This is a genomic window from Streptomyces sp. NPDC001292 (genome assembly GCF_042896465.1).
Classification (GTDB): Bacteria; Actinomycetota; Actinomycetes; order Streptomycetales; family Streptomycetaceae; genus Streptomyces.
In genome coordinates this window covers 55,211-111,289 of record NZ_JBIAXG010000024.1, presented here as the reverse complement: position 1 = coordinate 111,289, position 56,079 = coordinate 55,211, and the positions used below count along the sequence as shown (strand labels likewise).

General features: G+C 71.9%; 51 protein-coding genes and 3 pseudogenes (2 of these 54 only partly in view). 23 read left to right on the top strand and 31 right to left on the bottom strand.

The annotated features are described in order from the left end of the window. The 5 genes in view from ACFY4A_RS24335 to ACFY4A_RS24315 are tightly spaced (at most 7 nt apart) and all read right to left on the bottom strand, a layout consistent with a single transcriptional unit that may run on beyond the window. Nucleotides 1-1,336: the 5' portion of an STM4012 family radical SAM protein gene (locus ACFY4A_RS24335; protein ID WP_390831452.1), read on the bottom strand. It extends 35 nt beyond the left edge of the window; only the first 1,336 of its 1,371 coding nucleotides appear in the window; it begins with the start codon at nt 1,334-1,336; its stop codon lies off the left edge, out of view. 2 nt (nt 1,337-1,338) lie between these two features. Then, entirely contained in the window at nt 1,339-2,145 is an 807-nt protein-coding gene (locus tag ACFY4A_RS24330; RefSeq protein ID WP_390831476.1) for an STM4013/SEN3800 family hydrolase, read from the bottom strand. 1 nt (nt 2,146) lies between these two features. Next, nucleotides 2,147-3,469, bottom strand: coding sequence for an STM4014 family protein (locus ACFY4A_RS24325; protein WP_390831451.1), 1,323 nt, complete (start codon nt 3,467-3,469; stop codon nt 2,147-2,149). Further along, nucleotides 3,450-4,415 (bottom strand): STM4015 family protein, encoded by a 966-nt coding sequence (locus tag ACFY4A_RS24320; RefSeq protein ID WP_390831450.1) that lies wholly within the window; start codon nt 4,413-4,415, stop codon nt 3,450-3,452. The genes ACFY4A_RS24325 and ACFY4A_RS24320 overlap by 20 nt, the downstream gene beginning before the upstream one ends. 7 nt (nt 4,416-4,422) lie before the next feature. Further along, nucleotides 4,423-5,379 carry an STM4015 family protein gene (locus ACFY4A_RS24315; RefSeq protein WP_390831449.1) on the bottom strand — a complete coding sequence of 319 codons (957 nt, stop codon included), beginning with the start codon at nt 5,377-5,379 and terminating at the stop codon, nt 4,423-4,425. Between the two features lie 257 nt (nt 5,380-5,636). On the opposite strand from ACFY4A_RS24315, the gene ACFY4A_RS24310 reads away from it, so the two are divergent. The 5 genes from ACFY4A_RS24310 to ACFY4A_RS24290 all read left to right on the top strand — a co-directional run bounded on the left by ACFY4A_RS24310 (nt 5,637) and on the right by ACFY4A_RS24290 (nt 11,226). Continuing rightward, nucleotides 5,637-5,963: a hypothetical protein gene (locus ACFY4A_RS24310; RefSeq protein WP_390831448.1), complete on the top strand. Its 327-nt coding sequence runs from the start codon at nt 5,637-5,639 to the stop codon at nt 5,961-5,963. A gap of 171 nt (nt 5,964-6,134) precedes the next feature. Beyond that, nucleotides 6,135-7,142, top strand: coding sequence for a DUF6745 domain-containing protein (locus ACFY4A_RS24305; protein ID WP_390831475.1), 1,008 nt, complete (start codon nt 6,135-6,137; stop codon nt 7,140-7,142). Nucleotides 7,143-7,585: 443 nt separating this feature from the next. Further along, nucleotides 7,586-8,932, top strand: a complete 1,347-nt coding sequence (locus ACFY4A_RS24300) for a globin domain-containing protein (RefSeq protein ID WP_390831447.1) — start codon at nt 7,586-7,588, stop codon at nt 8,930-8,932. Nucleotides 8,933-9,254: 322 nt separating this feature from the next. Next, nucleotides 9,255-10,283: an alpha/beta hydrolase gene (locus ACFY4A_RS24295; RefSeq protein ID WP_390831446.1), complete on the top strand. Its 1,029-nt coding sequence runs from the start codon at nt 9,255-9,257 to the stop codon at nt 10,281-10,283. Between the two features lie 106 nt (nt 10,284-10,389). Then, entirely contained in the window at nt 10,390-11,226 is an 837-nt protein-coding gene (locus ACFY4A_RS24290) for a hypothetical protein (RefSeq protein WP_390831445.1), read from the top strand. On the opposite strand, the gene ACFY4A_RS24285 is transcribed toward ACFY4A_RS24290, so the two are convergent. The 9 genes from ACFY4A_RS24285 to ACFY4A_RS24245 form a co-directional block, all read right to left on the bottom strand. After that, nucleotides 11,213-11,416 (bottom strand): hypothetical protein, encoded by a 204-nt coding sequence (locus ACFY4A_RS24285; RefSeq protein WP_390831444.1) that lies wholly within the window; start codon nt 11,414-11,416, stop codon nt 11,213-11,215. The two genes, ACFY4A_RS24290 and ACFY4A_RS24285, sit on opposite strands and share 14 nt — an antisense overlap. A gap of 37 nt (nt 11,417-11,453) precedes the next feature. Next, nucleotides 11,454-11,666 (bottom strand): hypothetical protein, encoded by a 213-nt coding sequence (locus ACFY4A_RS24280; protein WP_390831443.1) that lies wholly within the window; start codon nt 11,664-11,666, stop codon nt 11,454-11,456. A gap of 209 nt (nt 11,667-11,875) precedes the next feature. Further along, the gene (locus tag ACFY4A_RS24275) at nt 11,876-12,790 is read right to left on the bottom strand and encodes a YceI family protein (RefSeq protein WP_390831441.1); all 915 of its coding nucleotides are present in this window, start codon (nt 12,788-12,790) and stop codon (nt 11,876-11,878) included. 806 nt (nt 12,791-13,596) lie between these two features. Further along, nucleotides 13,597-16,542, bottom strand: a complete 2,946-nt coding sequence (locus ACFY4A_RS24270; protein ID WP_390831440.1) for a hypothetical protein — start codon at nt 16,540-16,542, stop codon at nt 13,597-13,599. Next, nucleotides 16,539-17,660: an AAA family ATPase gene (locus ACFY4A_RS24265; protein WP_390831439.1), complete on the bottom strand. Its 1,122-nt coding sequence runs from the start codon at nt 17,658-17,660 to the stop codon at nt 16,539-16,541. Before ACFY4A_RS24265 ends, ACFY4A_RS24270 begins: the two co-directional genes overlap by 4 nt. A gap of 57 nt (nt 17,661-17,717) precedes the next feature. Then, the gene (locus ACFY4A_RS24260) at nt 17,718-19,148 is read right to left on the bottom strand and encodes a VWA domain-containing protein (RefSeq protein ID WP_390831438.1); all 1,431 of its coding nucleotides are present in this window, start codon (nt 19,146-19,148) and stop codon (nt 17,718-17,720) included. After that, entirely contained in the window at nt 19,145-20,536 is a 1,392-nt protein-coding gene (locus ACFY4A_RS24255; RefSeq protein WP_390831474.1) for a hypothetical protein, read from the bottom strand. Before ACFY4A_RS24255 ends, ACFY4A_RS24260 begins: the two co-directional genes overlap by 4 nt. Continuing rightward, nucleotides 20,536-21,054 carry a hypothetical protein gene (locus ACFY4A_RS24250; protein WP_390831437.1) on the bottom strand — a complete coding sequence of 173 codons (519 nt, stop codon included), beginning with the start codon at nt 21,052-21,054 and terminating at the stop codon, nt 20,536-20,538. The genes ACFY4A_RS24255 and ACFY4A_RS24250 overlap by 1 nt, the downstream gene beginning before the upstream one ends. Before the next feature lie 550 nt (nt 21,055-21,604). Next, nucleotides 21,605-24,304 (bottom strand): tetratricopeptide repeat protein, encoded by a 2,700-nt coding sequence (locus ACFY4A_RS24245; protein ID WP_390831436.1) that lies wholly within the window; start codon nt 24,302-24,304, stop codon nt 21,605-21,607. 360 nt (nt 24,305-24,664) lie between these two features. On the opposite strand from ACFY4A_RS24245, the gene ACFY4A_RS24240 reads away from it, so the two are divergent. The 4 genes from ACFY4A_RS24240 (at nt 24,665) to ACFY4A_RS24225 (ending at nt 28,150) form a co-directional block, all read left to right on the top strand. Further along, on the top strand, nt 24,665-25,096 hold the full coding sequence (locus ACFY4A_RS24240; RefSeq protein ID WP_390831435.1) for a lactococcin 972 family bacteriocin: 432 nt from the start codon (nt 24,665-24,667) through the stop codon (nt 25,094-25,096). Between the two features lie 144 nt (nt 25,097-25,240). Further along, entirely contained in the window at nt 25,241-27,331 is a 2,091-nt protein-coding gene (locus ACFY4A_RS24235) for a bacteriocin-associated integral membrane family protein (RefSeq protein WP_390831434.1), read from the top strand. A 28-nt stretch (nt 27,332-27,359) separates the two neighbouring features. After that, nucleotides 27,360-28,028, top strand: a complete 669-nt coding sequence (locus ACFY4A_RS24230) for an ABC transporter ATP-binding protein (RefSeq protein ID WP_390831433.1) — start codon at nt 27,360-27,362, stop codon at nt 28,026-28,028. Further along, complete coding sequence (locus ACFY4A_RS24225; protein WP_390831432.1) at nt 28,025-28,150, top strand: hypothetical protein; 126 nt, start codon at nt 28,025-28,027, stop codon at nt 28,148-28,150. Before ACFY4A_RS24230 ends, ACFY4A_RS24225 begins: the two co-directional genes overlap by 4 nt. A gap of 135 nt (nt 28,151-28,285) precedes the next feature. On the opposite strand, the gene ACFY4A_RS24220 is transcribed toward ACFY4A_RS24225, so the two are convergent. After that, the gene (locus tag ACFY4A_RS24220; protein ID WP_390831431.1) at nt 28,286-29,269 is read right to left on the bottom strand and encodes a helix-turn-helix transcriptional regulator; all 984 of its coding nucleotides are present in this window, start codon (nt 29,267-29,269) and stop codon (nt 28,286-28,288) included. Nucleotides 29,270-29,332: 63 nt separating this feature from the next. Here ACFY4A_RS24220 and ACFY4A_RS24215 point away from each other — a divergent pair, with 63 nt between their 5' ends. Then, on the top strand, nt 29,333-29,719 hold the full coding sequence (locus ACFY4A_RS24215) for a VOC family protein (RefSeq protein ID WP_390831430.1): 387 nt from the start codon (nt 29,333-29,335) through the stop codon (nt 29,717-29,719). A 2-nt stretch (nt 29,720-29,721) separates the two neighbouring features. Continuing rightward, nucleotides 29,722-30,045, top strand: a complete 324-nt coding sequence (locus tag ACFY4A_RS24210) for a putative quinol monooxygenase (protein ID WP_390831429.1) — start codon at nt 29,722-29,724, stop codon at nt 30,043-30,045. A gap of 62 nt (nt 30,046-30,107) precedes the next feature. Here the strand turns inward: ACFY4A_RS24210 and ACFY4A_RS24205 are convergent, their stop codons facing one another. The 4 genes from ACFY4A_RS24205 to ACFY4A_RS24190 all read right to left on the bottom strand — a co-directional run bounded on the left by ACFY4A_RS24205 (nt 30,108) and on the right by ACFY4A_RS24190 (nt 33,901). Beyond that, on the bottom strand, nt 30,108-30,434 hold the full coding sequence (locus ACFY4A_RS24205) for a Tn3 family transposase (protein ID WP_390831428.1): 327 nt from the start codon (nt 30,432-30,434) through the stop codon (nt 30,108-30,110). 50 nt (nt 30,435-30,484) lie between these two features. Continuing rightward, nucleotides 30,485-31,060: a hypothetical protein gene (locus ACFY4A_RS24200; protein ID WP_390831427.1), complete on the bottom strand. Its 576-nt coding sequence runs from the start codon at nt 31,058-31,060 to the stop codon at nt 30,485-30,487. A gap of 3 nt (nt 31,061-31,063) precedes the next feature. Beyond that, nucleotides 31,064-32,866, bottom strand: a complete 1,803-nt coding sequence (ctaD, locus tag ACFY4A_RS24195) for a cytochrome c oxidase subunit I (protein ID WP_390831426.1) — start codon at nt 32,864-32,866, stop codon at nt 31,064-31,066. A 240-nt stretch (nt 32,867-33,106) separates the two neighbouring features. Beyond that, nucleotides 33,107-33,901, bottom strand: coding sequence for a CDP-alcohol phosphatidyltransferase family protein (locus ACFY4A_RS24190; protein ID WP_390831425.1), 795 nt, complete (start codon nt 33,899-33,901; stop codon nt 33,107-33,109). 110 nt (nt 33,902-34,011) lie between these two features. Between ACFY4A_RS24190 and ACFY4A_RS24185 the strand changes: the two genes are divergently transcribed. The 5 genes and pseudogenes from ACFY4A_RS24185 to ACFY4A_RS24165 all read left to right on the top strand — a co-directional run. After that, complete coding sequence (locus tag ACFY4A_RS24185; protein ID WP_390831424.1) at nt 34,012-34,995, top strand: zinc-binding alcohol dehydrogenase; 984 nt, start codon at nt 34,012-34,014, stop codon at nt 34,993-34,995. Nucleotides 34,996-35,147: 152 nt separating this feature from the next. Continuing rightward, complete coding sequence (locus tag ACFY4A_RS24180) at nt 35,148-35,546, top strand: 6-pyruvoyl tetrahydropterin synthase family protein (protein ID WP_390831423.1); 399 nt, start codon at nt 35,148-35,150, stop codon at nt 35,544-35,546. Continuing rightward, a complete protein-coding gene (locus ACFY4A_RS24175; protein ID WP_390831422.1) occupies nt 35,543-36,727 on the top strand; it encodes a glycosyltransferase family 4 protein in 1,185 nt (394 codons plus the stop codon). The genes ACFY4A_RS24180 and ACFY4A_RS24175 overlap by 4 nt, the downstream gene beginning before the upstream one ends. 146 nt (nt 36,728-36,873) lie before the next feature. Beyond that, entirely contained in the window at nt 36,874-37,842 is a 969-nt protein-coding gene (locus ACFY4A_RS24170) for a class I SAM-dependent methyltransferase (protein ID WP_390831473.1), read from the top strand. After that, nucleotides 37,839-38,987 (top strand): annotated as a pseudogene (locus ACFY4A_RS24165) (lysylphosphatidylglycerol synthase transmembrane domain-containing protein); the annotation flags it as partial. The gene ACFY4A_RS24170 and the pseudogene ACFY4A_RS24165, both read left to right, overlap by 4 nt. A 161-nt stretch (nt 38,988-39,148) precedes the next feature. Here ACFY4A_RS24165 and ACFY4A_RS24160 read toward each other — a convergent pair. Beyond that, a complete protein-coding gene (locus ACFY4A_RS24160) occupies nt 39,149-39,931 on the bottom strand; it encodes a creatininase family protein (protein ID WP_390831421.1) in 783 nt (260 codons plus the stop codon). Nucleotides 39,932-39,969: 38 nt separating this feature from the next. On the opposite strand from ACFY4A_RS24160, the gene ribA reads away from it, so the two are divergent. Further along, entirely contained in the window at nt 39,970-40,629 is a 660-nt protein-coding gene (gene ribA, locus ACFY4A_RS24155) for a GTP cyclohydrolase II (RefSeq protein ID WP_390831420.1), read from the top strand. Between the two features lie 186 nt (nt 40,630-40,815). Beyond that, on the top strand, nt 40,816-41,277 hold the full coding sequence (locus ACFY4A_RS24150) for a PPOX class F420-dependent oxidoreductase (RefSeq protein ID WP_390831419.1): 462 nt from the start codon (nt 40,816-40,818) through the stop codon (nt 41,275-41,277). Here the strand turns inward: ACFY4A_RS24150 and ACFY4A_RS24145 are convergent. Beyond that, nucleotides 41,244-42,185: an NAD(P)-dependent oxidoreductase gene (locus ACFY4A_RS24145; RefSeq protein WP_390831418.1), complete on the bottom strand. Its 942-nt coding sequence runs from the start codon at nt 42,183-42,185 to the stop codon at nt 41,244-41,246. The two genes, ACFY4A_RS24150 and ACFY4A_RS24145, sit on opposite strands and share 34 nt — an antisense overlap. Nucleotides 42,186-42,296: 111 nt before the next feature. On the opposite strand from ACFY4A_RS24145, the gene ACFY4A_RS24140 reads away from it, so the two are divergent. Then, complete coding sequence (locus ACFY4A_RS24140; RefSeq protein ID WP_390831417.1) at nt 42,297-42,887, top strand: TetR/AcrR family transcriptional regulator; 591 nt, start codon at nt 42,297-42,299, stop codon at nt 42,885-42,887. Nucleotides 42,888-43,277: 390 nt separating this feature from the next. On the opposite strand, the gene gnd is transcribed toward ACFY4A_RS24140, so the two are convergent. The 3 genes from gnd to zwf are packed head-to-tail and all read right to left on the bottom strand — an operon-like array spanning nt 43,278 to nt 47,001. After that, nucleotides 43,278-44,186, bottom strand: coding sequence for a phosphogluconate dehydrogenase (NAD(+)-dependent, decarboxylating) (gene gnd / locus ACFY4A_RS24135; protein ID WP_390831416.1), 909 nt, complete (start codon nt 44,184-44,186; stop codon nt 43,278-43,280). 53 nt (nt 44,187-44,239) lie between these two features. After that, a complete protein-coding gene (opcA, locus tag ACFY4A_RS24130) occupies nt 44,240-45,166 on the bottom strand; it encodes a glucose-6-phosphate dehydrogenase assembly protein OpcA (RefSeq protein WP_390831415.1) in 927 nt (308 codons plus the stop codon). Continuing rightward, nucleotides 45,163-47,001, bottom strand: a complete 1,839-nt coding sequence (gene zwf / locus ACFY4A_RS24125) for a glucose-6-phosphate dehydrogenase (protein WP_390831414.1) — start codon at nt 46,999-47,001, stop codon at nt 45,163-45,165. Before zwf ends, opcA begins: the two co-directional genes overlap by 4 nt. A 338-nt stretch (nt 47,002-47,339) precedes the next feature. Here zwf and ACFY4A_RS24120 point away from each other — a divergent pair. Further along, a pseudogene (locus ACFY4A_RS24120) lies at nt 47,340-47,890 on the top strand (6-phospho-beta-glucosidase); the annotation flags it as partial. Between the two features lie 329 nt (nt 47,891-48,219). Here ACFY4A_RS24120 and ACFY4A_RS24115 read toward each other — a convergent pair. Together ACFY4A_RS24115 and ACFY4A_RS24110 are read right to left on the bottom strand one after the other, a co-directional pair. Continuing rightward, nucleotides 48,220-48,478, bottom strand: a pseudogene (locus ACFY4A_RS24115) (chitinase); the annotation flags it as partial. A 40-nt stretch (nt 48,479-48,518) separates the two neighbouring features. Next, complete coding sequence (locus ACFY4A_RS24110) at nt 48,519-49,607, bottom strand: ATP-grasp domain-containing protein (protein WP_390831413.1); 1,089 nt, start codon at nt 49,605-49,607, stop codon at nt 48,519-48,521. Nucleotides 49,608-49,876: 269 nt separating this feature from the next. Between ACFY4A_RS24110 and ACFY4A_RS24105 the strand changes: the two genes are divergently transcribed. Together ACFY4A_RS24105 and ACFY4A_RS24100 are read left to right on the top strand one after the other, a co-directional pair. Continuing rightward, nucleotides 49,877-50,737: a metallophosphoesterase family protein gene (locus ACFY4A_RS24105; RefSeq protein ID WP_390831412.1), complete on the top strand. Its 861-nt coding sequence runs from the start codon at nt 49,877-49,879 to the stop codon at nt 50,735-50,737. Further along, nucleotides 50,734-51,414 carry a 4'-phosphopantetheinyl transferase gene (locus tag ACFY4A_RS24100; protein ID WP_390831411.1) on the top strand — a complete coding sequence of 227 codons (681 nt, stop codon included), beginning with the start codon at nt 50,734-50,736 and terminating at the stop codon, nt 51,412-51,414. Before ACFY4A_RS24105 ends, ACFY4A_RS24100 begins: the two co-directional genes overlap by 4 nt. 4 nt (nt 51,415-51,418) lie before the next feature. On the opposite strand, the gene ACFY4A_RS24095 is transcribed toward ACFY4A_RS24100, so the two are convergent. The 3 genes from ACFY4A_RS24095 to ACFY4A_RS24085 form a co-directional block, all read right to left on the bottom strand. Beyond that, nucleotides 51,419-51,646, bottom strand: coding sequence for a hypothetical protein (locus ACFY4A_RS24095; RefSeq protein ID WP_390831410.1), 228 nt, complete (start codon nt 51,644-51,646; stop codon nt 51,419-51,421). Between the two features lie 209 nt (nt 51,647-51,855). After that, the gene (locus tag ACFY4A_RS24090) at nt 51,856-52,416 is read right to left on the bottom strand and encodes a toxin-antitoxin system, toxin component (protein ID WP_390831472.1); all 561 of its coding nucleotides are present in this window, start codon (nt 52,414-52,416) and stop codon (nt 51,856-51,858) included. Between the two features lie 32 nt (nt 52,417-52,448). Then, nucleotides 52,449-53,105, bottom strand: coding sequence for a helix-turn-helix domain-containing protein (locus ACFY4A_RS24085; protein WP_390831409.1), 657 nt, complete (start codon nt 53,103-53,105; stop codon nt 52,449-52,451). A gap of 225 nt (nt 53,106-53,330) precedes the next feature. On the opposite strand from ACFY4A_RS24085, the gene ACFY4A_RS24080 reads away from it, so the two are divergent. Then, nucleotides 53,331-53,999: a hypothetical protein gene (locus tag ACFY4A_RS24080; protein ID WP_390831408.1), complete on the top strand. Its 669-nt coding sequence runs from the start codon at nt 53,331-53,333 to the stop codon at nt 53,997-53,999. A 586-nt stretch (nt 54,000-54,585) separates the two neighbouring features. On the opposite strand, the gene ACFY4A_RS24075 is transcribed toward ACFY4A_RS24080, so the two are convergent. Both ACFY4A_RS24075 and ACFY4A_RS24070 read right to left on the bottom strand, forming a co-directional pair. After that, nucleotides 54,586-55,368 carry a cache domain-containing protein gene (locus tag ACFY4A_RS24075; protein WP_390831407.1) on the bottom strand — a complete coding sequence of 261 codons (783 nt, stop codon included), beginning with the start codon at nt 55,366-55,368 and terminating at the stop codon, nt 54,586-54,588. A 36-nt stretch (nt 55,369-55,404) separates the two neighbouring features. Then, on the bottom strand, nt 55,405-56,079 hold the 3' portion of the coding sequence (locus ACFY4A_RS24070; RefSeq protein ID WP_390831406.1) for a FadR/GntR family transcriptional regulator. 117 nt of this gene lie beyond the right edge of the window; only the last 675 of its 792 coding nucleotides appear in the window; its start codon lies off the right edge, out of view; its stop codon occupies nt 55,405-55,407.

Here is a 56,079-nt window from a genome sequence, read left to right as displayed (position 1 = left end):
CCGCGGCGGAGAACAACTCGGGCCCCAGCGCGTCGGAGTGGGCCAGGCCCTCGGGGGACAGCCGCAGCAGCTCCGGGCCCGCCGAGTCGTCCAGCCAGCCCCGCTCGCGGAACCGGTCCAGCTCGGCGGCGAAGTCGTCGCCGGGCTCGGTACCGAAGCGGGTCCGGTAGTCCGCGACGGGCATGCCCTCGGCCTGAAGCAGAGACTGGAGCAGATGCCGGCGCCGGGACTCGTCCTCGTTCGTCTCCCAGCCGAAGTCCGCGTGGCGGAAGTCGTCGGCCGGGCGTGCCGTGTAGTCGTCGATGATCCCGCGTATGCGGTGCATGTCCACGGCGTAGTCGAAGGAGTAGTGCAGTGTGGAGGTGTACGAGCGGGAGCCGCAGCCGAGGCCGACCATGCCGTCGGTCTGGCACGCGTAATCCTCTCCGCCGGTGGCGGGGGCGCCCGCACGGCGGAACATGCGCATCGACACCTGCTCGTAGCCCCGCGCGAGCAGGTGGTCGCGGCCGTGGCGGTACAGCCGCAGCCGCTGTTCGTCCCAGTCGGCGTCGCCGCCGGTCGCCGCCCCGCGGTGCCGGCCGAGACCGGTGAGCGGGCGTACGTAGAGTGGGTAGAGGTACAGCTCCTCCGGCTGCCAGGCGAGGGCGGCGTCGAGGGAACGGGTCCAGGACTCCTCGGTCTGGCCGTCGATGCCGTAGATCAGATCGATGTTGAGGACGGGGATGGCTGTGTCGCGGATCCGGGCGAGGGCCGCTTCGACGTCCGCCCGGCGCTGGGGGCGTACGGCCGTGCGCGCCTCGGAGTCGACGAAGCTCTGCACGCCCAGGCTCAGCCGCGTGGTGCCGCGGGCGGCCAGCACCGCCAGCCGGTCGGCGGTCGCCGTGGTGGGCGAGGCCTCCACCGACAGCGGGATCGCCGCGAGGTCGGCGCCCAGGCCGCGCTCGGCCAGATCGCACAGCCGCTCCAGCTCGGCGGCCTCCAGGAAGGTCGGAGTGCCGCCGCCGAAGGCCGCGTTGGCGTACCGAGCCCCGTCGCCCAGGGCCTCGCGCACCGCGGCCGCCTGACGTTCCATCGCGTCCAGGTAGGCGGTGGTCAGGCCGTCCGGGGCCCCGATCCGGGTGAAGAGATTGCAGAAGCCGCAGCGGACTTCGCAGAAGGGGATGTGGAAGTAGAGCGAGAGGGCGCCCTTCGGCTCGTCCGCCCACAGTGCGCGCAGGGATGCCCGCTCCCGGTCGAGCGGGCGGTACGCCGTCTTGTGCGGATACGCGTAGACGTACTGCTGGTAGGGGCGGACGGTGCTGGGCGCGGTCGCCGCTTCGGTGCTGGTGATGGCCATGGTCATCGGGCCCCGTCGAGGAAGAAGTGGGCGTAGGGAACGGTCCAGACGACGTCATGACCGATGCGGTGGCCGCTGTAGCCGTCCTCGCCGTACGCCGTGCCGTGGTCGGAGCAGACGACGGCGAAGCACGGACGGCGGCGGGCGACGGCGGCCAGGAGCCGTCCCATCTGCCGGTCCACGTACTCCAGCGCCGCGGAGTGGGTGGCCCGCGTGTCGCCCGCCTCGCGGGTGGCCCCGGGGAGGTGGAACCAGTTGGGCTGGTGCAGGGCCGACACGTTCACGAAGAGGAACAGGCGCTGGTCCTGGGGGAGTCCGGCGACGACCTGCTCCGCGCGGGTCACCTGGGCCTCGAAGGACGTGGGGGAGACCACCCCGAACTCGGGCTCCCAGTGGCTCTCCTGGAACATCCCCGGCAGCACGGAGCCCAGCGGTCCCTGCTTGTTGAAGAAGCCCACGCCCCCGATGCACACGGTGCGGTAGCCCTCGGCGGCCAGACCCGAGACCAGGTCGGGAGTGTCGTAGACGAAGGTGCCGTCCGCGGTGGTCTCACTGCCCGCGAAACGGGCGGCGAAGAGCCGGGGATGCGGGCCCGGCGCGGCCGGTGTCGGCAGGAAGCCCGCGAACATCGCCTGGTGGGAGGCGTAGGTGAAACTGCCGGGAGCGTGCCGGCGCTCCCAAGCGCCGCCGGGCAGGTGCCGGGCCAGGTTCGGGATGCGTCCGGCCGCCGCCAGCTCCTGCGCCACGTCGTAGCGGAGGGTGTCGAGCGTGACGAACAGGATGTCGTGGCTTCCCACGATCTCGTTCATGTCAAGCGGTGGTGTCATGGTGGTGCTCCTTGCGTTCTGCTCGCCCTACGGCGGCTGGTGCGGCAGTCCCTGCGGGGGCTGCCGCTGCGGCCGGCGCGGGGGCTGGTGCCGGGGTCCGTGCGGCGACCTGTGCGGCGGGTGGTGCGGCGGTTCGTGCGGCGCCGTGTACGACGGCTGGTGCGGCGGTCCGTGCGGCGTTCTGCACGGCGGCCGGTGCGGCCGCGACCTGTGCGGCGTAGGTGTTCAGGTCCTCGGCGCCGCTGCCCGGCAGGCCGGTGAGGCGGGGCAGCAGGTCCCCGAAGGCGTTCACCTCGCCGACCGTGAAGCGGCGCCAGCCCGTCGCCGGCAGGATGTCCACGCCGACGCACAGGGTGCCCGGGAAGCACGCGGCCGCCCGTTCGGCCACGTCCAGCACGTCGGTGAAACTGCCTCCCGCCGCCCGGATCGCCGAGCGTGCCGCGTCCAGGTCGCCGCGGGCGCCCCCGAGGTGCAGATTCGTCATGGGGTGCCGGCTGGTTCGCACCACGGCATGCGTGGCGCGGCCTGCCACCACGACCACCCGCAGGTCGGCGGCCCGGCCGCCCTGCGAGGCCTTCGGCAGCCATCGCTCGACGTGGATCCCGTCCGGGACCAGGGCGTCGACGAGGGCGGCGACCTCGGTCTCCGTGGTGTAGTGGCGCACCCGGAGGGAGTTGTGGAGGCGGCCGTCGGCAGTGGTCTCCACGGAGGTGGTCGCCCTGACCCGGCCCGGTCCCGCCAGGGTCAGCGCCACGACACCGGATGCCGACGACCCGTGCGCCGGCTTCACGAACGCCCGTGAGATCCGGGCCGCCTCCAACTGCTCCCGGAGCCCGTCCCGCCCGGCCCAGCCGCCGACCGGACCCGTCAGAGCCGGGGGGACCGGGACGCCCGCGGCGGCGAGCCGGGCGTGGCAGCGCCGTTTGTCGAACATGACCGCGACATCCTCCCGGTCGGCGGTCGTCACCGCGCCCGCACGCCGCGCCGCGGCGGTCACCTCCCGGACCGCGGCGGTGAAACGGCGGTGCCAGAGGGCCGTCCCCTCGACCCGGGTGGGGTCGTCGGCGTCCCGCAGCAACCGGTCGACCTCGGCGTTCTCGCCGGGGGAGTCGATCCGTACCAACTCGCTCGGCGTGAAGGCGTACCGTCCGCGCAGTACATCCCGCCACGCCAGCACGCGGGGTGCCGGGTGACCGGCCGCGTGGACGGCGTCGGCGAACATCGCCGTCCGCCGGTTCTCCGGATTGCCGACGACGGCGAACCGGAGGCCGGCGGCGGGCGCCGCGCTACTCGGAGACGGCGACATAGCGCCACTCCTGGTCCCCCCAGCTGTCCGGAGTCCGGTGATCCGACAGGTCCACCTCGGTCCCGGTGGCGTCGAAGGCGGTACGGATCCGGTCTGCCATGGGCTCGCTCAGGAAGTGGTGGTGCAGGTCCAGCCGCTTGAGATGGGCCAGTGGCTGGCCGAGGAGCAGTGTTTCGGCGCCGGCGTCGGTGAGCGTGCCCATGGACAGGCTCAGCGACTCCAGCTGCGCCACGACCGGCGCGGAGGCCAGGGCCGCCGCGATCTCGTCCTGCACCTCGCTGTTCTGCACGCCGAGATGGCGCAGCGCCGGGAAGCGCCCCTGGACGAGGAGTGGCGCGAGGTCGGCCACCGTCGCGTCGCCGCCGTACTGGGACACGCCGAGCCACAGTTCCAGACGCTCCAGCGCGGACAGTTCACAGGCGCCGACCGAGCGCACCACCTGGCCGGGCAGGCCGCCCGACTCGAAGCGCAGCACGCGCAGCGCGTCGTGGCGCACCGGGCGCAGCGACAGGGGCTCCTCGCCGAGCCCCTGCGAATCGCCGCCGCGGACGCCCAACTCCTCCAGCTGCGGGAAGCGCTCCAGGACGGGGGTGACATCGGTGAGCTGAAGCCAGGAGATCTCGCACTCCTCGCCGGTGACATCGGCGAGGAACAGGGCGCGCAGCGCGGGGAAGCGCTCCGCGTCGGACACGATCAGCTCCAGCGCCGGACGCAGTTCGGTGTACTCGTCGTCCCACCAGGGCCCGACGACGAGAGCCCGCACCTGCGCGCTCGGCACCCGGTCCGTGAAGCTCCGCCACAGCTCCGCGAACGGAATCTCGCCGGCCGCGTAGCAGTCCAGCCGCCAGGCCACGTCGCCCGCGGCCGGAAGCGCCTCTTCGCCGGGCTCAGGCAGGGTGAAGACCGGCAGCCCGTGGAAGGTCTCGAAGTGATCGACGATGGTCATGACGGCCTCATTCCGCGACCGCGGTGAAACGGTGGACGACGCCGTCGTCCTCCCACGTCTCGCCGCGTTCCGACAGGTCGACCTCGACGCCGGACGGCTCCAGCGCTGTACGGATCCGCTCGACCACCGGCTCGCTGAGGAAGTTGTGGTGGAGGTCGAGCCGGGTCAGGTGGGTGAGCGGCTGACCGTCGAGCAGCGCCGTCGCGCCCTCGTCGGTGAGCACGCCGAGCGACAGGTCGAGCGACGTCAGCTGGGCGACGACCGGGGCCCCGGCGACGGCGGTGGCGATCTCGTCCTGGATCTCGCTGTTGCGCAGGCCGAGATGGCGCAGCGCCGGGAAGCGTCCCCCGGCCAGGATCGGGGCGAGGTCGGCGGCCCTCGCGTCGCCGCCGTACTCCTCCACGCCGAGCCACATGTCGAGGTGCTCCAGCGCGGGAAGCTCGCCGGCGGCGACCCCGCGCACGACCTCGCCGGGCAGGCCGCCGGCCTCGAAGCGGAGCCTGCGCAGGTGCTCGTGCCGGACCGCCGGGAAGCGCAGGCCGGTGCCGCCGCGGATCCCGAACTCCTCGAGCAGCGGATACGCCTCGAGGACAGGAGTGACGTCGGACTGCTCGATCCAGGAGATCTCCGCCTCCTCCATCTCCAGGTCCCCGATGAACACGGCCCGAAGCGCGGTCAGCCGGTCACGGGCGTCGACGAGACGCTGCACGATGCCGCTGGAGTCGTTGTCGTACGGCTCGCCCCACTGACCCACGATGAGGGCGCGTACACCGGCGGGGTCGACGGAGTCGAGGAAGCGGTCCCACAGGTCGCCGAAATCCTCCTGCGGGGAGTCCCCGTACGGTTCGACGGCCAGCCGCCAGGCCGCGGCGCCCGCCTCCGGCAGCTCCCGCCTCCCCGCGAACTGGGCGAAGTCGAAGGCCGGGAGGCCGTGCAGTTCCTTCAGATGCTCGACGTGGGACATGTCGCTGGCCTCCTGGGGCTCTCACGCGTTGCGTTGTTCGCGAAGAGTTGTACCAAGCGGCTCTGACATCGGCGGTGACGGGCTGGGTGGGTGCCGGGTGCGGGGGCGGTTCGGGGGTGGCCAGGGGCGCGTACCGGATCGGGATCCGGGGGCGGAGTCCGGGGCGTTGTCAGACCCCCCGCGTAGCGTCGTGGACATCGGTCGGTGACGTGCCGACGGGGAAGTCGGTGACGTGCCGACGGGGAAGGGAGACACGTATGTACCGGCAGGGGGATGTCCTGATCGTGCCCGTGGCGGAGGCGGTCGTGCCGCCGGGCACGGACCGGCTGCCGCACCAGCCGCGGGACGCGCGGGGGAGGCTCGTGCTGGCTCTCGGCGAGGTCACCGGACACGCTCACGCGGTGATCGGGCCCGGGACGCTGGTCCGGGAGGCCGGACCGTTCGGAGCGTCCTACCTCCATCTCCCGGACGGCGGGCGGGTGGTGCACGAGGAACACGCGGCGATACCGCTGCCCAAGGGCTGGTACCGCGTGGTGCGGCAGCGTGAGTACGTGCCCGGCGCGGTGCGCGTCGTGGCGGACTGAGACAGCGGATTCAGGCAACGGACCGGGGCAGCGCACCGAAGCGGCGCATTGAAACGGCGCATTGAAACGGCGCGCTGAGACAGCCGGACTGAGACAGTGAAGAGCGGAACGATGACGACACCGATGAAGACCGCGCACGAGACCGCGTACGAGACTGTGCCGACAGACACGATGGCGTTGTGGCGCGAGGTGGCGACGGCGACCGGCCCCGCCGACCGCCCGGCGGCCGAGGAGGGCCTGCGCCTGGCCTACCGGCTGGCGGGTCTGCCGGAGCCGGAGCACATCATCTGGGTGGGCTCGCCCAGCGAGGGCGTGGCAGTGGCCGCGCGGCTCACGGCGGAGGGCACGGCCGGCCGCAGTGTCCGTGACGCGGTGCGTACCCGGCCCTGGGCGGCCGCGCGGGAGCGCGTCCTCGACCGGCTCGGACCGGCCGGCTGGGCCGCACACTGGGCTCTGACCGGCGCCCAGTTGTGGGGCGGCACGGTCGCGCTGACCGAGCGCATACGCACCGCAGTGGCCGAGGCCTCGACCGCTGCGGCGGGGGGCGAGCAGGCCGTCCGGCTCGTACTGCTCGACGCGGTCCTCGGCCAGCACGACGCGGCCTGGCTGGCGGCCTTCGACGGCCAGGACGGCGGGGAGGCGCTCGACGGGATCGTCGCGGTCGCCCGCGCCGCGGGCTGGTGGTGGCCGTACGAGAGGACCGCGGTCGTCTGCGAACGCCCCGTGGAGCTGCACCGGGACGAGGCAGGCCGGCTCGACCGCGGGGACGGACCGGCGCTCGCCTTCCCCGACGGGTTCGCGCTGCACGCCTGGCGCGGTATGCCGGTCCCGGCCGAATTCCTCGCCGGACTCGGCGGGCTGACTCCGCGACGCATACGCGAGGAGGAGAACGCCGAGCTGCGCCGCGTGATGCTGGAGCACTACGGCTACGACCGCTACCTGGAGGATTCCGGCGCCGAACCCGTACAGCGCGACAACGCGGGCGTGCTGTGGCGCATCGAACTGGAGGGGGACGAGCCGCTGGTGATGGTCGAGGTGGTCAACTCCACCCCGGAGCCCGACGGCACCCGCCGCACGTACTGGCTTCGGGTGCCGCCGAGTACCCGGACCGCCCGGGAGGGCGTCGCCTGGACCTTCGGCCTGGAGGAGGCCGACTACGTGCCGGAGAGGGAGACCTGAGTCCCGAGCCGACTCGGGCACGAGGTTCCGGTACGGCACGAGGTTCCGGTACGGGCGGCCGTCACAGCCCGTGGAGATGGCATGGAGGTCCGCGCTGAGCTGGGCGTCTCGGCGCCGTCGTGCGTCTGTGGGCGCGGCGTTGGCGCTGTCCAGGGCCTAACGGCCCTAACACCCAGGGACCTTGGGGTATTTGCCCCCAATGTCATACTGGCCTGCGGTTTCAGCGGACGGATCGTCCCTTGTTCCCGTGGTATCCGCCCACCGTTCCTCACACGTTCCTTCAGGAGCCCACCCATGTCTCGACTCATCCGCCAGCTCTCGGGCAGCGCACCGGACCGCCCGGCCCGGTGCGCTCCGGCCCCGGCCGTCGCCCCGGGCGCGGCTGGACCGGACGCCACGCGGCTGACCGCCGTCGGGTGTGAGACGCGGAGGGGTCGCTGATCATGAGCGCGGAAGACGGCACGTACCACGCACTCCTCGCCCGCCACGACGCGATGCGACTGCGCCGGCAGATGCTCTCCTCCGGAGGCTTCCCGGGCGCGGACAGCGGCAGCGGCCTCCGCGGCCCGGCCGGGCAGCCGTACGACGGCGCCGCCGACCAGCGGACGATCCTGCGTAATCTGGACCTGGTGACGCCGTTCGAAGAGCTGATCGCCCACCTCTACCAGGCACTGTTCACCCGGCACCCCTCCCTGCGGTCGCTCTTCCCCGCCGAGATGGCGTTCCAGCAGGCCCATCTGGCGCGGGCGTTCTGGTACCTGCTCGAGCACCTGGACAGGCCCGAGCAGATCACCACGACGTTCACCCAGTTGGGCCGCGACCACCGCAAGCTCGGTGTGCGCCCGGCGCAGTACGCGGCGTTCGAAACCGCCCTGTGCGAGGCGCTGCGCATCCGCGCCGACGAGCACTGGACCGCGGAACTCGAGCAGGCGTGGGTCCGGATGGTGCGTTTCGGGGTCACGGCCATGGTGCGGGGCGCGGACGCGGCGCTGCACGAGCCGCCGTGCTGGGAGGCCACGGTGACGGCGCATCGGCTGTGCGGGCCGGACCTCGCGGTGCTCCGAGTGCGGCCGCACGAGACCTTCCGGTACCGGGCCGGGCAGTACACCGCGCTGGAGTCCGCGCGGCTGCCGCACACCTGGCGCCCGTACTACCTGGCCGGCGAGCCCGGCCGGGACGGGGAGCTGGAGTTCCACGTCCGGCGCACCGTCCCCGGCGGGGTGAGTGAGGCACTGGTGCGCCACACCGCGGTCGGGGACCGGATACGGCTCGGTCCCCCCAAGGGGAACCTGGCACTCGACGGGGAGCCGACGGATGAACTCCGGCTGGTGGCCTGGGACACCGGCTGGGCCGCGATGAAAGCGCTGCTCCAGGAACTGGAAGGCCGCCTGCGGCCGGCGTCCGAACACCGGGCGGGCAGGGTGCGGCTCTTCCTGGGCGCCGACGCGCTGTCCGACTTGTACGACACCGAGTACCTGACCGGGTTCGAACGGCGTCGTCCGTGGCTGACCGTGGTCCCGGTGACCGGCGGGACACCGGGGGAGGGCGCGTACGATCGCTTGGCCCGCGCGGTGACCCGGAGCCGCCCCACGGCGGCCGGCCACGCCCTGCTCACCGGGCCGCCGGCGATGGTCCAGACGGTGACGGCCGCGCTCACCCGCGCCGGGCTGCCCGCCGCACACGTCCGCCACGACCCGCTGCCGGCCGGCCCGCGTGACCTGCCCGGATCCGTCCGGGACTTCGGCGCGGCCGGAACCCGGATGTTCCAGGGGCAGTCGATCCCGGCGTGACCGACCACCGCGACGGTCGCTGCCTCCTTCTGGAGCAGACCGGGAGCTGACTGAGGTCCACCTACGCGAGAGCCCTGCCATCCGAAGGGAACCGGCAGGGCTTTCGTGTCGCCCGCACGGCTGGCAACATGATCCGGCAGGCTGAATGTCATGTGCGAGTCAGAGTCGGCAAGGGGACTCGCGTGACCTCGGTGTTCGACCGGCCGTCCGACGCCGCCGGCGAACGCCCCCGTCGGAGACGCCTTGCTGGTCCTGCCTCCACAGGAGTTGACCCCGCACGGTCGAAGAACGCTCAAGCCCCGACCAACCACAGGGAGCCGCGATGACCCTTCGAACCCGAGTCCTGCTCGTCCTCTCCGCACTGCTTGTCACACTCGCGCCGACCGCGCCGACCGCCTTGGCGCACCCCGCCTCGCCCACGGCGACGGGAGCGGCTGACGCCACGCTTGCCCCTTCCCCGAAGCCCCGAGGCGCCGAGGTCGTCGCGGCCACCCAGGTCGCGGACCGTCAGGTCGACCTGTCCGTGCGCTCGGCGGCCTTGGGCGGACGGACGGTCAAGGTCCGACTGCTCACCCCCGACGGCTGGGACCCGAGCGACCGACGACAGCACTGGCCGACCTTCTGGCTGCTGCACGGCTGCTGCGGGGACTACACCTCGTGGACCGCCCTCACGGACGTCGCACGGATCGACAGCCTGCGCAATGTGCTCGTGGTGATGCCGGAGGCCGGCTGGAACGGCTGGTACAGCGACTGGTGGAACCACGGCCAGGGCGGCGACCCCGCGTGGGAGACCTTCCACACCGTGGAGCTGCGGCAGCTCCTGGAGCGTGACTGGTCCGCCGGCGGCAACCGCGTCGTGGCCGGCCTGTCGATGGGAGGCCAGGGCGCCCTGCTGTACGCCGCCCGGCACCCCGGAATGTTCAAGGCGACCGCTGCGTACTCCGGCTCGGCGCACCCGCTGCTGAACGAGGAGTCGGTGAACCGCATCATGGGCTTCTTCGCCGGCCAGGGCGACGACCCGCTGCGGGTCTGGGGCGACCCGGTCGCCCAGCGCGGTGTCTGGCAGGCTCACGACCCGTTCCACCTGGCCAAGCGGCTCAAGTCGGTCCCCGTGTACCTGTCGTGCGGTGACGGCACCACGGGACCCCTGGACTCCCCGGGCCGCACGAGCGCGCTCGAGGCCGACTTCAACCGCCAGAACCACGCCCTGGCCGCCGAACTGGAACGTGTGGGCGCCAAGCACGTGACCACCAACTTCTACGGACCGGGAACCCACGGCTGGGCATACTGGCAGCGCGAGCTGCACGCCTCACTGCCGATGCTGCTGGACGCCCTGCGCGTCGACGGCTGACACCGTTGCCCTCACGGGCTGCTTGCCGGTGCCTGGCAAGCAGCCCGACGTCGTTCTGCCGTGCCGCGCGGTGGAAGACCAGCGCCCAACTGGTCAAACTGTCCGCATGGTTTCCGTGAGACACAAGGTGGTCGTCGAGCCGGTCCCGTACCCCCGGCTCGTCGACGCCCTCGCCGTGATCCGCACCCTGGTGGAGGAGAGCCAGGCGGATGGACAAAGGCTCGTACTGCCCGATGGACAGGTGATCCCGGACATCCGACTGACCCAAGGGCGACACCTGCGGCCCGGCTCGGTCTACCTGATCACGGACGTGGACGAGGAAGAGGCCGACGACGGGTACGCGAAAGCGGATGCGGACGCGGACGGGTCCAGGACCACTCAGGGTGCCGATGCGAGCGAAACCGTACAGATCACCGTCAGGGAATGGGACCACCGCCGCGCTGTCCGCCTCGAACTCGCCGTCGTCGACGACGACATGAACGTCGAACTGGACGCGACGCTGAAGAGCCCCGACCGCCCGGACCTGGTCGAGATCAGCGGCCGGACGCGAGGCGACGCGGCAGCGCGCACGCTGTTCGAGATGGCGGGCCGCGCCCGGGTACGGCTGGACGACTGGTGGCCCGCCGCAGTCTCCGACCGCACCCCACCCTCAGCCCCGGCCTCGGCCCGGCTCGACCACCGCTGGATCCGGGCGGACGTGCGAGCGGTTCCCCGGCCGTCCCGGGACGACGGCAGATGGGAAATACACGTCACCGTCTCCCTGCGCGGCCGCCGGCTCCTGCGACCGGTGGCCGCAGCCGTACTCACCGTGGCCGCCGGCCGGATACGCCGATCCGTCGTACAGACCCTGGACGACCTGGCCGCACAGTGGAACGACCGCGTGCCACGCCTGGTGGCGATGAACGCCGACCAACTGAGAGAAGCCCTCCTCAGCAAGCCGTGAGGCGAAAACGTGTCGCCGTACCGGAGGCACGTATGCCCTGCGCGGTCCACGCCTCCACCCGCTCCACGAGCGCGGTCACCTCAGCCTGCTCGGACCCGTACCCGTTCGCCTGTGGCCTGCGGCCGTGCAGCAGGGAACGGTAGCCGGCCAGAGTGTCGGCCCCCTCGCCGCCCAGGTCGTCGACCGTCACCGGGTGGAAGCTGCAGTAGTCGCACCAGGAGGCCGCGTCAGCCGGCCCTCATGCGCCGTGCGACTTCCTCGACATCGGCGAGCAGCCCCGCCGGCTCCTGGTCGAGAGCGAGGGCGTGCTGGTGGATCAGGATGCCCGCGTGACGCACCCGGTGGGCGGTGTGCGACGCGTTGCCCTTCAACTGGACCCGGCCGTGCAGCGCCGCGTTGGCGCTCAGCTCCGCCACGATCTGCTCCGCGCGCTCGACCACGGACGGTGACACCTGCCAGGCCCGCAACTCCGCGCGGCGAGCAACCGGGCGTGTGCGCCGCGACGGGTGGAGGACAGTTGCTGTGCGAATGTCCTGACGAGGGTGGATGCGTGGGGCGTGGTCACGTTCATGAGGGCCACGGTGAGGGGCGCGCGGGGGCGCACGCCAGGAGGAAGCCCCGTACGCTGCGTGAGCGTACGGAGGCGCGCCTACTCCGGCGGCGTGGGCGTGTCGGGGGTGCGGTACATCGCCTGTACGTCCAGCTCCAGTTGGACGGTCGGTCCGACGACCGCGATGCCGCGGGCCAGCATCGAGCGGTAGTTCAGGGTGAAGTCCTCGCGGTGCAGCTCCGCCTTCGCCAGCGCCGCGCAGCGAAGTTCCTGCTCGTAACCGCCGTTCACCGTCCCCAGGTACGTCGTGTCCAGGCCGACGGAACGGCTGGTGCCGTGCATGGTGAGCGAGCCGTGCAGCGTCCACTTGGAGCCGCCGCGGTAGACGAACCGGGTGCTGACGAAGTCGATGTACGGGTAGCGAGCCACGTCGAGGAAGTCGGCGGAACGCAGGTGGTTGTCACGGGTCTTGTTGCCCGTGGTGATGCTGGAGGCGTCGATGCGCACCGAGACCTGGGAATCGGCCATGTTCTGCGCGACGCGGATGCCGCCGTCGAAGCGGGTGAAGCGACCGTGGACATGGGCCATGCCCACGTGCTTGGCGATGAACCGGATCGCGGTGTGCGGCGGGTCGAACAACCAGGTGCCGGGCGGCGGGAGTTCCAGCTGACGGGCGGGCTCCAGCGTGATGCGCGCCGGGGCAGGGGCCACGCCGGCGGCTATCTCGACCGTCTCGCGGGCGGGCGACAGGCCCTCGGCCGCGGTCCGCACACTGTAGGAGCCCGGTGGCAGCGCCGCCATGAAGAAGCCGTACGGATCGGTGGTGCCGTGGGTCACGACGCGGTGGCTGTCCAGCGCGGTCACCGTGACCTCTGCTCCGCCCATGGGCTGCCCCATGGGGTCGACGACCTCGCAGCCGAACGCGCCCGCGCCGGGCGGCAGGGGAATGGAAAGGCCCGGCGCGGCACCGGAGGCGCTGCGGGAACGCCGACGGCGGAGCAGTCCGAAGGCCATGGTGTTCACCTTTCTGCACACGTGTGGCTGTCGCGCGGGCCGCGCAGCCGCTGGTGATCGCGATTGCCAAGATCATCCGGAGTCAGGATGCGGGCATGGGGGAACCAGATCATTAACGATCTTAAAGCAGCTTGTGAGGAGGTAGTGTTTTCCGTGATCAGAGCTGGTGTGACGTGATTTGAATGGCGAGGCCATCGCAAATCTGCACATCCGCGGGGCAAATGGTGACACCTCGACCTCACCGCTTTGCGTATCGCCGTGGCGAAGAGCACCCGCCGTGCGACGACGTTCACGCGCAGCACGCGGAATCGCCACCGACCCGACACATCCGGCGCCGGTTCGGCGCGGCGCGGAGCCGGCCGACCCGCGCGAACCGTGGTTGCCCGCCGGCGGGGTCGCAGCCGCCTCCCACCCCCGACGCTGCACCTGTCCGACCGCCCGGCTCCACCCGGTCGGCGGAACCAGGAGGCGCGGTCAACCCCGCGGCAGCCACTACGCCGCAGGCCGCCCACCAGCGACAAGCCCTTGGACCGAGCAGGCATGAGCCTGGACCTGGACTCAAGGAAAAGGCCGGAGCCCTGGCGGGCCGTGCTCACCAGGGGCAACGTCGTCGTGCACTACGACCCCGAGGCGGAAGAAGGCTTCTGCCACGTCCGGCGCGAGGAGCCCGACGACGACATCATCCGCCGGCCGGCGAGGAAGACGACGCGACGTCGAAACGCAACGCGGACTCCCGCTGACCGGCACGCCGGGCCGTCCGGATCCTGGTGGGCCCAGGACCCGGCCGGCGCCGTAAGCCGTCGCTGTCATGTGCTCGTGAGCAGGGACTCCAAGGCCTTCGCCGTGGCTGGATGCCGGGTTGCGAGTGCGGCGCCCGAAGGCGACGAGCCCGAGGCCGCCCATGCGCCGTCGCAGCCCAGCAAGTCCGCCACCGCGTCGCAGGACGCCGGATGCACGGCCAGCAACCCGACACCCGACGGGGGTGGGACGTCGGCCCGCGTCCATCCCTGCGTGCAGCCCAGCAGCTCCGCCACGGCGTCGCAGGTCGCCGGATGCGCCGGGAGCAATGCGGCGCCCTGGCGGCCGTGCGCTCCGGACTGCTTCCGGTGGGCGGCGGGCGGGGCCGGGGGCGTCCGCCACGGTGGTATCCACGCGTCCAGGGCCGCCAGCCGTCCCGGGAAGATCCGCCCGGCCTCGCGGATCAGCAGCGGGGCGAGCTCCGCGGCGCCGGACCGCAAGGTGGTGATGAGCAGCGGCAGCCACGGCAGCAGCACCGCGTCGGGCAAACGCCCGAACGCGTTCGACACCGCCTCCACGACCACGTCCGCCAACGCCGGCACCGGCTCCAGCGCGTGGACGAAGCCGCTGAGGTAACGGGGATAGGCGGGCACCACCAGCGGATTGTCCAGCAGCGCGTCGCACCGGCCCCGCAGCTCGGCCCGGGACAACGTGCCGAGCTGCACCTGCGCCGCCCACAGCAGGGCCGTCTTCGACGGCTCCTCGGGATGCGACTGGGCGACCGCCAGCTCCAACTGGGCCCGGTCGCAGCCCAGCGACAGCGCGAGGCTCTCCATGCTGAACAGGAAGCCGAGCATCGCCGCGACCTGCCCGACCGTCGCGTCCTCGTCCCGGAACGCCACCGGCAGCAGCGTGCAGTAGTGGGCGTAGCCGGTCTTGACGAACGACTCGATCCACGACGGCAGCACCGGTTCGCTGGTGCGGTAGTACGCCAGCAGCCCGCGCACCCGGCGCAGGACCTCCGGCGCGCCGTCGACGCTGCGCTCGGTGGCGAGCACCTTCAGCGCGTGCGTGCCGAGTTCGTCGGCGAGGCGGCGGCTGCGCAGGTACAGGGTCGCGTCCTCCACCGCGGCCAGTACGGTCGCGGTCGTGGCCTGCGGGCCGTAGGCGTCGCGCCGCAGTCGCTGCTCCAGGACCTGCTCGATACTGACGCCCTCGTAACCGAGCTCGATGAGGGCCCGCTGATGGGTGCCGAGCGCCAGGTCCCAGGACTCCTGGATCGAACGCTCACCGAGCCGCCGCTCACCCATGATCGGCCGGGCCGCGCCGTGCGGCATCAGGCGCCGCAGCATCCACAGGACGTCGGAGCAGGCCTGGAGTTCCGGCCGGGAGGCCGTGTCCAGCAGGGCCCGTTGCACGCCGCGCTGCTGGAGCTTCAGTCCGAGCGGCGCCAGCCGGTCGTGCACATCGCGGGCGAGCGGCGGCAGCGCGTCGTAGCCGACCTGGCCGATCCGGTCGCCGCCCATCATGATCTCGACCAGGCGCCGCACGTCCCGCCGCCCCGGCACGGCGTCCTTCTCGATGCAGGTGACCGCAGCGTCCTGGAAGTCGTACGGCGTGGGCTTGGCCCGGTCCCTCATGCCGGCGAGCAGGACCGACGTCTCGAACACCGCGATGGCGTCGGCGGTGGAGGCGAGATAGCCGTTGCGCCGGGCGGCGCGCACGATGTCCACCGACCAGCCGAGCAGTTCGGCCTCGTCCAGGCCGTCGAGCACGGGTGGCCTGCGCAGGAAGCCGGAAAGCCGGTCCGCGGCGGCGGACTCCGGTGCGGGGACAGCTGCTTGCCTTCCCCGGGCCTTCGCTGCCGAGGCCTTCGCCGGGGCCTTCTTCGCCGTGGACTTCTTCGTACCCGCCTGGCCTGCCAGCCGGAACGGCTGCACACGGGTGCGCTTCAGGCTCTTCGCCCACTCCGTCGAGGCGATCGACACCGAGCCGGCGGCGAGACCGAACTGCGCCTCGATCGCCGCGTGGCTGGACGGGATCAGCCCGTACTGCCAGGTGGTCGCGGTACGCGGGGAGATCGTGAACGTGTCGGTGCCGTGCACGCCGAACTCCTCGACACGGCTGACCGCGTGGAACGCCCCGCACACATACAGGCAGTCCGCCGGATCGGTGCCCGTCGCCGTCAGGTGCTCGCGCATCCGGGTCCACATGTACCGCTCCCGGTCCTCGTCCACGCGGACCCGGGCGCCGTCGCCCGGAGCGAGGCGCCGGAACAGGCTGCCGATGAGGAACATCACCTGGCGGTAGGTGTCGTGGTCGGCGGCGCTGTCGCCGAGCGGCACCTCGACGAACTGGTGCCACCACTCCGACCAGTGCCGCACCTTGCCGTGGCGCAGCAGGTGCTCCTCCAGCTCGCCGAAGCGCGGCCGGAGGTCGCCGAGTTCGACGCCGACGGCCTCGCCGTGCAGCGCGGCCTCGGCCGGAGGGTCGGTGTCCTCCGCCGCGGCCTCCTGCGTCCGCTCGCCGCCGGTGTCCCACTGGAAGACGTGGTCCGCGGAGCGGTCCACGAGGACCAGCTCCACCCCCGGGGTGTCCAGCGCATAGGCGATGGCCTGGTACTCGGCGGACGCCTCGGTGATCGGCGCGACGACCGACAGCGGGGCCCAGTCCGGGGGGAAGCCGTCGACGTCACCGGCGAACGCCTGCACCGCCACCGGCAGCCGGCAGTTGCGCAGCTCGGTCAGCAGCGGCGCCATGTCCTCGCACAGCTCCAGGTAGACCACCCTGGGCTGCTTCTCGCGCAGCCGCCGGGCCATGGCGGTCGCCGAGGCGGGCGAGTGATGGCAGACGGGGAAGATCTCCAGCGGCTCGCGCACCGCCCGGTCGACGTCGTCGACCATGCCGAGGAGGATGCCCTCCAGGGCGTCGGGCCCGCCCGCGAACGTGGCGGCGGCCTCCTGAAGTTGCCCGCGCAGCGCGGCGAACGTGCCGCTCTCGTGGGGCCCGGTCACGACAGCGTGGCGATCGCGTCGCGGCCGCCCTCCAGGAACTCGGGCCAGGAGCCGCCCTCCTCCTTGCTGCGCGGCTCGACGACACCGTGCAGGTACTTGTTGAGGATGGCCAGGTCCTCGGGCTCGCGGCGGGTGAGGGAGCCGACGAGCGAGGAGGCGAGAGTGCGGGCGGTCAGGGCACGCTCGCCGAAGAAGTTGCTGTGCAGGACGGCGTCCTCCAGCACGCCGATCTGCTCGGCCGTCGACAGTGCCGACTCCAGCTTCTCGTCGTCGCTGCCGGCCGCGGCGGCGGACGCGCGCAGATCGGCGAAGCTCTGCAGGAGCACGTCGAGCAGGGTCGGCGGCACGTCGAGGTCGATCGAGTGCCGGCGCAGCAGTTCCTCGGTGCGGAAGCGGACGATCTCCGCCTCGCTCTTCTTGTTCGTCACGACCGGGATGCGGACGAAGTTGAAGCGGCGCTTGAGCGCGGAGGACAGGTCGTTGACGCCCCGGTCGCGGCTGTTGGCCGTGGCGATGATCGAGAAACCGGGCTTGGCGAAGACGATGTTGTCGCTGCCGCCGCTCTCCAGTTCGGGAACGGAGATGTACTTCTCGGAGAGGATCGAGATCAACGCGTCCTGGACATCACTCGTCGACCGGGTCAGCTCCTCGACGCGGCCGATGGCACCGGCCTCCATCGCGGTCATGATCGGCGAGGGGATCATCGACTCCCGTGACTGGCCCTTGGCGATGACCATGGACACGTTCCACGAGTACTTGATGTGGTCCTCGGTGGTGCCCGCCGTGCCCTGCACCACCAGCGTGGAGTTGCGGCAGATCGCGGCGGAGAGCAACTCCGCCAGCCAGCTCTTGCCGGTGCCGGGGTCGCCGATGAGCAGCAGACCGCGGTCGGAGGCGAGGGTGACGATGGAACGCTCGACGAAGCTGCGGTCGCCGAACCACTTCTGCGAGATCTCCCGGTCCAGGCCGTCGGAGCGCTCGGAGCCCAGGATGAACAGGCGGACCATCTTCGGCGACAGGCGCCACGAGAACGGCTTGGGATTGTCGTCGATCGACTCCAGCCAGTCGAGCTCCTCGGCGTACTTGATCTCGGCGGGGGCGCGCAGCAGGTCGGACATGCGGGAGGGGCCTTTCCGTGAGGTGATCACAACACGACGTGGGACGTACGGTCGGGGTCAGGTGAGAAACGTCTTGAGTTCGTGCACGAGCTTCTTGATGTGGCCGGAGATCACCGGCGTGCCGAGGTCCTTGAAACGCTCCCGGAACCACGGGTTGACGCTGCCGCGCCCGGAGCTGGTCACCGAGCCGACCGGAATGAACTTCGCGCCCGAGCGGTGGATGGCGGCCATGCTGTCGAACAGCTCCTGGCAGCGCCATTCGTAGAAGTCGGAGATCCACACCACGACGGTGTTGCGCGGCTCGGCGATCTTCGGCTGGGCAAGGGTCATGGCGACGGTGCCGTCGGTGCCGCCGCCGAGCTTGGTGCGCAGCAGCGTCTCGAACGGGTCGTGCGCCCAGGGAGTGAGGTCCAGAGCCTGGGTGTCGTAGGCGATCAGGTGGACCTCCACCTTCGGCAGCCCGGCGAAAATGGAGGCCAGGATGGTGCAGTTGACCATCGAGTCGACCATGGAACCCGACTGGTCCACGACGACGATCAGCCGCTGCGGCGTCGTCTTGCGGCTGGTGTGCCGGTAGTAGAGGCGGTCGACATAGAGCCGCTCCTCCTCCGGGCTCCAGTTGGTGAGGTTCTTCCAGATGGTGCGGTCGAGGTCGAGGTTGCGGAACACGCGCTTGGGCGGGACGGACCGGTCGAGCTCGCCGACCGTCGCCTTCTCCACCTGGGTGCGCAGCACCTCGGTGACCTCGTCGACGTAACGGCGGATCAGCGCCTTGGCGTTGGCCAGGGCCACGCCGGAGAGGTTGTTCTTGTCGCGCAGCAACTGCTCGATCAGAGACATGCTCGGCGTCAGCCGCGAGGCCAGCTGCGGGTCGGCCAGCACCTCGCGCAGGTGCATGCGCTTGACGAGATCGCCCTCGATGGAGCCGAGCTCCGGACCGATCGCGGGGATCAGCCGGCTGAGGTCGGGCGCGGGGCCGCCGAAGCCGGTGCCGGTCGGGCTGACGCCCCCTCCGGCCCCCATGCGGTTGGAGCCGCCGCGTCCGCCGCGCAGTTCGCCGGGCCGGCAGCCCAGGGCCCGCTCCAGCCAGCCCGCGTCGGACTGCCAGCGGGCCAGCTGCTCCGCGGTGACGGTGCCGGGGCGGGAGGCGAAGACGTTCAGCAGCACCTTCGAGGCGAGCGCCGCCCGCCGCACCTCGGCGGCCCGGTCGCGCTCGCCGTCCTCGTCCGGCGCCGGTGCCATCAGCCCGTCGAACTCGGCGGCCAGCTCCGGGTGCCGCTGCACGACGGAGTCGACCGACGCACCGGGATCGAGCAGCGCGGACGGCAGGCCGATGTCCTCGACCACGGCGAGACTCGCCGACTCCAGAGCGGCCTGCTCCTCCGGGTCGAAGAGACGGGCCAGCAGGCGCCAGTAGAGGACCTGCCGCCGGTTGTCGTACGGATCGGGCTCGGGGCCGGCCGCCTGTCCGGTGAGGTCCTCGGTCATTTCCGCAGCAGCCTTCCGGCACGTTCGCGCAGCACGGAGACGGCGTCGGTGGAGGCCTTCTCGGCCCGGACCCCGGCCTTGTCGGTCGTACCCCCGGCCCAGGCCCCCGCGTGCACGGCGACGGTCTTCTTCCGTACGGTCCGCTCGACGGCCAGCGGCTGGAGGAGGAACTCCCCGGCGTCCCAGCGCAGCAGCCCGACACACGCGCCGGACGCGGCGACGACCTCGCGCGAGAGCGGACCGGCGGCCGGGACGCGATCGGTGTCGACGGCCAGGCGGTACCCGGCGACCTGGAAGACGATCCCGTCGTCCTCCTCCACGCCGTACCCCTCCAGCAGGACGGGCACCGCGATCCGGGCCGGGTGCCGGTCGAGCGGCGACACGGCGAAGGCGGCGGCGGTGGGCAGGGCCACCCGGGCGGTGGCGAAGACCTCGGCGGGCTCGCCCACGCGCGCACGGGCGTCGTCCCATATCAGGTCGCCCTCGGCGGTGACGGGCATGGCGTCGAGGTCCATGGCGCGGCCCTCGCTCACGGCCCCCAGCAGGGACATGTGCGGCCGCAGCAGCTGCCACAGACCGGCGCCGACGACCGTGTCCGGCTTGGGCGCGGAGACCGAGGCCCGCACCAGGCGGGGCGTGCCACCGTCCGCGGGCTCGAACACCGCGTGCACCTGTGCCTGTACGGCGGTGGCGTGCTCCTGCACGTCGACACCGAGCGGCAGCAGCCGGCCGGTCGCCTCGGCCACGGAGGTCGCGCGCGCCGCGCCCGGCAGCGTCAGCAGCAGGGCGCGCGACCACAGGTCGGCCCAGCGGCGCACGGGGACGCGCTCCAGGGTGGCCCCCGGGCAGGAGGCGGCGAGTTCGGCGGCGAATCCGTCGAGCAGCGTGGCCAGGCGGCGCAGCGCCGGGTCGGGCAGCATCGCGGAGACGACCGGCGCGGCGCCGTCGACGAGTTCGTGCTCGATGCCCTGCCAGCCGGCCCGCACCAGGTCGCACAACCAACCACGCGCGGCGGCGTACAGATTCGCCGCGTGTTCGTTGTTGTTGGCCGCAGCGGCGGTGGCTTCCTCGGCCCGCGGTCGGCCGACGGCCTCCTCGACGCGGGCGGTCAGCGCGTCGTGCACGGAACCGAGCAGGGCGGTGCGGGCCGCGGCGAGCGTGACGAAGTGGTCCTCGCCGGCGGCTCCGGCGGCCGTCTTGTCGGCGGCCTCGGCCACCCGCGCGGCCAGCGGTGTCCCGGCGACGGCGTCGGCGAGCCCGGTCAGCCCAGCGGCCTGGCCGGGCTGCGGACGCAGCAGACCGGCGACGAGAGCCTCGTCGAACCCGTCCACGGCCGTGAGGGCCTCGTCAAGGCCGTCGACGGCGTCGGAGAGCAGATCGGCATGCATCAGGCCACCGCCCTCGTGGTCGGAAACCACTGCATCTCGGGTATCGGTGCGGTGCTCGGCGTGAGTTCGAGATAGGCCAGGTGCCGCAGGAACCGGCTGAACACCCGGGCCGCGGCCGAACTGCCGGCCGCCGCGGGGCGCGTGGCCGTCATGACGTCGGTGACGACGTGCGCGGCCGGCTCCGCCGCGTCCACCTCGACCTTCAGGTACCGGGCCACGCGCTCGGCGCCGTACTGCAGCACGGCCTCGCCGACGAGCGCGCGTATGTGGTTGCAGAACATCCCGCGGGCCCCGCCGCAGGGGCGGTTGTTGTTGGTGCTGCACGCGAACGCGTACGTCCCCGCCTCGACCGAGGACACGTACACGCGCCCGATGTCCGACCCGCTGGAGACCACACCCTGCAACCGCCCGTCGGCCAACTCGACGAACGGCACCTTCGCGAGCTTCCGCGGCCGCGCCGACGGCACCACCCGTGCCGTGCTCGACTTCTCCCAGACCGACAACGCACCATCTCCCATGCATGCGAAAGGGGGCGCTCACGCCACCTCGGCGGAACGTGATCGAATCTATCCGCGACCACTGACAACGCCTCCGGAAGACGGTCGTGGGCGCGGGGAGCGGGGGAGCCGGGGGACGTTCGTGCACCAGGAGATCGTCGGTCAGCTCGGCACGGTGCGGTTGTACTGACCCTGGGTCAACTGCGCCCAAGACGAGACGGGGCTGGTCCGGCCCGGTGACTTTGGGGCGGGCAGATCATCGGGCCGGTGACGGGGCCAACGGCACACGCGATGGTGCCCCACCTTCGTGGCCGCCGACTGGACTGTCGCTACCGCCGGGTACTCTCGGTTCCATCGTCACTGCGGCCCGACGGGCTTCCGCTCCACTTCGGTCGAGTCCCGAAGGACATGCCCCCGGCTCCTGGGAGCGGAGCATCCCCGCGCCGGCCGCCGGCTCGTCGATGCGGGCCTCGGCGGGTCGAGGCCGTGCTGGAGTACGCGCTATGAGAGCCGGGTTTGATGCGGCCAGGTGCCGAGCGAAGCCTGGGCCGGTGGAGCCTGTTCAACACGCTCAGTCCTCGTCCGGTACGGCCTCGGCCCCGTCACGCCCGCGCATACGGACGAAGTCCGGGTCGGTGGTGACAGCGGTCTCCTCCAGGCTGTCGGCCTCGGCCGCCTTCCCCTCGGCACGGAGCGCGCGAATCACGTCGTGGGTGACGGCGGCCTCGTTCCACGCGTAGGAGCCGGACCGGTAGACGGCGAGGGCCGCTTCGAGGTCGGCGTGGGCCTCCGCGTACCGGCCGAGTTCCCGGTAGGCGACGCCGCGAAGATGCCGGGCCATGGATCCGGCGTAGGCGTCTCCCGCTCGTTCGCACACGGTGATGGCGTGCGTGAGCGGTTCGAGGGCGGCTTCCGGCCGACGTGCCTTGAGGTGGAGCCAGCCGATGTCCCGCTGTGTGTGCGCCTGCCACATCTCGTCGCCGACCTCCTGGAAGAGGCGCAACGCGGCCGTGGCCGTGGCCGCGGCCTCGTCGAGGCATCCCATGCCGGCCAGGACGCGAATCCGGGCGTTGGTGACGCGGCCCACCCAGTGCCGTTCGCCCATCGGCCCGAAGATCTCCTCGGCCCGGTCGTAACGCTCACGAGCCTCCTGCCGACGGCCGAGCAGACGGTAGGCCTTGCCGAGGGCGTAGAGGCTGGCGCCTTCCCACCTGCGGTCGCCCAGCCGCCGGAAGTCGCGGACGGCGGACTCCAGCAGGGGGGCAGCCTCCTCAGGGCGGCGCAAGTAGCCGAGAGTCTCGGCAAGGGTCCGCCGCAGCCGGGCCTGGGCCCTGAGGTCACCGGTGCGTTCGGCCAGCCGGAGGGCCTCCCGCTGGCTCTGCTCCGCCAGCTCGGGACTGCCCCGCCACCTCTGGAACTCGCCGAGCTTCTCGAGTGAGTTGAGGACGTGCCACGAGTCGTCGGCGGCACGCAGCCGGTCGGCAGCCGTGGTCATGTGGTCCAGGGCCTTCCTGAAGTCCCTCTTCGCCGCGTACGCGCGGGCGATGACCATCTCGTCCCGGGCACTCCCGACCGGGCCGACGCTGTCGTCCGGTCCGCTGCGGAGAAGCAGCGTGAGCGCGGTGTCCGGTGCGCCTTCGGCCACGGCCGCCGAAGCGCGGGCACGCCGTAGGCCGGCGAGCACGCGGGGCCGGGTCTCGGACGGCGACGCATCGAACAGCCAGTCCGCAGAGCCGGTGGGAAGGCTGATGTCGTCGAGGAAGTAGGACAGCGCTTCACCGATGTCGGCCGCCTCGGCGTGCATGTCGAGGCTCCTTGCGCGGCCGATGGCCCAGCGAAGCCGCTCCTGCTCGGCGGACACCCAGCCGGCGGCTGATTCCTGTCCGAGATCGCCGACCCGCTCGGCGGAAAACTCCGCACGCAGTTCCGGCGCGCGCTGCGCGGCCAGGCTGACCGCGGCGTCGCGGTACGCCTTGACCAGGCGGGCATCGTACTGGCGCTGCTCTTCCGGTGGCAGCTGCTCGTACTGCTCGGCTGCGAAGACGCGGACCAGATCGTGGACGCGGTAGCCCGTACTCGCCCCCTCACCGCCCTGCGTCTCCATCAGGCTGGCCTCGATCAGCTCGTCGCACGCCGCGAACCCTGTCATGCGGTCGGGAACGACGTGCTCCAAGTGCCAGTCGGTGACCCTTCCGACCGGGAGCGACGCGATCAGTCCGAACGCCGCACGGGTGGATTCCTTGAGGTCTCGATGGCTGAGCATCAAGCACGCGTGCAGGCTGTCGTCTTCGAATTCGAGCACCCTGAGGCGGAGCTTCTCGTCCTCCAGCCGCTCCTTCATGCGGCTCAGGCTCAGGTCGGGGCGCTGCCTGAGCTTTGAGCCGACGATGCGCAGGGCCAGCGGTAACCTGCCGCAGAATCGGGTGATCTCCAGAGCGACCGCGGGGTCACTGGTGATGCGCTCGCGGCCGGCGTAGTGGGCGAGTACGTCCAACGCCTCGCTCTCGCCCGGCAGTGCGACCGGCACCGGCTCACGTCGGGTGACACCGGCGGAGAGCGGTTTCCGGCTGGTGATCAGGACCGAGCATCCCGCGCCCGTCGGCAGGAGAGGCCGCACCTGTTCGGTGCTGTGGGCGTTGTCCAGCACGATCAGCAATCTCTGGTCATTTGTCAGGCTGCGGAGGAGAGAGGACCGACCGTCGACGTCGGCCGGAAGATCGCCGCGAGCCATGCCCAGGCGCTCCAGGAGCTGATCCAGTGCCTCACCACTTGTCTTGGGGCCGTCGCCGTCGCCCCGGAGGTTGATGTAGATCTGGCCGTCGGGATACGAGTCCGCCACCCGGTGTGCCGCGGTGAGCGCGAGAGCGGTCTTCCCGACGCCCGCCGCCCCGTGCACGACGACGATCTTCGACTGGCTCTCCGAGACGTCCACCGGCAGAGCGCCACGGGCCGGGGTCGGCACATTTCTGAGCAGCGTCAGAAGTCCGTCGAGGAGGGTTTCGCGCCCCACCAGGGGCTCCACATCCGGCAGTCGGTACTGCAGCGGCCGCTCCGCCGCTCCCGCCCCAGCCAACTCCTCACGTCGCTGGCTGACCGTCTGATAGGCCATGAGCCCGCCAGTCACCGCAGCGGCACCGAGGGCCGCCACTACGGCGGTTGTTCCGTCGAACACGTCCGAAACGAGGCCGGAGGCGGTGCCCAGAACGGTGACACCGAAAGTCGTACCGGCCAGAAGAATCGTGTTGCGACGCGGCCTGATCGGCACCGCCATGGACATCCCCCCGAAGTCGGCGTGGCCCGATCATGCCATGACTGCCAGGGCACCGACCAGCAGCCCCTGCCGACCGTCGGGCGTTGTCCAGGGGCAAGGGGGTGCCGTAGCAAGCCGATGAAACTGCTGCGGTGCAGTGCCGCGTCGCCCGCCGGATCCGCCACGGTCTGCTCCGCACACTCGACCACGGACGGTGACATCTGCCAGGCCTGCGACTCCGCGGCGGCGAGCAGCCGGGCGAGCCGTGCGCCGCGACGGGTGGAGGACAGTCGCTGCGCAGGACATCCGTCAGTGGCGGAGTCACGACCACCGGGACCTGCGTACACCGTCGATGTCAGTGGTGTTGGCTACGGTGCCGCCATGGACAGGGAACTGCTGGTGGATGAGCTCACCGGCCGCTGGGAAGAGACCCGGACGGCCCGCGACACCCTCGTGGAACGAGGCGCCGAGGCGGTGGCAACGGTTTTGGAGGTGCTGTTTCCTCGTGCATCATTGGGAGTTGTAGTGAACATCAAGGACAGTCTGAAGGTCACTGTGGCCGCTGGTGTCCTTGTTGCGGCCGGTGCCACGCCTGCACTGGCGACCATCGCGTACGTCGGCGGCGGTACCTGGGACTACGGCGCCGGTACCGCGACGGTGTGGTCGGACTACTACCACCCGGACAAGTGCCACGGCTCGACCTCTGTCGGAAAGACGATCCAGAGCGACACGGCATCCAAGGGTTACTGGTCCGTAACCTCGGTCCAGGCCGCGCTCTACGGCAATGAGACCTACTACAAGACCACCTGCTGACCCCGACCGAGCCCTCTGGCTCGACTTCGTAGGATGAGTGTCCGCCCGTGCGATGTCACGGCTCTCCGGTTCCCCGCGGGCGGACCACTCGCTTCATGTCCGATCTCGTGCGTCGCGCTTCCCGAAGTGCCCTGACCTAGGCAATTGATGCTGCACCGAGGTATCAAGTTCGTTCACGCCGCCGTGCTGGCCTACTCCGCGGTTCTCGCCTTCCTGTTCTTACGGAGCCTGGAAGAAGACTGGGTGCTCGGGCACTCCGCTGTCGTATGGGTGACGGACTCCGACAATTCTGCCAGTGGCTCACAGGTCGCCCGCGGGGTCGCGGTGTTCGCGCAGGAGCAGAAGGCGACCGTCGCGCGTGAGGTCCTCGACCTGAAGGATCCGTCCAGCCGCAGGCACCTTTATCTCGCTCCCGGCGGTCCACGGTCCAGCTGGCTGGAGGACGGCTATCCCACCTTCAACCGCGACTACCACACGGATATACATGCCGTCACCGACCTCGGGCTGCGCGATCCCCGGGGCTTCTACTACGTGTTCGGCTCGGATCAGGCCGCCACGTCGCTTACTCGGACCTTCACCGATCTCGGCCTGACAGCCAAGATCTACCATCCGTTCTCCGTGGCCCAGCTGACCTCAGACTACGGGGGCAGCGCGCTCTACCGTTCGTTCTTCGTCGTCGCGCTCGCCGTCGTGACGATGACCGGCGCGGGCGTCCTGCTCAACGCGAAGGCGTATGGGGTGCTGCGGCTGCAGGGGAAGTCGTTCGGGCAGATCCTGCGCCGGGACCTGCGTCAGCTGGCGGCGTTCTGGTCGATCGCGTTCGCCGCGGTGGCCGGCACGACTCTGCTGCTACTCGGGCTCTACAACAGGCTGGCCTGGATCGGCACCTTCACCCTGCTCACGCTGGGCGCTACCCTCGTGCTCGGCCTCGTCGCGCTCGCCACACACGCGGCCATGCTCGGTCTGCTGTCCCGGACCGATGTGCTGTCGGCTTTGAAGGGTGAGTTGCCGGCGCGGGCCGCGGCGGTGTGCGCCTACCTCGTCAGGATTCCCGCGCTGCTGCTGGCGTTGAGCATCGCCTCGGCTGTCGTACTCGCAGGCCAGGACGTACTGGCCCGGCAGGAGAGCAGCCAGGCGTACGCGAAGGCCGGCACCACCGCCTCGATCGCCTTCAACGGCAGCCTGGCCAGCGAAGCCGGCCTGCACGCCCTGGAGAAGAACGTAAGACCGTGGCTGCGCGAGGCGGACAAGGACGGGCAGATCATCTTCGCGGGCCACCGGAGAATCCGGGGGCCGGGTCTCGAAGAGCTGATGAAGCGTGACGTCCTGATAGTCAATGACTCCTTCCTTGCCGCGCAACCCGTTCGCGACTCGTCAGGCCGCCGACACACCGCGAGAGCCACGGACCCTGAACAGGTACGGCTGCTGATCCCCAGAGGCCTTGCCGGTTACGCCGGACCTCTGCGTGAGCAAGTCCCGGGACTGCTGAATCCCGTGAATCCGGACGTCGTCGAAGCGGCCTCTATACAGACGGTCTGGTCGAAGGACAGCCAGCGGGTCTTCACCTACAACCCCAGCGGCCAGCGGCGCGACGGCGCGAACCCCGGTGCGGACGACTCCTTGGTCACGGACCCCGTCATCATCGCCTTCCCCAACGGATCGCCGCTTGTAAGCGACAAGCTCTACACCAACTACGCCTCTCAGAGCAGCGTCGTCTTCCCCGATCCGGATGACGTGACAGCCGGTATCAAAAAGCACCATCTCGAGACGTACGTGATGTCCGTGACACCGGTCGCGCAGAACGCCGCGGACATGTTGCGTGACCTCGTCGGAGACTTCCGGCTGCAACTGTTCAACCTGGCGGTGGCCGTGGCGGTGCTGCTCATCACCGGAGTCGGCGTCTGCATCGTCCACTCCCGGAAGAACGCGCAATCGATCTTCGCCCGGCACATCAGCGGCTGGACCTTCACCACCACCCACCGCCCCGTCCTGCTGCTCGAAGGGCTCCTGGCCGTACTCCTCGCCGTGTGGCTGCCCTTCCAGGTGTGGCAGCAGAACCAGGACCTCGCACGGTACGAGGCCCTCGGCATCCCAGCCCCCCGCCCGGCCACCGAGATCACCGGACTCGACCTCGGCGTCACCTTTGCGCTTGTCGCCGTCGAGGTCGCGGCGGTGCTTCTGGCCCTTGCCGCCTTCCACCGCCGCATCGTCAAGGAAGGCGCCACCCAGTCGTGACTCCCCACCATCGTGCAGGAGCTGCCGCGTGATCGAGATCGAGAACCTGTCCAAGACCTTCGGCTCGCGCACCCTCTGGTCCGGCCTGTCCTTCACCGTGCCGCGCGGGGAGATACTCGCGCTGACCGGCCCCAGCGGCTCCGGCAAGTCGACCCTGCTCAACTGCCTCGGCCTCCTCGACCAGCCGAGTTCCGGCGCGATCCGCCACGAAGGCCGGGACATCACCCGCTTCGGGCCGCGCCCTGCCCGGCACTACCGCCGCGACGTCCTCGGCTACCTGTTCCAGAACTACGCGTTGATCGACAACGCGACCGTCGCCGCCAACCTCGCGGTCGCCATGAAACCGCGCCGAGAGAGGAAGGGCCGCCCGACCATCGCCGAGGCCCTGGAACGCGTCGGCCTGGCCGGGCGCGAGAAGGAACAGGTCCACCGGCTCAGCGGCGGGGAGCAGCAGCGCGTCGCCCTGGCCCGGCTCATCGTCAAGCAGCCCGCCCTCGTCCTGGCCGACGAACCGACCGGCGCCCTCGACCACGACAACACCACCATGGTCGTGGACGTCCTCCGTTCGATGAGCGAGGACGGCTGCGCCGTCGTCATCGCCACCCACAACGACGCGGTCCGCGATCGCTGCGACACCGTCCTCACCGTCGGAACCGCCACACAACCCGAACCTGTGAAAGAAAGGCACCACTCATGACCGCCCGCCGCACCTGGAGCATCATCGCCGGCATCCCGGCACTCGCCGTCATCGCCGTTCTCCTCGTCTACGGTGAGCACACCGGCGTCATCCTCAGCCGGATCGCACTCCGGCTGTTCTGACGCTCCGCCTTAAGTGGCCGGGCCACCGTCCTCGTTCGCGTGACGACCGCGGGGCGGGCAGGTTGCCGGCGCGACGGGTGCTGCAGCATCATCTGCCTCCGGCGATACCGGCGGACGGCATTTTGAAACGATCAGTTACTGGTCACTGAGGTCGCCATTCATTGACGGCACTTCGTTGGCTGCGACCAGGTCCCGGGTACGGCGCAGCAGTGCTTCCCGTACATCGTCCGGGGACAGGACCTGTAGTGGGGTAGCGAGGCTGAGCAGGTATTTGGCGAGTCCGTCCGCGTCGGGGCCGCCGATGTCGACGATGGTGGCGTCGGGGCCGTCGTGGCGGTGGGTACCGACCGTCGGCGGGACCAGCCGCAGTGCTTGGTCCATGGGCAACGGGAGACGGACGGTCACATGGAGTGGGTAGGTGCCGGTTGCAATGGACCGGGAGACGAGCAGTACCGGGTCGGGCGGGTCGAGGAGTTCCACAGCATGCCCGGTTGGCCGTATGTGCGCCACCCGGTCCGCCCGGAACGTCCGCCACTCGCCCCGCGTCACATCCCGGGCCACGAAGTACCAGCGGCGTCCTGTGTGCACGAGACGGTACGGGTCGACCTCCCGGGCGGTGGCCTTCCCTTCCCTGTCGCGGTACGACAGGTGGGTGCGCTCGCCCCGGCGGCACGCGGTGGCCAGTTCCAGTAGCATGCCCGGCGCGATCTGCGGCTCGTCGGGCCTGGGGGTGTGCACAAAGGCGGCGTCCATCTCACCAAGTCGGTCCGCGATCCGCGGTGGAAGGACCTGGCGCAGTTTCAGCAGTGCCGACAGCGCGGCCTGGTCGCCGCCGAGAACGCCGCTGAGTGCTGCCTCGCGCAGCCCGACGGCCACGGCGAGTGCCTCTTCGGCATCGAGGATCAGTGGCGGGACCCGGTTTCCGGCCCTGAGGCGGTAACCGCCCCAGGGCCCGGGGTCGGACTCGACTCCGTAGCCGAGTTCCCGGAGCCTGGCGACGTCCCGGCGCACCGTGCGCTCGGTGACCGCCATCTGGTCGGCCAGCTCACCGCAGGTCCACGAGGGCCGCGCGGAGAGCAGTGATACAAGTCGCAGCAGGCGGGCCGAAGTGCTGATCACATCGTTAAGTGTCCCGCATGACCAGGACCGAATCTGTCCTGGTCCCGTCATAGCGTCTGCCGCATGAGCACTGAAAAGACATCCGCGCCCGCGATCCGCTACTCGGCCATCACTTTCGACTGCCCGGACCCTGCCGAACTGGCCCGCTTCTATGGCGATGCCCTTGGACTGCCCGTCGCCTACTCCACTGACGACTTCATCCTGCTCGGCCAGGAGGAGCCGGCCGGACTGGGGTTCAACCGCCTGGTCGACTACCGACGTCCCACCTGGCCTGACCCCTCCCAGGAGAAGCAAGCCCACATCGAACTGGGGGTCGATGACTTGGATGCCGCCCAGGCCTGGCTGCTCACCCAGGGTGCCGTCGAGCCTGCGGTCCAGCCGGAACCCGACCGGTGGCGGGTCTTGCTGGATCCCGCAGGCCACCCGTTCTGCATCACCACCCTGGTCTGAGCATGATCGGCAGACTGATGACCATGACAGCGCACGCAGGCAGAGGCGGCGAACTCGCCGCTGTCCTGCTGCGGGTGGCGGAGAGGCTGCACGGCTTCCCAGGCTGTGAGATCTACCTGATCAGCCAGGACGCAGCCGATCCGGACACGGTGCATGTCACCGAAGTCTGGCGGGACGACGCCAGTGCGCAGGCAGCCCTCGCCGCTCCGTCGCCCGCCAGCGGTCCCGCCCCCGCAGACGTCCTTGCGCTGCTGTCGGCCGCGCCGCACCGCACGGACCTCACCGTCCTGGGCGGGGTGGGCCTCCGGGCCGACGACCAGCCCTGACACAAGCCGACGCCCGTAGGCGTGGGCCCGGCGCGGGACCCATGCCTACGGGCGGCGCGGGGTCATGCGTTCTCCACGGTGGGTCGCGCGGCCCGGCCATCTGCGGCCCGCGGGCCCGGCACGGTGGCCGCAGCGAGGTCGAGGCGGCTGCCCATGTCGAGGTTCACCTCCCCGTAGGGCCGGACGTGGGACCAGAACAGCGGGGTCAGGCCACGCCGGTCGGCGAGGGTGAGCAGATCCGCCCACTCCGGTTCGCAGAGGACGTCCTGGAGCATCAGGGTGTTCACGTAGACCAGGGCGGATTGCAGGATGCGCAGGCACAGGACGAACATCTCCTGCTCGTCGCGCCGGTTCGAGGCGATCTCCCCACCCTTGCCGTAGGCGATCACGGAGTTGGCGCCGTTGCCGAACCGTCCTGACGGGCCCTGACCAGGGCCCGTCAGCGTCGCTGTCGCCGCCGCCGTTCCCGAACGACAGCCGTGGCGAGGCGCGTCGCGCGGGTGTACACGGCCGCCGCCGTGAGGAACACGCCCATGACCGTGGCGGAAGCGGCCGCCGTCACCCAGCGCGGGTCGTCGGCCGGGCCGTCGGTGGTCTTCCAGGTCCAAGCCGCTACGGCCACCGCCGCGGCCAGGCCGCAGGCGAGGACGGTGGCGACGACGGTCCGGGAGTGGGACGGGCCGGTCGGGGGTGGGACGTGGCCCAAGTGCCTCCAGTGGTGGGCCATCTCGCGGGCCTCGCGCCTGCGCCGGGCGGCGGCGTGCAGGCGCAGGGCCGTGGCGACGGCGGCCCCGGCGACGGCCGCCGCGACCGGCGTCCTCCATGCCTCGGCGACGAGCAGCAGCACGGCGAGGGCGCCCGTGCCGGCCCAGCCGGTCACGCAGGCCGCGGCGGCGATGCGCCGCGACTCCGGCCGGTCGGCGCCGGCCCGCAGGTCGGCGAGGGCCGGCACGTACCAGACGGAGCCGGCGGTGGTGAGCGCAGCGGCTCCCAGGGCGGCGACGGCGTGTGCCACGGCCTACCTCGCCGCCTCTTCCACCTCGGCCGGCCCGGCCGCCTTGCCGACCCCGATGGCCCCGGTGGCGCCTGTGACACCCGTGACCCCGGAGATCTCCGGATGGTGCAGGTCGAACGCCGGGGACTCGGTCCGAATACGGGGCAGGGAGGTGAAGTTGTGCCGCGGCGGCGGGCAGGAGGTCGCCCACTCCAGGGAGCGGCCGTAACCCCACGGGTCGTCGACGCCGACCGGCTTGCCGTACTTGGCGGTCTTCCAGACGTTGTAGAAGAACGGCAGGATCGACAGGCCGAGCAGGAACGACCCTACCGTGGACAGGGTGTTGAGGGCGGTGAAGCCGTCGGCCGCGAGGTAGTCGGCGTACCGGCGCGGCATGCCCTCCACGCCCAGCCAGTGCTGGATCAGGAACGTGAGGTGGAAGCCCACCGTGAGCGTCCAGAAGGCGATCTTGCCGAGCCGTTCGTCGAGCATCTTGCCGGTGAACTTCGGCCACCAGAAGTGGAAGCCGGCGAACATCGCGTACACCACCGTGCCGAAGATCGTGTAGTGGAAGTGCGCCACCACGAAGTACGAGTCGGACAGATGGAAGTCCAGCGGCGGGGAGGCCAGGATCACTCCGGTCAGACCGCCGAAGAGGAACGTGATCAGGAAGCCCACCGTCCAGAGCATCGGCGTCTCGAAGCTCAAGGAGCCCTTCCACATGGTGCCGATCCAGTTGAAGAACTTCACTCCGGTCGGGACCGCGATCAGGAAGGTCATGAAGGAGAAGAACGGCAGCAGCACACCACCGGTGACGTACATGTGGTGCGCCCACACGGTCAGCGACAGGCCCGCGATCGAGATGGTCGCGCCGATCAGGCCCATGTAGCCGAACATCGGCTTGCGGGCGAAGACCGGGATGACCTCACTGACGATCCCGAAGAACGGCAGCGCCAGGATGTACACCTCGGGATGGCCGAAGAACCAGAACAGGTGCTGCCACAGCAGTGCCCCGCCGTTGGCCGAGTCGAAGATGTGGCTGCCGAACTTGCGGTCCATCTCCAGGGCGAACAGCGCAGCCGCGAGCACGGGGAAGACGAGCAGCACGAGGAGCGCGGTCAGCAGCACGTTCCAGGTGAAGATCGGCATGCGGAACATGGTCATGCCGGGCGCGCGCATGCAGATGATCGTGGTGATGAAGTTGACCGAGCCGAGGATGCTGCCGAAGCCGGACAGCGCCACACCCATGATCCACATGTCGGACCCGATGCCCGGCGAGTGGACCGCGTCCGACAGCGGCGCGTACAGGAACCAGCCGAAGTCTGCCGCGCCCTGCGGGGTGAGGAAACCGGCCGCGGCGATGAGGGAGCCGAACAGGAACAGCCAGTAGGCGAGCATGTTCAGCCGCGGGAAGGCGACGTCGGGCGCCCCGATCTGCAGCGGCATGATCCAGTTCGCGAAGCCGGTGAAGAGCGGCATCGCGAACATCAGCAGCATGATCGAGCCGTGCATCGTGAACGCCTGGTTGAACTGCTCGTTCGACATGATCTGCAGTCCGGGCCGGGCGAGTTCGGCCCGCATCGCCAGCGCCATCGCGCCACCGAGGACGAAGAACGCGAAGGCGGTGACGAGATACAGCGTCCCGATCTTCTTGTGGTCGGTGGTGGTCAGCCACTCCACCCACGAGGGCCGTACGGCGCCGCGCCGCCCCGGCAGGTCGGCCGCCTGCCCTCCTGTCACTGAGCCGCCGGCGGCGTCCTTGTCCGCCGCCGTGCTACTGGGAGCCGGCGTGGCTGCCGTCGCCTGTTGTATGCGCACCTCGTCCACCGGACGGTGCCCTCCGCATCTGCTTGGTTCATCGACACAACGACGAGCCCGGAGGTGCTCCGGTTGAGGAACGGACCCGACCCTCCCGGCCGCCGCCTCATGATCGCCGGAGGGGTACGGGGTGCCGATAGGGCCGAACAGTCCCTGCACGGGCCTTGCGGGTAGGGCCCAAAGCCCTCCTTGGTCGCGGCGGGCGTGTCGGGACACCAACGCCGATAACGAGAGCACCGGCGCTCCGCGTCACGCGGTCCGCGCCGTCTCCAGCTCCTCCTCGACCGGGGCGGCCCGCAGCACCCCGTCGGTCCCGGCGGCAGCCGCCCGCACCCGCGACGTCCGCCACAGCCACAGCACGTCCCGTCCGAACGACCACACCAGCAGTCCCAGCGCGAGCAGCACCACGCCGGCGGTGGCCGGCAGGGGCAGCAGGCCCGCGCCGGCCAGCAGCAGGCAGACGCCCTGGAGCACGGCGACCGTCTTGCGGGCGGTGCTCGGCGGCAGGGGTGCGTTCAGCCAGGGCAGTACGCGGGCGGCGGCGACGAAGACGTACCTCATACCGCCGATCAGCAGCACCCACGGGCCGAGCCGCGTCGAGACGTACACACTGAGCACCAGGATCAGGAACGCGTCCACCTCCATGTCGAAGCGGGCGCCGAGCGCCGTGGACGTGCCGGTGCGGCGGGCCACTTTGCCGTCCACGCCGTCCAGGATCAGGGCCACCGCCGTGAGGGCGACCAGCAGCGAGACCGGCGGCGCGCTCTCGAAGGAGTCCGCGACCAGCGCCGTCACACCACCGACGAGCACGGCCCGGCCCAGGGTCACCCGGTTGGCCGGGCCGAAGGAACGCAGCCGTGAACGGTGCAGCGCCCGGGAGAGCACCGCCCAGTTGGCGACGGCGAAGACCAGGCCGGTCACCCAGCCCGCGGGACCCATGCCGATCGCCGGGCCGAGCAGGGCCAGCAACAGGATCTGCGCGCCCGCTCCCACCGCGGTCTCCTGCTGGACCAGCCGTGCGTCGTACGTGTTGTTCAGGGCCACCGAACACCCTCCGGCCGAGTGACAGAGTCGATCAACGCCGCGTACGTTTTTCGCGGCCTGTGCACCCCTCGGTACGTGAACAACTTCCCGATCGTTCAGGAGGATTCTCGATGAACCGCTCCGCGCGCGCCTTCTGGCTGACCTCGCCGGGACACGGCGAGATACGCCGGACGGACCTTCCGGAACCCGCGCCGGGCGAGGTGGTCGTCCGCGCGCTGTACTCAGGGGTCAGCCGCGGCACGGAGACGCTCGTGTTCCGCGGCCAGGTGCCCGAGAGCCAGTACGAGGCCATGCGGGCGCCGTTCCAGGAGGGCGACTTCCCGGGCCCGGTGAAGTACGGCTACCTCAGCGTGGGATTGGTGGAGGAGGGCCCGCCGGAGCTGACCGGGCGTACGGTCTTCTGCCTCCACCCGCACCAGAGCCGCTACGTCGTCCCGGCGAGCGCGGTGACCTGTGTACCGGAGAACGTGCCGGCCGGGCGGGCGGTGCTCGCGGGCACCGTCGAGACCGCCGTGAACGCGCTGTGGGACGCCGCGCCCCTGGTCGGCGACCGCATCGCCGTGGTCGGGGGCGGCATGGTCGGCTGCTCGGTGGCCGCCCTGCTGGCCCGGTTCCCCGGCGTTCGGGTGCAGCTGGTGGACGCGGACCCGGCCCGCTCCGAGGTCGCCGAGGCGCTGGGCGTGGGCTTCGCGCTGCCCGGGGACGCGCGCGGCGAGTGCGACCTCGTGGTGCACGCCAGCGCCACCGAGCAGGGCCTCGCCCGCGCGCTCGAACTGCTCATCCCCGAGGGCACCGTCCTCGAACTGAGCTGGTACGGCGACCGGCGCGTCGCCCTCCCGCTCGGCGAGGCCTTCCACTCCCGCCGGCTGGTCATCCGCGGCAGCCAGGTCGGCACCGTCTCCCCGGCCCGCCGCCCCAGCCGCACGTACGCCGACCGGCTGGCCCTCGCGCTCGACCTGCTCGCCGACCCGGCGCTGGACGCCCTCGTCACCGGGGAGAGCGCCTTCGAGGAACTGCCGGAGGTGATGCCGAGGCTCGCCTCCGGGGAGATCCCGGCGCTGTGCCACCGGGTCAGGTACGCCGACCGATCATGACGGATCGTCCGCTCCGGGACGACAAGAGCGCCCGACCTTGAGAAAAGAGTGAGGGGGCACTGAACAACGGGAAGCGAAGAGGCGTACTACAAGGCATCCCCCGGCAGGCACCGGCCGGGGGACCAGACGCGCCGCACCTGGAGGGTCGTCCGTTGTTCAGCATCACCGTCCGCGATCACATCATGATCGCCCACAGCTTCCGCGGCGAGGTCTTCGGGCCAGCGCAGCGTCTGCACGGAGCCACGTTCCTCGTGGACGCCACCTTCCGGCGCCAGCAACTGGACGAGGACAACATCGTCGTCGACATCGGACTGGCCACGCGGGAACTGGGCGCCGTGGTGGGCGAGCTGAACTACCGCAACCTCGACCACGAGCCCGACTTCGCCGGCATCAACACCTCCACGGAGTTCCTGGCCAAGGTCATCGCCGACCGGCTCGCCGAACGGATCCACAAGGGCGCCCTGGGCGAGGGTGCCAAGGGCCTGGCCGGCCTCACCGTCACACTCCACGAGTCGCACGTCGCCTGGGCGAGTTACGAGCGTGCGCTGTGACCGACACGAGCGTCCACCGCCCCTCGCCCCTGGCCTATCTGCCCGCGCAGCGCGCCGGCTCGCCGAACGTCGGGATCACTCCCATGTCCCTGCGCACGGTGCACTTCGTCCTGCCGGGCGGCGTCGACGACCCGGCCACCCCGAGCGGCGGCAACGCCTACGACCGCCGGGTGAGCCTGGACCTGCCCGGCTTCGGCTGGCAGGTCCAGGCCCATCCCGTGGACGGCGCCTGGCCCCGCCCTGACACCCAGGCCCGTGCGGAACTCGCCCGCTTGCTGCGGGAGTTGCCGAACGGCGCCGTCGTCCTCCTCGACGGGCTGGTCGCCTGCGGCGTGCCCGAGACCGTCGTGCCCGAGGCCGGGCGGCTGCGCCTGGCCGTCCTCGTCCACCTGCCGCTCGGCGACGAGACGGGACTCGACCCGGCCGTGGCCGCGGAACTGGACGCCAGGGAACGCGAGGTGCTGCGCGCGGTGTCCGCCGTCGTCGCCACCAGCGACTGGGCGGTCCGCCGCCTCGTCTCCCACCACGGCCTCGCCCCCGACCGGGTCCACGTCGCAACCCCCGGCGCCGACATCGCGCCCCTCGCCCCCGGCACCGACGGGGTCTCGCGGCTGCTGTGCGTCGCCTCGGTCACCCCCCGCAAGGGGCAGCACCGGCTGGTGGAGGCGCTGGCCGCGGTCACCGACCTGCCGTGGAGCTGCACCTGCGTCGGCGCGCTCACCCAGGACCCCGCCTACGTCGACCGGTTGCGCGGCCTGATCGCGGAGTACGGCCTGCAGGACCGTTTCCACCTGGTCGGACCGCGGGCCGGAGCCGAGCTCGACGCCAGCTACGCCGCCGCCGACCTGATGGTCCTCGCCTCCTACGCGGAGACGTACGGCATGGCGGTCACCGAGGCCCTCGCACGGGGCGTCCCGGTGCTCGCGACCGACGTCGGCGGGGTGGGCGAGGCGGTCGGCCGCGCCCCCGACGGAGGGGTGCCCGGCATCCTCGTACCGCCGGAGGACACCGCGGCCCTCGCCGCCGAACTGCGCGGCTGGTTCGGCGAGGCCGACGTACGGCGCCGGCTGAAGTCCGCCGCCCGCGGCCGGCGCGCCGCCCTCGGCGGATGGGCCAACACCGCCCGCAGCATGGCCGGCGTGCTCGGCCGGCTGCCGAAGGAACCCCGGAGGGCGGCATGACCACGCCGGAGGCGCCCACGGGGATCGCCTGCACCATCCCGTCCCATCCCGTCCCGCGGGAGCGGTCCGCCCCCGCCCCGAGCGCGGGCGCGGCGGGGCGGTCGGCTCCGGAGGCGGCGCGGCTCGCAGGAAAGGAACCCTCGGTCATGGCGGAATCCGGCGCCTTCTCCTCACGGGCGGCTCATGACACCGCGTCCCCGGCGGTGATCCCGGGGGCCGGGCCCGCGCAGCGGCCCGGGGAGCGGGCCACCGTGCGGCTTCGGGAGGGCGCGGCGCAGGAGGAGCCACCTCGGTACGCGCCGGAGTGGTTGCAGCTCCGGGAGGCGGCGGACGCCGCCGCGCGGGCGACGGAGTCGCTCGAGCCGCTGCGGATCCGGCTGGTGAACCTGCCGAGCCGGCACGGTGGGCTCGTCGTGCACGATCTGGGGTGCGGCACCGGCTCGATGGGCCGCTGGCTCGCCCCCCGGCTGGACGGCGCCCAGCACTGGGTCCTGCACGACCGCGACCCCTACCTGCTGCACTTCGCGGCCGTGGCCTCCCCGCGCGCCGCCGCCGACGGCAGCCGGGTCACCGTGGAGACGCGGCGCGGCGACGTGGCCCGGCTCACGCCGGACGCCCTGTCCGGCGCGTCCCTGGTCACGGCCTCCGCGCTGCTGGACGTGCTGACCCGCGAGGAGATCGACACCCTCGCCGCCACCTGCGCCGGAGCGGGCTGCCCGGCGCTGCTGACACTCTCGGTGGCCGGCCGGGTGGAACCGACCCCGGCCGATCCGCTGGACGCCGAGATCACCGAGGCGTTCAACGCCCACCAGCGGCGCACCGGGCTGCTCGGGCCCGACGCGGTCGACGCGGCATGCGAGGCCTTCGCCGCGCACGGCGCCACCGTACGGGTGTACCCGAGCCCCTGGCGGCTCGGCCCCGACCAGCGCGAACTGACCGCCCAGTGGCTGCGCGGCTGGGTCGGAGCGGCCGTCGAACAGCGTCCCGAGCTGAAGCCGCGCGCCGACCGTTACCTCGCCGACCGCCTGGAGGCCTGTGCGGCGGGGGAGTTGCGGGTCGTGGTGCACCACAGCGACCTGCTGGCGCTGTCCCGGCCGACGGACCGTGCCGCATGAGCGCGCAAACGGTGGACGCACCTCGCGTGCGCGACCGGGAGGCGGGGGCGTACGAGGAGTCCGGGGCCCCCGCCACGTCCCGTGCGCTCAACGTGTCCGGCACTGCTGGCGGGCGTGGCGGTCCCGACGTGATTGGTGTGCCCGGTGTGGCAGGCGCCCCCGGTACGTCCTCTGCGCTCAATGCGTCCGGCACCCTTGGCGCGCCTGGCGGCCCCGACGTGACCGTCGCATCCAACGCGTCCGATGCGCCCAACGCGCCCAACGCGCCCCGTGCGCACGGCACATCGGGCGCCGACGGCCGCGGTCGTATCCCGCTCGCGCCGCTCTCCCGTCTCAACGCCCGTGCCCTGCGGACCCACTTCGGCACCGTCACCGGAGTCGCCATCCTCGCCGTCCTGCTGTGGCGGCTGGGCACCGGCGTCTTCCTGGACGGGCTGCGGCGGATCGACACGTCCACCCTCCTCGTGGCGCTCGGCATCGGGCTGGTCACCACCGTGTTCAGCGCCTGGCGCTGGCAGTTGGTGGCCCGCGGCCTGCGTATCCGGCTGCCGCTCGGCCCGGCGGTGGCCGACTACTACCGTGCGCTGTTCCTGAACGCGGCGCTGCCCGGCGGCGTCCTGGGCGACGTGCACCGGGCGGTGCGGCACGGGCAGAGCGCAGGCGACCTGGGACGCGGCGTGCGGGCCGTGGTCCTCGAACGGGTCGCCGGGCAGATCGCCCTCGCCGTCACCGGCGTGGCGGTCCTGCTCACCCTGCCGTCCCCCGTGCGCGACCAGACCCGGCACCTCGCGGCGCCGCTCGCCTTCGCCGCCGCCGGCGTGTTCGCCATCGTCCTCGCCCTGCGGATGAACCGCGCGCCCTCGCGCCGGGGGCGGGCCCTGCGCCGCGCCCTCGCCGAGGCCCGCGAGGGGCTGCTGTCCCGCCGCAACGGGCCGGGCGTCGCGCTGTCCTCGGCCGTCGTCCTGGCCGGGCACATCGGGATGTTCGTGGTCGCCGCGCACGTCGCTGGCCCCGCCGCCCCGGTGCTCGTCCTGCTGCCCCTGGCGGTCCTCGCGCTGGTCGCCATGGGACTGCCGCTGAACGTGGGCGGGTTCGGGCCTCGTGAGGGCGTCGCCGCCTGGGCGTTCGGCGCCGCCGGACTCGGCGCGAGCACCGGATTGGCCGTGTCCGTGGTGTACGGGGTGCTGAGCTTCGTGGCCGGCCTGCCGGGCGCGCTCGTCCTCGTCGCCCGCTGGTACGCCGCGATGCGCGCCGGGTCCCGCCCCGCCGAACCGGCCACGGAACCCGGTCACGCGTCCGACGGGGACTATCCGCGTTCGCTCCCCGGCAACTCCAGGCCCTCGGAAGTGAGCAGCGAGAAATACGGCCCGAAGGAATCCGCCAGGCTGTTCAGCAGTTCCTCGCCCTTTTTCGCGGAACCCAGGGAAGGACGGCCGATGACACCCGATTCGGTATAGGCGGACATTCCGGCGGTGAGCAGATGCCGCCGGTCGTCCGCGACGAAATCGGCGGACTCGTAACCGGCCCGGACCATTTCCGGATGGGCGTGCAGAAGAATGGAGGTCTCGATTTCTCCCGCGTGCATGTCGGTGAGCGGCGAGGTGCGCACCCCGGCCGTCTCCAGGGCCGTCCGCCAGTCCTCCGCGGCGGGGAACAGCGCGAGGCGCTCACCGCGCGCGGAGGATTCCTGAACCACGTTGCCCAGCACGTAGTTGCCGCCGTGGCCGTTGACGACCACCAGGGACTCGACGCCGGAGCGGCGAAGTGACTCCGCGATGTCCCGCACCACCGCATGAAGGGTCACGGAAGAGATGCTGACGGTTCCCGGCCAGGCGGCGTGCTCGTGCGAGCAGGAGATCGTCACCGGAGGGAGGAGGTGCACCGGGTACGCGTCGGCGATCCGGCGGGCGACGGCACAGGCGACCAGCGTGTCGGTCGCCAACGGGAGGAAGGGACCGTGTTGTTCGAAACTGCCCACCGGCAGGACCGCCACCTGCCGTGAGAGGTCCGCCCCCCGCGTCCGTACGTCTTGTGTGGTGTCCGTCGGCAACAGACCATATGCCGTCGGCCGCGTTCCCGAACCACTCATCGTTTTCCGGCCTTTCGTCTCTGCTTAGGAATCAGATCATGACAGAAGACCTCGGCGTACTCGGCATGAAATCGTCCCGGCGCACGGGCGTGGAGCGCGTCGTGAATGCCCCGCTGCCCACCGTGTACGGGAAATTCCAGGCGGTCGGCTACCTGGACCACGACCGCGGCGACGAACAAGTCGCGCTGGTGCACGGCGACATCGGCACCGACCGGGTCCTGGTCCGGCTGCACTCGGAGTGCCTGACCGGCGACGCCTTCGGCTCCCAGCACTGCGAGTGCGGCGACCAGCTCGCCGCCGCGCTGCGCGCCGTCGTCGCCGAAGGCAGCGGCGTCGTCGTCTACTTGAGAGGTCACGAGGGCCGGGGCATCGGGCTGCTGGCCAAGCTGCGGGCTATGGCTCTCCAGGCGGAGGGCCTGGACACGGTCGAGGCCAACCTCGCGCTCGGCCTGCCGGTCGACGCCCGCGACTACGGCGTCGCCGCCGGGATGCTGCACGACCTGGGCGTGCGCTCGGTACGTCTGATGTCCAACAACCCGTGCAAGCGGGAGGCGTTGACGCGGCACGGCATCCAAGTCGCCGAGCAGGTCCCGCTGCTGATCCCGCCGTGCGAGAACAACATCGCCTACCTGCGCACCAAGCGGGAGCGGCTCGACCACCACCTGCCCCACCTGGACGCGGTGGCGCACCTGTCCTGAGCCGGGCGGACCAGGGCCGCGGCGGCGGCCGGACCCGGGCCGGGACGCTCCCGGCCGGGCAGCCGGCGACGAAGCGGGAAACCCGGCGGGCGACCGCCGGGATCCCCCGCCCCCGCCCCTCTTCACCAGGGGCCCACGAAGCGGCCAGGGGGAATGCGAGGCTCGGCCCCACGGGTTGACCGGAGTATGACTCAGGACACGCCGTACGACGCCGTACAGGAAGCCCTCCTCGCGCTGCTCTCCGAGAGCCGCGGCGGGGTGCTGGTGACCCTCAAGCGGGACGGCCGGCCCCAGTTGTCGAACGTCGCTCACGCCTACGACCCGGACGAGCGGGTCATCCGCGTCTCGATCACCGACGACCGCGCCAAGACCCGCAATCTGCGCCGGGACCCGAGGGCTTCCTACCACGTCACCAGCCCGGACCGATGGGCCTACACGGTCGCCGAGGGCACCGCGGACCTGTCACCGGTCGCCTCGGACCCGTACGACGAGACCGTCGAGGAACTGGTCCGCCTCTACCGGGACGTCCTCGGCGAGCACCCCGACTGGGACGACTACCGCGCCACGATGGTCCGCGACCGCCGCCTGGTGCTCCGCCTGCGGGTGGAGCGGGCCTACGGCATTCGCAAGGGCGCCGGCGACGGCTGAGGCACGCTCCGTGCCGGGGCGGCTCCCGTGCCCGCGCCCGTACGGGTCCGGGTCTCGAGCGCCCGCAGGACCGCCACCATGTCCTGTCCGCCGTGGCCGAGCGACACCGTCTCCTCGAACAGGGCGTGGCACACGTCGAGCAGCGGGGAGGCGGTGCCCGACGCGCGTGCGGCCTCGGCGATCAGCCGGTTGTTCTTCAGCACGTCGAGGGCGGCCGCCTGGACGTCGAAGTCCCCGGACACCAGCTTGGGCGCCTTCATCCGGGAGACCGGGCTGGCCATCGGCCCCGCGTCGAGGACGTCGAGGAACAGTCGCGGGTCGAGCCCCTGCCGCTCGGCGAAGTGGAACGCCTCGGTGAGCCCGGTCACCAGCGTGATCAGGAAGAGGTTCACCGACAGTTTCGTCAGCAGCGCGCCCGGCGCGGGGCCGCACACGAACGTCTCCCGGCACAGGGGAGCGAGCAGCGGCCGTACGGTCCGCACCGCTTGCTCCTCACCGGCCAGCATCGCCACCAGGTGGCCGTTCTCCGCCGGGACGCGGGAGCCGGAGACGGGCGCCTCGACATAGCTCCCGCCCGCGTCCCGTACGTCGGACTCCAGGGCGCGCGAGTAGGCGGGCGAGGTGGTGCCCATGTGGACGACCACCCGCCCCGCGACCCGTGCGGCGAAGTCCGGCCCGCCCCGGCCGAGGGTCGCGTCGATGGCGGCGTCGTCCGCCAGCATCAGGAGCACCACGTCCGACCGGGCGAACACCTCGCCGGGGCCCGCCACCACCTCGGCGCCGGCCGCGCGCAGGGGAGCGGTACGGGAGGCCGTGCGGTTCCACACGGTGAGGGGAGTGCCGGGGCGGGCCAGCCGGAGCGCCATGGGCTGCCCCATGACTCCGAGACCGATGAAGCCGACGTTCACGAAGACCGCCCTGAGATCGAGACCGTTCTATGACGGCGGTCATAGTAGCGCCGCTCATGACGGCGGTCATAGGGTGGGGCGCGAGATGTGCACGGATCCGGGAGGCCGACGATGACGGGTACCGAGCGGGGTCCGCGCGAGCGGATGGTCTTCAGCGCGGCCCAGCTCATCCGGCGCGACGGCGTGGGCGCGACCGGGATGCGGGAGGTGGCCGCCCATGCGGACGCGCCCCGCGGATCCCTCCAGCACTACTTCCCGGGCGGCAAGCAACAACTGGTCAACGAGGCGGTGGCGTGGGCCGGCCGGTACGCGGGCCGGCGCGTCGCACGCTTCATGGCGGGCATGTCCGAGCCGACGCCGGGCGGGCTGTTCGCCGCGATGGTCCGGCAGTGGACCGACGAGTACGAGACGGCAGGATCCCTCTCGGGCTGCCCGGTCGTCGCGGCGACGGTGGACTGCGCCTCGGCCCGCGCGTCCACCCGGGAGGCGGCCGCCGCCGCGTTCGCGGCCTGGCGGGCGCCGGTCGCGGAGGCCCTGACGGGCATGGGCGTACCGGCTGAGCGGGCCGAGCCGCTGGCCACGCTGATGATCAGCTCCCTGGAAGGGGCGATCATCATGGCCCGTGCCGAGGGAGGCGTACGGCCCCTGCAGACCGTGGCCCGCGAACTGGGCCCTCTCCTGGACGCGGCCGTGCCCCGCTGACCGCCTTCCGGCCGCCCAGCCGCGACCGGTCCCCGCACGCACTGCGGCACGGCGCCTCGAAGGCACCTGTGCGCCCGCCGGCGCGAGGTCGCGAACGCGCCCGTGCGGCCGGTGGTGCGGCGCGCCTCAAAGGCACTGCGCCGGCCCTGCGCCGGGCGCGGGTCAGCTGGGTCAGCAGGTCGAGCGTGGGCACCAGGACCGAGACCGGGTGCCTGGTGGTGCGGCGTCCCGAGCGTGCTCGTGGTCCTGGCGGCGCGAGGTCGCGAACGCGCCCGTGCGGCCGGTGGTGTGGCGTCCCGCACGCCCCTGCGCCCGGCGGTGCGGCGCCGGCGCTTCGCGCGTCGGCGGGCACGTCCGGGGCGGGGGCAGGCGCGGGCGGTGGCCCGAGGGTCAGGCCTTCTTCGCCTGCTCCTCCGGTGCCGCCTCCACGGCGTGGCCGCCGAACTGGTTGCGCAGTGCCGCGACCATCTTCATCTGCGGGGAGTCGTCCTGGCGGGAGGCGAACCGAGCGAACAGGGCGGAGGTGATGGCCGGCATCGGCACGGCGTTGTCGATGGCGGCCTCCACCGTCCAGCGGCCCTCGCCGGAGTCCTCCGCGTAGCCGCGCAGCTTCTCCAGGTGCTCGTCGTCGTCCAGGGCGTCGACGGCGAGATCCAGCAGCCAGGAGCGGATGACGGTGCCCTGCGTCCAGGAGCGGAACACCTCGCGCACGTCGGTGACCGAGTCCACGGTCTCCAGGAGCTCCCAGCCCTCGGCGTAGGCCTGCATCATCGCGTACTCGATGCCGTTGTGGACCATCTTCGCGAAGTGGCCCGCGCCCACCTTGCCCGCGTGGACGAAGCCGTACGGGCCCTCCGGCTTGAGCGCGTCGAAGACCGGCTTCAGCCGCCGGACGTGCTCCTCGTCGCCGCCCACCATCAGCGCGTAGCCGTTCTGCAGGCCCCACACGCCCCCTGAGACGCCCGCGTCGACGAAGCCGACGCCCCGCGCGTGCAACTGCTTGGCGTGCTTCTCGTCGTCCGTCCACCGGGAGTTGCCGCCGTCGACGACGATGTCGCCGGGTTTGAGCAGGGTCGCCAGCTGGTCGATGACACCCTGGGTGGCGGCGCCGGCCGGCACCATCACCCAGACCGTGCGCGGTGCCTCGAGCCGGTCCACGAGGTCGACCAGGTTGTCCACGTCGGAGAGGTCCGGACTGCGGTCGTAGCCCACCACGGTGAGGCCGGCGTTGCGGAGGCGTTCCCGCATGTTGCCGCCCATCTTGCCGAGGCCGACGAGACCCAACTGCGTCGATGCCATGTCAGTTCACTTCCTGGTGGATGTCAGTTCACTTCCTGGGGGATGTCGGACATTCAGACGGTCTCCTTGGCATGCTCGCCGCGCAGGGCGACGGCGTACATCTCGTCGGCGTCGAGGCGGCGCAGCTCCTCGGCGATGAGTTCGGAGAGGGGGCGGATTTTCAGCGCGAGGGTGCGCGGTGGCTGGCCCGGCAGGGTCAGTGTGGCCAGCGGGCCCTCGGGACGGTCGATGACGACCTCGCCGTTGTCGGTGCCCAGCCGTACGGCCGTGACGACCGGCCCGCCGGAGACCACGCGGTCCGTCCGCACGTCCAGCCGGGCCTCCAGCCAGCGGGCCAGCAGCTCCGCGCTCGGGTTGTCCGCCTCGGCCTCCACGGCCGCCGAGGTCACCCGCACCCGGGCCTGGTCCAGGGCCGCGGCCAGCATCGAGCGCCAGGGGGTGAGCCGGGTCCAGGCGAGGTCGGTGTCGCCGGGGGCGTAGTTGCGCACCCGCGTCTGAAGGATCTCCAGCGGGCGTTCGAAGGCGTACAGGTCGGTGATCCTGCGCTGCGCCAGCCTGCCCAGCGGATCCTTCGCGGGGTTCTCGGGCGCGTCCACCGGCCACCAGACGACGACCGGCGCGTCCGGCAGCAACAGCGGCAGCACCACCGAGTCGGCGTGGTCCGACACGTCGCCGTAGGTGCGCAGCACGACCGTCTCGCCCGTACCGGCCTCGGAGCCGACCCGCACCTCCGCGTCCAGCCGGGAGTGCGTGCGGTCCCGCAGGGTGCGGGCGTGCCGCTTGATGACGAGCAGGGTGCGCGAGGGGTGCTCGCGCGAGGCCTCCTCGGCGGCCTTCAGCGCGTCGTAGGCGTTCTCCTCGTCCGTGACGATGACCATCGTCAGGACCATGCCCACGGCGGGGGTGCCGATGGCTCGGCGGCCCCGCACCAGCGCCTTGTTGATGTCTCCCGCGGTGGTGTCGGTCAGGTCGATCTTCATGGCCTGCGCCAGCTCCGTCCGTCTCGTGCGAGCATCTCGTCCGCTTCCGGCGGACCCCACGTGCCGGCCGGGTACTGCGCCGGCCTGCCGTGATCGTCCCAGTACGCCTCCACCGGGTCGAGGATCTTCCAGGACTCCTCCACTTCCCGGTGGCGGGGGAACAGGTTGGCGTCGCCGAGCAGTACGTCCAGGATGAGGCGTTCGTACGCCTCCGGGCTGGACTCCGTGAAGGACTCGCCGTAGGCGAAGTCCATCGTCACGTCCCGGATCTCCATGGACGTGCCCGGCACCTTCGAGCCGAACCGGACCGTCATGCCCTCGTCCGGCTGGACGCGGATCACGATCGCGTTCTCGCCCAGCTCCTCGGTGGCGGTGGAGTCGAAGGGGGAGTGCGGGGCCCGCTGGAAGACCACCGCGATCTCGGTGACCCGGCGGCCCAGGCGCTTGCCGGTGCGCAGGTAGAACGGGACGCCGGCCCAGCGGCGGTTGTCGATCCCCAGGCGCAGCGCCGCGTAGGTGTCGGTCCTCGACCGCGGGTTGATGCCCTCCTCCTGGAGGTAGCCGACGACCTGCCTGCCGCCCTGCCAGCCCGTCGCGTACTGGGCGCGCACGGTGTGGGCGCCCAGGTCCTCGGGCAGCCGCACCGACTTCAGTACCTTCAGCTTCTCGGTGAGCAGCGCCTCGGCGTCGAAGGCTATGGGTTCCTCCATCGCGGTGAGCGCCATCAGTTGCAGCAGGTGGTTCTGGATGACGTCGCGGGCGGCGCCGATGCCGTCGTAGTAGCCGGCCCGGCCGCCGATGCCGATGTCCTCGGCCATGGTGATCTGTACATGATCGACATAGGAGCGGTTCCAGACCGGCTCGTACATCTGGTTGGCGAAGCGCAGGGCCAGGATGTTCTGGACGGTCTCCTTGCCCAGGTAGTGGTCGATGCGGAAGACCTGCTCCGGGTCGAACACCTCGTGCACGATCCGGTTCAGCTCCCGGGCACTGGCCAGGTCGTGGCCGAACGGCTTTTCGATGACCGCTCGCCGCCAGGAGCCCTGCGGGCCCTCCGCCAGGCCGTGCCTCTTCAGCTGCTGCACGACCTTGGGGAAGAACCTCGGCGGTACGGAGAGGTAGAAGGCGAAGTTGCCGCCCGTGCCGCGGGAGGAGTCCAGGTCCTCCACCGCCGCGCGCAGGTGCTTGAACGCCGTGTCGTCGTCGAAGTCGCCGGGGACGAAGCGCATGCCTTCGGAGAGCTGCTGCCAGACCTCCTCGCGGAACGGCGTGCGCGCGTGCTCCTGCACCGCGTCCTGCACCACCTGCGCGAAGTCCTGGTCCTCCCAGTCCCGCCGGGCGAAGCCGACCAGGGAGAAGCCCGGGGGCAGCAGTCCGCGGTTGGCCAGGTCGTAGACGGCGGGCATCAGCTTCTTGCGGGACAGGTCCCCGGTGACGCCGAAGATCACGAGTCCGGAGGGCCCCGCGATGCGAGGCAGCCGCCGGTCCCGGGGATCACGCAGCGGATTCACCCAATCGGCCGCCGCCACCGGCACCCGGACATCGGCACCGGCCTCTCGCGCGAGCGCGGAGGCGCCCGGTGCCTGGTTTTGCCCCTTGGCGCCGGAGGCTGTGGTGCCGGTCGGGGCCTTGTGGTCGGGCCGAGCGGCCCGTGACTCCGGCGCCTGGGTGGGCGTGATCACCGGTACCTGGCTGTCCGCGGGGCCGGGGCCGGGGCCGGGGCTCGGGGCCGTGGGCTTCGTGGCCGCGGTCGGCACCCGGCCGGGGGCGGGCGGTGGTCCGGTGTCCGCCGCCCGGGAGGCCTGCGCCGCCGCCTCGCTGGGCTTCTTGCTCATTCCGCGTCAACTCCCTTGTCGTCGAGGGACCGGTGGCCGCGTCCAGCAGGTCGCCCTGCGGCGTGACCTCTGGCGTGGTGATCATCGTGCCTGGCGCGACCGGCTCCTCCATCTACAGGGTGTCCTCGTAATACAGGGTGTCCTCGTATACAGGGTGTCCTCGTACGGCGGATCCTTCACCTCGATCGGCGGACCCGCCCGGGCGGAGGCGCCCGCGTCGGACACGTACCCCGGGGCTGCGGCGGTCACGGCTGCCTCGTTCACAGTCAGCGTCTTCCATGGCGCGTTCGGATCATGCACGCGACGTGCGGCGCGGACGGCACGGCACCCGCGACGGCGACTTCACCAACCCCGTCGGACTGGTCACCGAGGCCATGTCCCGCCACCTCGGCGACCGGGTGATCGGCATCTGCGACTCGCCGGTCGGCCTCGGCCGGCGCATCGCCCGCGTGCTCGGCGCGGACCCGGGTGGGCGTGGATCGACTACGTCGGCCTCAACCACCTCGGCTGGGTACGCGGACTGCGCGTGGCCGGCCGCGACGAACGCCCGCGCCTGCTCGCCGACCCCGAACTGCTCGGCTCCTTCGAGGAGGGCCGGCTCTTCGGCGCGGAATGGCTCCGGTCGCTGGGCGCGATCCCCAACGAGTAACCGCACTACTGCTACTTCAACCGCGAGGCCGTACAGGCCCACCAGCGGTCCGGGAAGACCCGCGGCGCCTTCCTGCGCGACCAGCAGGCCTGCTTCTACGAGGAGTTGCGGGACCCGCAGGCCGCCGCCCTCCCGGCCTGGAAACGCACCCGCGCCGAACGCGAGGCCACCTACATGGCGGAGAACCGCGAGGTGGCGGGGGTGGGGGAGTGGGAAGCCGACGACCTCTCCGGCGGCTACCTCGCCGTCCACCCCGGCCTGGCGTACCTCGGATGGTCCGCCGGGCCGGCCGGTCGCTCCCCCGTAATGCGACCGACCGCCCCGTCCCCCGTTTCCCCCGTGGTCCCCCGACCACGTCCCCCGTCTTCCCCGTCGCCCCCACCCTTGAGAGTCGCTGGTCCGGGCCCTGATACACCCCGGGCGGAAAAATCCCGGAAGAAATTCCGGACGAAGTCCCGGAAGGAGTTCGGGAGGAGTTCGGGAGGAGTCCGGGAAAGTTCGGGAGGACGTCGCCCCGGTCCAGGGGCCGGGGGACGTCGACGGCGTGCCGTCAGCGGCCGATCGTGGGCTCAGCCGGTGAAGCCCGCCGTGATGGAGGTGAACTGCCAAGTTGTTCTGGCTGATGCCGGAGCAGTTCTCCGCCACGCCGCCGCCCGGGCACGGCCGGTCGCGGTTGACCGACCGGAAGGCGAGCCGGGCGATGTGGTGGCCGTTGGCCCAGTCGCGGATCCGGGTCCAGATCGTCGGCGTCGTGTTCTCCGGCTGGTCGGACAGGCCGTTCATGCCGGAGGTGCCGATGCGGGAGTAGGCGGTGGTGTCGTCCCAGCCAAGGGCGCCGTGATGGGTCCATACCGATCTGGGCGGCTCGCTACGCCGGAGCCCCGGTGCGGGCCGCGGCCTGTGCGGGCGCCCCGGTCCGCTGCCGGACCATCGCCTCCGGCCGCAGCGGACGCGGCCCCGACACCACGGTGTAGTCCTGCCCGAGGAACGGCGGCGTCACTTCCCCCGGATCCTCGCCCAGCGCCAACTGCACAGCGATCCACGGGGCGTTGACCCCACACTGTGCGAGTTGGTGCAGGCCGCCGGCCGGGCGCGGGTTCACGTCCAGCAGTACCGGGCGGTCGCCGTACATCCGGAACTGGATGTTGGACAGATAGTGCAGCCCGAAGCCCTCCGCGATCCGCCGGGCGGGCTCCAGCCACTGCTCGTGCAGGGTGAAACCGCGGCGGCGGCCGTTCTTGGTGCGCCCCACGGCCAGCCGGATCCGGTTGTCCGGCCCGGTCAGGCAGTCGACCGACACCTCCGGCTGCTCCAGCCGGGGCATCACCAGCCAGTCCACCGGACCGTCCGCCTGCTCCAGGGCCCGCAGGACCAGGTCCAGCGGGACGTGCGGGCCGGGGAAGCCGCTCAGCTGCCTCAGCGAGAACGGCGCGCGGGTGATGACGCGGAAGCCGACGCCACCCGCACCGGCCGCCGGCTTGAAGCACGCCAGACGCCCGGACTCCTCCAACTCCGCTACAGCGGTGAGGAGTTCAACGGGCGTGTGGATCCGCCACCACGGCGGCACCGGCACGCCGATCGACCGAGCCGCCTCGTACGCCGTCGCCTTGTCCGCGAAGACCGCCACCGCCTCCGGCGTCGGCGCGAGCAGCGCGGTGCCCACGGCCGCGAAGTCGGCGCGGTGCGCCACGATCGCGGCCTGGTTCAGCCGTGGCACGAACACGTCGATGCCGCGCCGCGCGCACTGGTCCAGCGCGTACTCGACGTAGGCGGCCGGGGACAGGCCCTCCGGTTCGAGCTCGGCGGTGTCGGCGGCGGCCAGCACCGGCGAGTCGGCGTCGCCGTGCGTGGCATGGATCTCGACGGCCCGGTCGCTGGGATTTCTCCGCAGCTGATCCATGAAGAAGACGTTCTCCGCGTACGTGCGGTTGAGCCAGACGCGTACGGGGGAGACCATGCGGGCCGCCTTTCGGGGGGCGCGGGCAGGGCGAAGCGGGCCGAGCCCGGCCAGAGGGGAAGGAGGGCACCAAGCCGCCCTGCGGGAAAGGGAGTTCCGGCGGCGGTGTTGGGGCGATCATACGACTTCCGCCGGTCAGGTCGTGCCACACGGAGGCACGTCCCGGCCCGCCGCGGGGCCGCGTCCGCGGCCGGCGCGGGATGCGCTTGTCTCCGTGCCGCCGGATGTGCTCTTGTGGTGCCCATCGTGCGCGCGACAGGGGGCGAGAGGTGACGGGAAAGGCCGGTGGGGCCGGGCGGCTGCTCGCCATCAGCGACCTGCACATCGGCTACCGCGAGAACCGCGCCCTGGTCGAGCGGATGACCCCCGAGCAGGACGACGACTGGCTGCTCGTGGCCGGCGACGTCGCGGAGACCGTCGCGGACGTCCGCTGGGCCCTGAAGACGCTGGCGAGCCGGTTCCACAAGGTGGTCTGGGCCCCTGGCAACCACGAGTTGTGGACCCATCCGCGCGACCCCGTCACCCTGCGCGGCGTCGCCCGCTACGAGCACCTGGTCGAGCTGTGCCGCGAACTGGGCGTGACGACGCCCGAGGACCCCTACCCGGTCTGGGACGGGCCCGGCGGCCCGGTGGCCGTGGCACCGCTGTTCCTGCTGTACGACTACTCCTTCCTGCCGGCCGGCTGCGCGACCAAGGGCGAGGGACTGGCCTACGCGCACGGCACCGGCGTGGTCTGCTCGGACGAGTTCCTGCTGCACCCGGACCCGTATCCGAGCCGCGAAGCCTGGTGCGCGGCCCGGGTCGCCGAGACCGAACGCAGGCTCGCCGGGATCCCCGGCGACCTGCCGACCGTGCTCGTCAACCACTACCCGCTCCACCGGCACCCGACGGACGTCCTGTGGTACCCGGAGTTCGCCATGTGGTGCGGCACCCGGCGTACCGCCGACTGGCACCGCAGGTTCCGCGCGGACGCCGTGGTCTACGGGCACCTGCACATTCCGCGGACCACCCGGCACGAGGGCGTCCGCTTCGAGGAGGTGTCGGTCGGGTACCCCCGAGAGTGGGGAAGGCGCCCGGAGCCCCCGGGCAGGCCGCGCCGCATCCTTCCCATGGAGGTCGGAAGCCGGTGATCGAGAAACTGCTCCCGGACTCGGTGGTGGCCGTGGAGGCGCACGGCGACGACGGGACCGACCATGCCCCGCTCCACCCCGAGGAGCAGGCGTTGGTGGCGCGGGCGGTCGCCAAGCGCCGGCGCGAGTTCGCGGGTGTGCGCGCCTGCGCCCGACTGGCCATGGAGAAGCTCGGCGTGCCGCCGCAGCCCGTGCTGCCCGGCGAGCGGGGCGCCCCGCGCTGGCCCGAGGGACTGACGGGCAGCATGACGCACTGCGACGGCTACCGCGCCGCCGCCCTGGTCCGCGCCGCCGACCTGGCCTCCCTCGGCATCGACGCCGAACCGCACGCCCCGCTTCCCGACGGCGTCCTGTCCACCATCGCCCTGCCGGCCGAGGAGCGGCGTGTGGCGCAGTTGGCCGCGCTGCACCCCGGCGTGCACTGGGACCGGCTGCTCTTCAGCGCGAAGGAGTCCGTCTACAAGGCCTGGTTCCCGCTCACCGGCAAGTGGCTGGACTTCGAGGAGGCGGACGTCGAGGTGAGCACCGCCGCGGGACCGGCGCCGCACGGCGTCTTCCGCGCCCGGCTCCTCGTACCGGGCCCCGTGGTCGACGGACGGCGCCTCGGCCACTTCGAGGGACGCTGGACCGTGGGCCAGGGCCTGGTGCTCACCGCGGTGACGGTCCCGCGCGCCTGAGGGGTCAAGGCCCCGGGCACCAGCTGTGCAGGAGCCTGAAGAAGGCCTCCTCGTTGCCCGTCAGGCCGGCCCGGGCCAGCGCGTGTTCCGCCTCGGCGAGCACGGAGGGCGGGACGACCGGTGGGCGGACGCCGCCCGGAGGGCTGTCGAAGGCGGCGCGTACCGTGTGCAGGAGCCTGAGATAGGCCTGGACGGCGGTGCGTTCGTGGTCGGTCAGTACGGCGGTGGGCATGGTCGCTCTCCCCGGTTTCGGCGTCACACGGTCACGCGCCCGGTCGCCCGGACGGCGCACGGCGCCTCCGCACGGCGGTGGCGCGTGCTCCAGCTTGCCGCCCACCACTGACAATGCCCCCGCGCTCCGCGCCGGTTCGCCCACTCAGCTCAGGCGAGTCGGACCGCGGACGCCCCGCAAGACCCCGCACGCCCCGGGGCCTTCCGTGCCTACGGCCGGTTCCTGCCCGGGCCGTCATCCTCCACCCGCCGCCCGAGGTAGCCGAGGGACGCCTCGATCCGCCCGGCCAGATGGTCGCGCTGCACCCTCCCGCGCAGGGACGAACCCGCGAGCCATGTGCGGCACTTGCTGGCCAGCAGCAGACCGAAGCTCTCCGCCGCCTCCTCCTCGGCGAGGTCGAACCGGCTGCGCGCGGCGGCCCGGCGCACGGCTGCCTGGAGATCCGCGCCGTCGTCGAGCAGGCGCGCGGCGACCCCGACACCGTCCACGTGATGGCCGTGGTGTCCGGCCTGCATGTGCCACAGCTCGTGGCCGAGGATCACCAACTGGTGGTCAGGGGCTGTGCGTTCCTCGACGAGGACCAGGTCCTGGTCGGTCATGTCGAGCCACAGGCCGCTGGCGGTGCCGGGCGGAAAGGCGGCCGTACGGAAGCGGACCGGCCGCCCGCGGCGCCGGCTCATCGCCTCGCACAGCGCGGCGTACAGGTCGGCGGGCCGGGCCGGCGCCGGCAACGTCACCTCGCCGACCAGTTCGGCGCACAGCCGGCGCATGTCCCTGCCGATACGCACGCGCCTCCCCAGCATCACGACTCGGGCCGCTTGACGCTCTCCAGAAGCATGTCCAGCCACTCGGCGACCTTGTCGCGGTGCTGGTCGGTGGGCAGCTGTGCGGCCCGCCAGGCGATCCCGCGCACGCCGTGGTCCTGGAGCAGCCGCTCCAGCGGGTCGTCGGCGGCCGTGTCCGCATCCCGCTCGCGGTCGGCGAGCCGCTGGAGGAGTTCCTGCTCGGTGTGCTGAAGGGTTCCCGCGAGGGCCTCGGGGTCCTCGGCGGTGAGGAATCCGGCGTGCACCCGGAAGAAGCGCTGGATGGCGTCGCAGTGCTCCATGGTGGGGCGCCGGTCGCCGTTGATGAGGGCGCCCGCCTGCTGCCGCGACATACCCGCGCCGTCGGCGATCTCCTGCTGGGTGTAGCGGCGCCCGTTGGGCTTGAGCCGGGTGCGGCGCAGCAGGTCGAGCCGTTGCAGGAAACGGGCCTGCACGTCCGGCTCGCCCGCGCACCGGCCGCCGAGCAGGGTCCTGACCACGGGCTCCGGCACGCCGCAGGCCGAGGACAGCCGGCCGACGTCGAAGACCTCCGCCTGGGGCACGCCGAGCCGGTCGGCCAGCGCGGTGACGCGTGCGACGACGGCCGGCAGCGCGGCCGAGGCCGTGGCGCCCGGATCCTCGATGCCATCCGTCACCGACAGATCTCCTACGTCTCTCACAGGCTTCTCACAATGGCGGGGTGCCGTGAACTGCCCGGAGAGTAACCGGTCGTTCGAACTCGCATCCAGGTCTCGCCACAACTGTGGCCAATTTCAGCCGTCAACCCGCATGGAATGCCACGATAGTTGACACCTTCATGGATGAGAAGCAGGATCAAGGCGCCGCGTGAAGGCCGCAGAGGCAAGAGGGGTGACCTCCCGATGGCACATCAGGCAGGAGGGCAGCGGCCGGCGCCGCGGTCCGTCCCCGTTCGTTCCGAGGCGCAGGCCTACCTCCGGGACTACACCACGTTCCTGGAGGCCGTCCCCTTCCCGTCCCTCGTCGTCGACCACGCCTGGGACGTGGTCCTGACCAACAGCGCTTTCACGTCACTCTTCCGTGGCGTCGGGCCGCATCCGACGGCCATGCCGGGCGACAACTTCCTCCGGTTCGTCCTGTTCCACCCGGACGCGGGTACGGTCCTCGGCGAGCACGAGTCCCGCTGGTGCCTGCCGATGCTGGCGCACTTCGCCGCCACGGTGGAGCGCAGTGGCCACGACCACGGACTCCAGGCCATCCTTCAGGACATCGCCGAGGACCCCATCATGGAGGCCGCCTACCGGCAGGGCCTGCCGCACTGGCTCCGCGCGGTCGGCGAGACTGCGGTGGTGTCGGACGGCGCGGTGCGTCCCGTGCTGCACCCCGACCCGCGCTGGGGCGCCACCGAGTGCCGCATCATCGAGGAGACCCCGGCGACCCTCCAGGACCTCGGCTACACCCGCCTCACCCTGGTGCTCCGCGAGGCCCGCCGTCCCGCGCCCGTCCGGCGCGGGCCGCGGGCCCGCCGTCCGGCCGGCCACCTGAGCGTGGTCTCGGCCCCGGAGGGCTGACCCGGCACCGTCGGCGTTCAGGTCGCCGGCGGCGCCGGGCCGCCCCTGCTCCCACGGGGACGAGCGGCCTCCTGCCCCGGGGGAGCCGTGCGGCGACCTCCGGGTCCGATGGTGGCCCGGGTGAGGTTTCGCCCGTCCTTCGGGCCTGGACTTGCTTCGGGAGGCCCGCTGTCCTGCGCCCGTGCGGCGCAGGCCGGGCGGACCTGCCGTCCGTCCGGCCACATGGGCGCGCGGTCTCGGCCCGGGAGTGCTGGCGCGCCGCAACGAGGACGACCGGCGACCCCGCGCCTTGCCCCCGGCGGAGGCGTGCCACGCCCGCCGAGGGTGCGGCTGCGGTCCCGGCGAGGTTTCGTCCGCCCGCCCGGGTGGAGCGCTCCGTCCCGGCGGGTGCCGTGCGGTGGTCGTCGGGGACCGGTGGCCGTGGCGGGCCGGGGCCGGGCTTCGGTCGTCCGCCGGGGGCGTGGGGGAGCGCCCCACCCGGCGTGGGCCGTGCGGCGGCACCGGGTCCGGTGGCCGCTTCGGTCGGGGCAGCCGCGGCCGCCGGGCGCGGGAATCCGGGCGCCTGTCGCCCTGGGTCCCTTCCCGGTCACGCGGCCGTGACCACCAGGATCAGTGGTATGCCCCGGCAGGGCAGCAGGTGGCTTCCGCCGTGGGTTCTGGGGCGGCCGAGGTCCAGGACCGCCGAGAAGTCCGGGCCCCTGGTCAGGGAGCCGGCCAGATGGGCCGGGTCGGTGGAGGCCGCCACTCGGCCCCGGGCGTTCACCAGGTGGGCGGGGGCGGGCAGTTCGCGCAGCAGGGGGAGTACGGCCGACTCGAAGTGCCGTAGATACACATCGGCCGCGGCCACCCCCGCGAACCGGCCCGCCACCCGCACCGGCGCGGACAGGGTCAGGCTGTACTCGTCGGAGCACAGGTAGTCCACGTAGGGCCCGGCCACGGCCCGCAGCCCGGTGGCACGGGGCAGGGCGAACCAGTCCCAGTGGGTGTAGTCCGAGTACGCCGACTGCCGCGGGTCCAGGTCGAGCAGCAGCGGCCGCACGTCCCCCCGCGCGGTGCACTGCCACCACTCCAGCCAGGCCGGCACGTCGGCCAGCAGCCCCGGCGCGGCGACGAAACCGGCCCCCGACACGAGCTCCTCGCGGCCCAGCCGCAGATGCAGCCCCGGCCGCAGCGCGGCGAGGTCGGCGCTCGCCGGTACGCGCCCCTCGGCGACCACCCGTGTCAGCAGATCCGCCGTCTCGGCGCGGATCTCGGCGACCGCGTCGAAGACCGCCTCCAGCGTGCGGCCCACCCGCGCGGCGACGCGTTCCTCGGCGCACGCCTCGCGCGTCGCGGTCGCCGCCCCGGCACGTACGCGGCTCGTGCTCATGGCGTCCTCCAGCGGACAGGGCCGGACGCCGCGTCGTCAGAGGCCCAGCCGCACGGCGATGAGTCGCGTCGCCGACTCCTGGACGCACCGCTCGGCCAGCGTACGGGCCGGATCACGGGCCCCATCCTGCACGGCGGAGACGACGGCGCGATGACGATCTGCGACTTCTTCACGATATTCGTCGTCGCCGAGCACCAGGCACAGCAGCACACCGACCTCCGTCTGGAGCGCTATCTGCTCCCGGGTGAGCCGGGCGGACTGCGCGGCCGCCGCCAGTTCCACATGGAACCGTCCGTAGACCCGGCTGCGGGCCGCCGCGTCCTCGGCCCCCGCCAACTCCTCGACGGTACGCAGAAGCCGCCCCAGGTCGCCGGGTTCGGTACGCTCCGCCGCCAGTCCGGCCGCCGCGCCCGACAGGGCGGCCCAGTGGTCGCTGAGGTCGCGCAGCTCCTCCGTGCTCCAGCCGCGCAGCCGGGTCTTCAGCCGTTCCTCACCCGGAAGTTCGGGAAGGGAGACGAAACTGCCGCCGCCGCGCCCCCGCCGGGTGGTGACCAGACCCTGCTGCCGCAGCGCCATCAGTGCCTCCCGCAGGGTCACCGTGGACACACCCAGTTGCCCGGCCAGTTCGCTCTCGCCAGGCAGCTGTTCCCCCTGGGCGAGCAGCCCGAGCTCGATGGCGTCGCCGATCCTGCGCACCACCGCGTCCACCCG

Coding starts and splice junctions, on each gene's coding strand:
- ACFY4A_RS24330 (WP_390831476.1), bottom strand. CDS start 2,145: ATGAACGAGATCGTGGGAAGCCACGACATCCTGTTCGTCACGCTCGAC.
- ACFY4A_RS24325 (WP_390831451.1), bottom strand. CDS start 3,469: ATGTCGCCGTCTCCGAGTAGCGCGGCGCCCGCCGCCGGCCTCCGGTTC.
- ACFY4A_RS24320 (WP_390831450.1), bottom strand. CDS start 4,415: ATGACCATCGTCGATCACTTCGAGACCTTCCACGGGCTGCCGGTCTTC.
- ACFY4A_RS24315 (WP_390831449.1), bottom strand. CDS start 5,379: ATGTCCCACGTCGAGCATCTGAAGGAACTGCACGGCCTCCCGGCCTTC.
- ACFY4A_RS24310 (WP_390831448.1), top strand. CDS start 5,637: ATGTACCGGCAGGGGGATGTCCTGATCGTGCCCGTGGCGGAGGCGGTC.
- ACFY4A_RS24305 (WP_390831475.1), top strand. CDS start 6,135: ATGGCGTTGTGGCGCGAGGTGGCGACGGCGACCGGCCCCGCCGACCGC.
- ACFY4A_RS24300 (WP_390831447.1), top strand. CDS start 7,586: ATGAGCGCGGAAGACGGCACGTACCACGCACTCCTCGCCCGCCACGAC.
- ACFY4A_RS24295 (WP_390831446.1), top strand. CDS start 9,255: ATGACCCTTCGAACCCGAGTCCTGCTCGTCCTCTCCGCACTGCTTGTC.
- ACFY4A_RS24290 (WP_390831445.1), top strand. CDS start 10,390: ATGGTTTCCGTGAGACACAAGGTGGTCGTCGAGCCGGTCCCGTACCCC.
- ACFY4A_RS24275 (WP_390831441.1), bottom strand. CDS start 12,790: ATGGCCTTCGGACTGCTCCGCCGTCGGCGTTCCCGCAGCGCCTCCGGT.
- ACFY4A_RS24265 (WP_390831439.1), bottom strand. CDS start 17,660: ATGTCCGACCTGCTGCGCGCCCCCGCCGAGATCAAGTACGCCGAGGAG.
- ACFY4A_RS24260 (WP_390831438.1), bottom strand. CDS start 19,148: ATGACCGAGGACCTCACCGGACAGGCGGCCGGCCCCGAGCCCGATCCG.
- ACFY4A_RS24255 (WP_390831474.1), bottom strand. CDS start 20,536: ATGCATGCCGATCTGCTCTCCGACGCCGTCGACGGCCTTGACGAGGCC.
- ACFY4A_RS24250 (WP_390831437.1), bottom strand. CDS start 21,054: ATGGGAGATGGTGCGTTGTCGGTCTGGGAGAAGTCGAGCACGGCACGG.
- ACFY4A_RS24245 (WP_390831436.1), bottom strand. CDS start 24,304: ATGGCGGTGCCGATCAGGCCGCGTCGCAACACGATTCTTCTGGCCGGT.
- ACFY4A_RS24240 (WP_390831435.1), top strand. CDS start 24,665: ATGGACAGGGAACTGCTGGTGGATGAGCTCACCGGCCGCTGGGAAGAG.
- ACFY4A_RS24225 (WP_390831432.1), top strand. CDS start 28,025: ATGACCGCCCGCCGCACCTGGAGCATCATCGCCGGCATCCCGGCACTC.
- ACFY4A_RS24215 (WP_390831430.1), top strand. CDS start 29,333: ATGAGCACTGAAAAGACATCCGCGCCCGCGATCCGCTACTCGGCCATC.
- ACFY4A_RS24210 (WP_390831429.1), top strand. CDS start 29,722: ATGATCGGCAGACTGATGACCATGACAGCGCACGCAGGCAGAGGCGGC.
- ACFY4A_RS24185 (WP_390831424.1), top strand. CDS start 34,012: ATGAACCGCTCCGCGCGCGCCTTCTGGCTGACCTCGCCGGGACACGGC.
- ACFY4A_RS24170 (WP_390831473.1), top strand. CDS start 36,874: ATGGCGGAATCCGGCGCCTTCTCCTCACGGGCGGCTCATGACACCGCG.
- ACFY4A_RS24160 (WP_390831421.1), bottom strand. CDS start 39,931: ATGAGTGGTTCGGGAACGCGGCCGACGGCATATGGTCTGTTGCCGACG.
- ribA (WP_390831420.1), top strand. CDS start 39,970: ATGACAGAAGACCTCGGCGTACTCGGCATGAAATCGTCCCGGCGCACG.
- ACFY4A_RS24150 (WP_390831419.1), top strand. CDS start 40,816: ATGACTCAGGACACGCCGTACGACGCCGTACAGGAAGCCCTCCTCGCG.
- ACFY4A_RS24140 (WP_390831417.1), top strand. CDS start 42,297: ATGACGGGTACCGAGCGGGGTCCGCGCGAGCGGATGGTCTTCAGCGCG.
- gnd (WP_390831416.1), bottom strand. CDS start 44,186: ATGGCATCGACGCAGTTGGGTCTCGTCGGCCTCGGCAAGATGGGCGGC.
- opcA (WP_390831415.1), bottom strand. CDS start 45,166: ATGAAGATCGACCTGACCGACACCACCGCGGGAGACATCAACAAGGCG.
- zwf (WP_390831414.1), bottom strand. CDS start 47,001: ATGAGCAAGAAGCCCAGCGAGGCGGCGGCGCAGGCCTCCCGGGCGGCG.
- ACFY4A_RS24110 (WP_390831413.1), bottom strand. CDS start 49,607: ATGGTCTCCCCCGTACGCGTCTGGCTCAACCGCACGTACGCGGAGAAC.
- ACFY4A_RS24095 (WP_390831410.1), bottom strand. CDS start 51,646: ATGCCCACCGCCGTACTGACCGACCACGAACGCACCGCCGTCCAGGCC.
- ACFY4A_RS24090 (WP_390831472.1), bottom strand. CDS start 52,416: ATGCGCCGGCTGTGCGCCGAACTGGTCGGCGAGGTGACGTTGCCGGCG.
- ACFY4A_RS24080 (WP_390831408.1), top strand. CDS start 53,331: ATGGCACATCAGGCAGGAGGGCAGCGGCCGGCGCCGCGGTCCGTCCCC.
- ACFY4A_RS24075 (WP_390831407.1), bottom strand. CDS start 55,368: ATGAGCACGAGCCGCGTACGTGCCGGGGCGGCGACCGCGACGCGCGAG.